The sequence below is a fragment of the Lactobacillus johnsonii ATCC 33200 genome, assembly GCF_000159355.1.
In the GTDB taxonomy this organism is placed as follows: Bacteria; Bacillota; Bacilli; order Lactobacillales; family Lactobacillaceae; genus Lactobacillus; species Lactobacillus johnsonii.
On sequence record NZ_GG670121.1, the window covers coordinates 57958 to 114701 of the forward strand.

Annotated in this window: 65 protein-coding genes, 1 other RNA gene, 3 pseudogenes and 1 other annotated feature (1 of these 70 running past the window's edge); of the genes and pseudogenes, 11 read left to right on the plus strand and 58 right to left on the minus strand. The window is 34.9% G+C overall.

Features of this window, described 5'->3' with window-relative positions; all coding sequences use genetic code 11:
- Positions 1–79 precede the first annotated feature (79 nt).
- Positions 80–1372 carry an extracellular solute-binding protein gene (locus HMPREF0528_RS05305; RefSeq protein ID WP_004895706.1) on the plus strand — a complete coding sequence of 431 codons (1293 nt, stop codon included), beginning with the start codon at positions 80–82 and terminating at the stop codon, positions 1370–1372.
- A gap of 93 nt (positions 1373–1465) precedes the next feature.
- Here the strand turns inward: HMPREF0528_RS05305 and HMPREF0528_RS05310 are convergent.
- The 9 genes and pseudogenes from HMPREF0528_RS05310 to HMPREF0528_RS05350 form a co-directional block, all read right to left on the minus strand.
- Positions 1466–1928: pseudogene (locus tag HMPREF0528_RS05310) on the minus strand (hypothetical protein).
- Between the two features lie 555 nt (positions 1929–2483).
- The gene (locus HMPREF0528_RS05315; RefSeq protein WP_004895710.1) at positions 2484–3380 is read right to left on the minus strand and encodes a CaiB/BaiF CoA transferase family protein; all 897 of its coding nucleotides are present in this window, start codon (positions 3378–3380) and stop codon (positions 2484–2486) included.
- 162 nt (positions 3381–3542) lie between these two features.
- Positions 3543–4310, minus strand: coding sequence for a LytR/AlgR family response regulator transcription factor (locus HMPREF0528_RS05320; RefSeq protein ID WP_004895711.1), 768 nt, complete (start codon positions 4308–4310; stop codon positions 3543–3545).
- Positions 4311–4333: 23 nt separating this feature from the next.
- On the minus strand, positions 4334–4750 hold the full coding sequence (locus HMPREF0528_RS05325; RefSeq protein WP_004895712.1) for a GHKL domain-containing protein: 417 nt from the start codon (positions 4748–4750) through the stop codon (positions 4334–4336).
- A gap of 13 nt (positions 4751–4763) precedes the next feature.
- On the minus strand, positions 4764–5084 hold the full coding sequence (locus HMPREF0528_RS09295) for a hypothetical protein (RefSeq protein ID WP_211204700.1): 321 nt from the start codon (positions 5082–5084) through the stop codon (positions 4764–4766).
- Between the two features lie 559 nt (positions 5085–5643).
- A complete protein-coding gene (locus HMPREF0528_RS05335; protein WP_004895714.1) occupies positions 5644–6189 on the minus strand; it encodes a hypothetical protein in 546 nt (181 codons plus the stop codon).
- Between the two features lie 488 nt (positions 6190–6677).
- Positions 6678–7129 (minus strand): annotated as a pseudogene (locus tag HMPREF0528_RS05340) (bis(5'-nucleosyl)-tetraphosphatase).
- A 65-nt stretch (positions 7130–7194) separates the two neighbouring features.
- Positions 7195–8490: an adenylosuccinate lyase gene (purB, locus tag HMPREF0528_RS05345; RefSeq protein ID WP_004895717.1), complete on the minus strand. Its 1296-nt coding sequence runs from the start codon at positions 8488–8490 to the stop codon at positions 7195–7197.
- A 3-nt stretch (positions 8491–8493) separates the two neighbouring features.
- Positions 8494–9783 (minus strand): adenylosuccinate synthase, encoded by a 1290-nt coding sequence (locus tag HMPREF0528_RS05350; RefSeq protein ID WP_004895718.1) that lies wholly within the window; start codon positions 9781–9783, stop codon positions 8494–8496.
- A 190-nt stretch (positions 9784–9973) separates the two neighbouring features.
- Between HMPREF0528_RS05350 and HMPREF0528_RS05355 the strand changes: the two genes are divergently transcribed.
- Together HMPREF0528_RS05355 and HMPREF0528_RS05360 are read left to right on the plus strand one after the other, a co-directional pair.
- The gene (locus HMPREF0528_RS05355) at positions 9974–10966 is read left to right on the plus strand and encodes a GMP reductase (protein WP_034525262.1); all 993 of its coding nucleotides are present in this window, start codon (positions 9974–9976) and stop codon (positions 10964–10966) included.
- 132 nt (positions 10967–11098) lie between these two features.
- Entirely contained in the window at positions 11099–12454 is a 1356-nt protein-coding gene (locus HMPREF0528_RS05360; protein ID WP_004895720.1) for a ClC family H(+)/Cl(-) exchange transporter, read from the plus strand.
- A gap of 94 nt (positions 12455–12548) precedes the next feature.
- Here HMPREF0528_RS05360 and HMPREF0528_RS05365 read toward each other — a convergent pair whose 3' ends face one another.
- From HMPREF0528_RS05365 to HMPREF0528_RS05470, 23 genes and pseudogenes are all read right to left on the minus strand, one after another.
- On the minus strand, positions 12549–13172 hold the full coding sequence (locus HMPREF0528_RS05365; RefSeq protein WP_004895721.1) for a hypothetical protein: 624 nt from the start codon (positions 13170–13172) through the stop codon (positions 12549–12551).
- 242 nt (positions 13173–13414) lie between these two features.
- Entirely contained in the window at positions 13415–14296 is an 882-nt protein-coding gene (locus HMPREF0528_RS05370) for a hypothetical protein (RefSeq protein ID WP_004895722.1), read from the minus strand.
- A 4-nt stretch (positions 14297–14300) separates the two neighbouring features.
- Positions 14301–17296: pseudogene (locus tag HMPREF0528_RS09780) on the minus strand (SEC10/PgrA surface exclusion domain-containing protein).
- Positions 17297–17514: 218 nt separating this feature from the next.
- Entirely contained in the window at positions 17515–18561 is a 1047-nt protein-coding gene (gene tsaD / locus HMPREF0528_RS05380; RefSeq protein ID WP_004895725.1) for a tRNA (adenosine(37)-N6)-threonylcarbamoyltransferase complex transferase subunit TsaD, read from the minus strand.
- A gap of 17 nt (positions 18562–18578) precedes the next feature.
- Positions 18579–19115 carry a ribosomal protein S18-alanine N-acetyltransferase gene (rimI, locus tag HMPREF0528_RS05385; RefSeq protein WP_004895726.1) on the minus strand — a complete coding sequence of 179 codons (537 nt, stop codon included), beginning with the start codon at positions 19113–19115 and terminating at the stop codon, positions 18579–18581.
- Positions 19099–19824 (minus strand): tRNA (adenosine(37)-N6)-threonylcarbamoyltransferase complex dimerization subunit type 1 TsaB, encoded by a 726-nt coding sequence (gene tsaB / locus HMPREF0528_RS05390; protein ID WP_004895727.1) that lies wholly within the window; start codon positions 19822–19824, stop codon positions 19099–19101. Before tsaB ends, rimI begins: the two co-directional genes overlap by 17 nt.
- A gap of 29 nt (positions 19825–19853) precedes the next feature.
- Positions 19854–20369 (minus strand): folate family ECF transporter S component, encoded by a 516-nt coding sequence (locus HMPREF0528_RS05395; RefSeq protein ID WP_004895728.1) that lies wholly within the window; start codon positions 20367–20369, stop codon positions 19854–19856.
- Positions 20370–20423: 54 nt separating this feature from the next.
- Positions 20424–21158 carry an acyl-[acyl-carrier-protein] thioesterase gene (locus tag HMPREF0528_RS05400; protein WP_004895729.1) on the minus strand — a complete coding sequence of 245 codons (735 nt, stop codon included), beginning with the start codon at positions 21156–21158 and terminating at the stop codon, positions 20424–20426.
- Positions 21159–21172: 14 nt separating this feature from the next.
- Positions 21173–22030, minus strand: a complete 858-nt coding sequence (gene rsmI / locus HMPREF0528_RS05405) for a 16S rRNA (cytidine(1402)-2'-O)-methyltransferase (protein WP_034525341.1) — start codon at positions 22028–22030, stop codon at positions 21173–21175.
- 5 nt (positions 22031–22035) lie between these two features.
- Positions 22036–22380 (minus strand): DNA replication initiation control protein YabA, encoded by a 345-nt coding sequence (yabA, locus tag HMPREF0528_RS05410; protein WP_004895731.1) that lies wholly within the window; start codon positions 22378–22380, stop codon positions 22036–22038.
- A 10-nt stretch (positions 22381–22390) separates the two neighbouring features.
- Positions 22391–23248, minus strand: coding sequence for a DNA polymerase III delta subunit-related protein (locus tag HMPREF0528_RS05415; RefSeq protein WP_004895732.1), 858 nt, complete (start codon positions 23246–23248; stop codon positions 22391–22393).
- Positions 23248–23574, minus strand: a complete 327-nt coding sequence (darA, locus tag HMPREF0528_RS05420) for a cyclic di-AMP receptor DarA (RefSeq protein ID WP_004895733.1) — start codon at positions 23572–23574, stop codon at positions 23248–23250. The genes HMPREF0528_RS05415 and darA overlap by 1 nt, the downstream gene beginning before the upstream one ends.
- Before the next feature lie 13 nt (positions 23575–23587).
- Entirely contained in the window at positions 23588–24229 is a 642-nt protein-coding gene (gene tmk / locus HMPREF0528_RS05425) for a dTMP kinase (protein ID WP_034525264.1), read from the minus strand.
- Between the two features lie 106 nt (positions 24230–24335).
- On the minus strand, positions 24336–24572 hold the full coding sequence (locus HMPREF0528_RS05430) for a YaaL family protein (protein WP_004895736.1): 237 nt from the start codon (positions 24570–24572) through the stop codon (positions 24336–24338).
- Entirely contained in the window at positions 24569–25168 is a 600-nt protein-coding gene (gene recR / locus HMPREF0528_RS05435; protein ID WP_004895737.1) for a recombination mediator RecR, read from the minus strand. The genes HMPREF0528_RS05430 and recR overlap by 4 nt, the downstream gene beginning before the upstream one ends.
- Position 25169: 1 nt before the next feature.
- On the minus strand, positions 25170–25499 hold the full coding sequence (locus HMPREF0528_RS05440; protein ID WP_004895738.1) for a YbaB/EbfC family nucleoid-associated protein: 330 nt from the start codon (positions 25497–25499) through the stop codon (positions 25170–25172).
- Positions 25500–25511: 12 nt separating this feature from the next.
- Positions 25512–27320, minus strand: coding sequence for a DNA polymerase III subunit gamma/tau (gene dnaX / locus HMPREF0528_RS05445; RefSeq protein WP_004895739.1), 1809 nt, complete (start codon positions 27318–27320; stop codon positions 25512–25514).
- A 62-nt stretch (positions 27321–27382) separates the two neighbouring features.
- An RNA gene (gene ffs / locus HMPREF0528_RS08895) (signal recognition particle sRNA small type) lies at positions 27383–27463 on the minus strand.
- 33 nt (positions 27464–27496) lie between these two features.
- The gene (gene tadA / locus HMPREF0528_RS05450; RefSeq protein WP_004895740.1) at positions 27497–27979 is read right to left on the minus strand and encodes a tRNA adenosine(34) deaminase TadA; all 483 of its coding nucleotides are present in this window, start codon (positions 27977–27979) and stop codon (positions 27497–27499) included.
- A 73-nt stretch (positions 27980–28052) separates the two neighbouring features.
- Positions 28053–28379, minus strand: coding sequence for a YxeA family protein (locus HMPREF0528_RS05455; protein ID WP_004895741.1), 327 nt, complete (start codon positions 28377–28379; stop codon positions 28053–28055).
- Between the two features lie 112 nt (positions 28380–28491).
- Positions 28492–29346 (minus strand): transcriptional regulator, encoded by an 855-nt coding sequence (locus HMPREF0528_RS05460; protein WP_004895742.1) that lies wholly within the window; start codon positions 29344–29346, stop codon positions 28492–28494.
- A gap of 175 nt (positions 29347–29521) precedes the next feature.
- Complete coding sequence (locus HMPREF0528_RS05465) at positions 29522–29704, minus strand: hypothetical protein (protein ID WP_004895743.1); 183 nt, start codon at positions 29702–29704, stop codon at positions 29522–29524.
- A 75-nt stretch (positions 29705–29779) separates the two neighbouring features.
- A complete protein-coding gene (locus HMPREF0528_RS05470) occupies positions 29780–30391 on the minus strand; it encodes a class I SAM-dependent methyltransferase (RefSeq protein ID WP_004895744.1) in 612 nt (203 codons plus the stop codon).
- A gap of 103 nt (positions 30392–30494) precedes the next feature.
- Here HMPREF0528_RS05470 and HMPREF0528_RS05475 point away from each other — a divergent pair, with 103 nt between their 5' ends.
- A complete protein-coding gene (locus tag HMPREF0528_RS05475) occupies positions 30495–30719 on the plus strand; it encodes a hypothetical protein (RefSeq protein ID WP_004896736.1) in 225 nt (74 codons plus the stop codon).
- Positions 30720–30750: 31 nt separating this feature from the next.
- Here HMPREF0528_RS05475 and HMPREF0528_RS05480 read toward each other — a convergent pair whose 3' ends face one another.
- The 11 genes from HMPREF0528_RS05480 to rpmG all read right to left on the minus strand — a co-directional run bounded on the left by HMPREF0528_RS05480 (position 30751) and on the right by rpmG (position 37289).
- A complete protein-coding gene (locus tag HMPREF0528_RS05480) occupies positions 30751–31587 on the minus strand; it encodes an ion channel (RefSeq protein WP_050756191.1) in 837 nt (278 codons plus the stop codon).
- A 77-nt stretch (positions 31588–31664) separates the two neighbouring features.
- The gene (rplL, locus tag HMPREF0528_RS05485; RefSeq protein ID WP_003647769.1) at positions 31665–32027 is read right to left on the minus strand and encodes a 50S ribosomal protein L7/L12; all 363 of its coding nucleotides are present in this window, start codon (positions 32025–32027) and stop codon (positions 31665–31667) included.
- Between the two features lie 43 nt (positions 32028–32070).
- A complete protein-coding gene (gene rplJ, locus HMPREF0528_RS05490) occupies positions 32071–32571 on the minus strand; it encodes a 50S ribosomal protein L10 (protein WP_004895747.1) in 501 nt (166 codons plus the stop codon).
- Between the two features lie 37 nt (positions 32572–32608).
- Positions 32609–32732 (minus strand) — a sequence feature (ribosomal protein L10 leader region).
- A 38-nt stretch (positions 32733–32770) separates the two neighbouring features.
- Positions 32771–33559 (minus strand): amino acid ABC transporter substrate-binding protein, encoded by a 789-nt coding sequence (locus HMPREF0528_RS05495; protein ID WP_034525344.1) that lies wholly within the window; start codon positions 33557–33559, stop codon positions 32771–32773.
- Positions 33559–34206, minus strand: coding sequence for an amino acid ABC transporter ATP-binding protein (locus tag HMPREF0528_RS05500; protein WP_004895749.1), 648 nt, complete (start codon positions 34204–34206; stop codon positions 33559–33561). The genes HMPREF0528_RS05495 and HMPREF0528_RS05500 overlap by 1 nt, the downstream gene beginning before the upstream one ends.
- A complete protein-coding gene (locus tag HMPREF0528_RS05505; RefSeq protein WP_011161561.1) occupies positions 34193–34837 on the minus strand; it encodes an amino acid ABC transporter permease in 645 nt (214 codons plus the stop codon). Before HMPREF0528_RS05505 ends, HMPREF0528_RS05500 begins: the two co-directional genes overlap by 14 nt.
- Positions 34838–34968: 131 nt before the next feature.
- Positions 34969–35661 (minus strand): 50S ribosomal protein L1, encoded by a 693-nt coding sequence (gene rplA, locus HMPREF0528_RS05510; RefSeq protein ID WP_004895751.1) that lies wholly within the window; start codon positions 35659–35661, stop codon positions 34969–34971.
- Positions 35662–35758: 97 nt separating this feature from the next.
- Positions 35759–36184, minus strand: coding sequence for a 50S ribosomal protein L11 (rplK, locus tag HMPREF0528_RS05515; protein WP_004895752.1), 426 nt, complete (start codon positions 36182–36184; stop codon positions 35759–35761).
- 130 nt (positions 36185–36314) lie between these two features.
- Entirely contained in the window at positions 36315–36866 is a 552-nt protein-coding gene (gene nusG / locus HMPREF0528_RS05520; protein WP_004895753.1) for a transcription termination/antitermination protein NusG, read from the minus strand.
- Between the two features lie 95 nt (positions 36867–36961).
- The gene (secE, locus tag HMPREF0528_RS05525; RefSeq protein ID WP_004895754.1) at positions 36962–37132 is read right to left on the minus strand and encodes a preprotein translocase subunit SecE; all 171 of its coding nucleotides are present in this window, start codon (positions 37130–37132) and stop codon (positions 36962–36964) included.
- 7 nt (positions 37133–37139) lie between these two features.
- Positions 37140–37289: a 50S ribosomal protein L33 gene (gene rpmG, locus HMPREF0528_RS05530; protein WP_003647778.1), complete on the minus strand. Its 150-nt coding sequence runs from the start codon at positions 37287–37289 to the stop codon at positions 37140–37142.
- Between the two features lie 330 nt (positions 37290–37619).
- Here rpmG and HMPREF0528_RS05535 point away from each other — a divergent pair, with 330 nt between their 5' ends.
- From HMPREF0528_RS05535 to HMPREF0528_RS05545, 3 genes are all read left to right on the plus strand, one after another.
- On the plus strand, positions 37620–38672 hold the full coding sequence (locus HMPREF0528_RS05535; protein ID WP_004895757.1) for a polyprenyl synthetase family protein: 1053 nt from the start codon (positions 37620–37622) through the stop codon (positions 38670–38672).
- Positions 38673–38768: 96 nt separating this feature from the next.
- Positions 38769–40016 carry an MFS transporter gene (locus HMPREF0528_RS05540; protein WP_034525266.1) on the plus strand — a complete coding sequence of 416 codons (1248 nt, stop codon included), beginning with the start codon at positions 38769–38771 and terminating at the stop codon, positions 40014–40016.
- A gap of 99 nt (positions 40017–40115) precedes the next feature.
- Positions 40116–41876, plus strand: a complete 1761-nt coding sequence (locus HMPREF0528_RS05545; RefSeq protein WP_004895760.1) for a 1-deoxy-D-xylulose-5-phosphate synthase — start codon at positions 40116–40118, stop codon at positions 41874–41876.
- A 65-nt stretch (positions 41877–41941) separates the two neighbouring features.
- On the opposite strand, the gene HMPREF0528_RS05550 is transcribed toward HMPREF0528_RS05545, so the two are convergent.
- The 11 genes from HMPREF0528_RS05550 to HMPREF0528_RS05595 all read right to left on the minus strand — a co-directional run bounded on the left by HMPREF0528_RS05550 (position 41942) and on the right by HMPREF0528_RS05595 (position 51974).
- Positions 41942–43450, minus strand: a complete 1509-nt coding sequence (locus HMPREF0528_RS05550) for a gluconokinase (RefSeq protein WP_004895763.1) — start codon at positions 43448–43450, stop codon at positions 41942–41944.
- 121 nt (positions 43451–43571) lie between these two features.
- Positions 43572–43790 (minus strand): P8 family protein, encoded by a 219-nt coding sequence (locus tag HMPREF0528_RS05555; protein WP_004895764.1) that lies wholly within the window; start codon positions 43788–43790, stop codon positions 43572–43574.
- Between the two features lie 67 nt (positions 43791–43857).
- Positions 43858–44415, minus strand: a complete 558-nt coding sequence (locus HMPREF0528_RS05560; protein ID WP_004895767.1) for a sigma-70 family RNA polymerase sigma factor — start codon at positions 44413–44415, stop codon at positions 43858–43860.
- 214 nt (positions 44416–44629) lie between these two features.
- Complete coding sequence (rlmB, locus tag HMPREF0528_RS05565) at positions 44630–45385, minus strand: 23S rRNA (guanosine(2251)-2'-O)-methyltransferase RlmB (RefSeq protein ID WP_004895769.1); 756 nt, start codon at positions 45383–45385, stop codon at positions 44630–44632.
- Complete coding sequence (locus HMPREF0528_RS05570; protein WP_004895772.1) at positions 45372–45815, minus strand: Mini-ribonuclease 3; 444 nt, start codon at positions 45813–45815, stop codon at positions 45372–45374. The genes rlmB and HMPREF0528_RS05570 overlap by 14 nt, the downstream gene beginning before the upstream one ends.
- Positions 45808–47220, minus strand: a complete 1413-nt coding sequence (gene cysS / locus HMPREF0528_RS05575; protein WP_034525267.1) for a cysteine--tRNA ligase — start codon at positions 47218–47220, stop codon at positions 45808–45810. Before cysS ends, HMPREF0528_RS05570 begins: the two co-directional genes overlap by 8 nt.
- 89 nt (positions 47221–47309) lie before the next feature.
- Complete coding sequence (gene gltX / locus HMPREF0528_RS05580; RefSeq protein ID WP_004895777.1) at positions 47310–48809, minus strand: glutamate--tRNA ligase; 1500 nt, start codon at positions 48807–48809, stop codon at positions 47310–47312.
- Between the two features lie 81 nt (positions 48810–48890).
- A complete protein-coding gene (gene radA, locus HMPREF0528_RS05585; RefSeq protein WP_004895779.1) occupies positions 48891–50270 on the minus strand; it encodes a DNA repair protein RadA in 1380 nt (459 codons plus the stop codon).
- The gene (locus HMPREF0528_RS05590) at positions 50270–50821 is read right to left on the minus strand and encodes a dCTP deaminase/dUTPase family protein (RefSeq protein ID WP_004895781.1); all 552 of its coding nucleotides are present in this window, start codon (positions 50819–50821) and stop codon (positions 50270–50272) included. The genes radA and HMPREF0528_RS05590 overlap by 1 nt, the downstream gene beginning before the upstream one ends.
- A gap of 118 nt (positions 50822–50939) precedes the next feature.
- Positions 50940–51179 (minus strand): hypothetical protein, encoded by a 240-nt coding sequence (locus tag HMPREF0528_RS09580; RefSeq protein WP_236691941.1) that lies wholly within the window; start codon positions 51177–51179, stop codon positions 50940–50942.
- 105 nt (positions 51180–51284) lie between these two features.
- Positions 51285–51974 (minus strand): LCP family glycopolymer transferase, encoded by a 690-nt coding sequence (locus HMPREF0528_RS05595; RefSeq protein ID WP_234600861.1) that lies wholly within the window; start codon positions 51972–51974, stop codon positions 51285–51287.
- A 197-nt stretch (positions 51975–52171) separates the two neighbouring features.
- Here HMPREF0528_RS05595 and pepC point away from each other — a divergent pair, with 197 nt between their 5' ends.
- The 4 genes from pepC (at position 52172) to HMPREF0528_RS09795 (ending at position 54783) form a co-directional block, all read left to right on the plus strand.
- Positions 52172–53521: an aminopeptidase C gene (pepC, locus tag HMPREF0528_RS05600; RefSeq protein WP_004895787.1), complete on the plus strand. Its 1350-nt coding sequence runs from the start codon at positions 52172–52174 to the stop codon at positions 53519–53521.
- 159 nt (positions 53522–53680) lie between these two features.
- Entirely contained in the window at positions 53681–53929 is a 249-nt protein-coding gene (locus HMPREF0528_RS09585) for a low temperature requirement protein A (protein WP_004895788.1), read from the plus strand.
- Positions 53926–54564, plus strand: coding sequence for an amino acid permease (locus tag HMPREF0528_RS09790; RefSeq protein WP_004895790.1), 639 nt, complete (start codon positions 53926–53928; stop codon positions 54562–54564). The genes HMPREF0528_RS09585 and HMPREF0528_RS09790 overlap by 4 nt, the downstream gene beginning before the upstream one ends.
- 93 nt (positions 54565–54657) lie before the next feature.
- Complete coding sequence (locus HMPREF0528_RS09795) at positions 54658–54783, plus strand: hypothetical protein (RefSeq protein WP_004895791.1); 126 nt, start codon at positions 54658–54660, stop codon at positions 54781–54783.
- A 162-nt stretch (positions 54784–54945) separates the two neighbouring features.
- On the opposite strand, the gene HMPREF0528_RS09770 is transcribed toward HMPREF0528_RS09795, so the two are convergent.
- The 4 genes from HMPREF0528_RS09770 to HMPREF0528_RS09590 form a co-directional block, all read right to left on the minus strand.
- Positions 54946–55050 carry an IS3 family transposase gene (locus tag HMPREF0528_RS09770; protein ID WP_311317721.1) on the minus strand — a complete coding sequence of 35 codons (105 nt, stop codon included), beginning with the start codon at positions 55048–55050 and terminating at the stop codon, positions 54946–54948.
- A 17-nt stretch (positions 55051–55067) separates the two neighbouring features.
- The gene (locus HMPREF0528_RS09740) at positions 55068–55829 is read right to left on the minus strand and encodes an IS3 family transposase (RefSeq protein ID WP_004895792.1); all 762 of its coding nucleotides are present in this window, start codon (positions 55827–55829) and stop codon (positions 55068–55070) included.
- 49 nt (positions 55830–55878) lie between these two features.
- Complete coding sequence (locus tag HMPREF0528_RS09745; RefSeq protein ID WP_004895795.1) at positions 55879–56256, minus strand: hypothetical protein; 378 nt, start codon at positions 56254–56256, stop codon at positions 55879–55881.
- Positions 56257–56710: 454 nt separating this feature from the next.
- On the minus strand, positions 56711–56744 hold the end of the coding sequence (locus HMPREF0528_RS09590) for a transposase (RefSeq protein ID WP_004895798.1). 467 nt of this gene lie beyond the right edge of the window; only the last 34 of its 501 coding nucleotides appear in the window; the start codon falls outside the window, past its right edge — the gene reads right to left on this strand; its stop codon occupies positions 56711–56713.

Sequence of the window (56744 nt, forward strand, 5' to 3'; positions counted from 1 at the left end):
ATTATTTTAAAAATTTTCGGCTAATTTTAAATTCATGTTAAAATAGTACCTGTCAAAATGAATTAACGGGAGAAGAAAAATGAAATTTAGAAAAAAGATGTTAACTCTTGCCGCAATTGGAACGGCACTTTTAGCAGTTGGATGCTCTAAGACTCAAACTAAGGAGTCTAGTAGCAAAATTCCGACTAAGATTACCAAGAATACTACGGTAACTTTTTGGTATTCATTAACCGGTTCTTCTGAAAAAGCCCTCAAGAAGATGACTGCGGAATTTGAAAAAGAAAATCCAAAAATCAAGATCAAGCTTGAAAGCCAAGGCGGTAATTATGCGGATCTTCAGTCTAAGCTTTCCTCAACAATGCAATCACCTGATAATTTGCCGACTATCACCCAGGCTTATCCAGGATGGTTGTATAATGCCGCTAAGCAAAAAATGCTAGTTGACCTCACTCCTTATGTTAAAAATGATGACCTTGGCTGGGGCTCCTATGCTAAAAGTAATATTAAGCAAGCACTTTGGAACGGCGCAAAAATTAACAATACTCAATACGGAGTCCCATTCAATAAGTCAGTTGAAGTACTTTTCTATAATAAGACTTTACTAGATCAATATAATCTCAAAGTTCCGCAAACAATGGGCGAGCTTAAGTCTGCTTCTGAAAAGATCTATCAAAAGAGTGACCATCAAGTAACTGGGGCTGGTTTTGATGCTTTAAACAATTACTATATGTTGGGGATGAAGGAAAAAGGCATCAACTTTACTAAGAAGATTAACTTTTCTGGTAAAGATTCAAAAGAAGTAATTGACTACTACGCTGATGGGGTTCGTAAGGGCTACTTCATGCAAGCTGGTACTGAAAAATATATGTCTACCCCATTTAATTCTGGTAAGGTAGCAATGTTTATCGGTTCAACTGCTAATGAAGCATATCTAAAACAAGGCTTGAAGAAAGAATATCAATTTGGCATTGCCCCTCGTCCAAGCAAGGTTAATGCGCAACAAGGAACTGATATTTATATGTTTAACCAGGCTAGCGCTAGACAAAAGTCAGCTGCCTTCAAGTATCTAAAATTCTTGACCAGTAAGAAAGAACAATTCTACTGGACTAAAACTACCGGCTATATGCCAGTTAATACGCAAGTCCTAAACTCACAAGCTTACAAGTCACTTAATACAAGTAAAGTGCCAGCAATCTTGGCTGAGACTACTAAAGACTTGTACTTCTTACCAGTAACTAAGAATGCCACACCTGCTTATGACCAAGTTCAAGCAAGTATGCAAGCAATCTTAGCTGATGCTAAAAAGAAGAAAAATATTAATCCAGCTATTCAGACTGCCAAGCAAAAATTTGATGCTAGCTGGAAACAATAATTAAACATAAAAAGTATGCCTAATTAGATCTATCTTGGTCTAATCAGGCATATTTTTGTATACGGTTAATATTAATATCGCTAATGTCCATTTTTATTGTTTATTTTCCACCCCTTTAGGAACTAATTGCCAGTAAGTACCATCTTGACTTCGGTAGGCACCGTCAGCAGTTTTCTTAAAATCAAAAGTTACTTTTCTAGTTTTAATTCTGTAGCCATCTTTCACTCGTTCAGTCTTACGCGACCTAGTTTTACCCATTGTCCTGCTTGAGGACGGTCACTACCCTTAACTGAAAAAGCATCAGGATGTCCTTACTTAATTTTGATGGTTTGCTTTCTTCGTTACCGCCTAAGCGAGCAGTCAGATAAGCAGTATTTTTATCAAACATTAAATAAAAAGAACTGCTTAACTTGTTGTCCGATTCTTCTAGAGTCATTAGACTTTGATTCACCCAACCCTTAGGAACGGTAGTCTGATTATGATAAAACCATGCACCGCCACCTGCTAAGAGTAGTAATACTACAAAGAAAGCTGCGAGTAACTTTTTGTTTTTCATACTTTCATCTCCTTGTTAGTTTTTATTTATTTTTCATTAATTTTATAATAAAAAAAGAATTCTGAAAACAGAATTCTCGTATAATTTATATATCTACTGATAATTTTTTAGTAAAACAATATTCAGGTTCAGCGGCAGACCGCTCCTGCTAGAACTTAGTAACTTTAGCATGACTACACACCCCTCAAACAACTTAAGTTACGGAGGTGAAAGCCTATGCATAATTGGGTAGACTGGAGAGCTAGGTTGCCAAGTGATAGTAGACTCTATTGCACTAAGTATCCTCTTAGGCGCACTAGGCACTTTTATTATTCGTGTTGCTATTGCCTACACAATAATAAAAAAGCTAATCACGAGGATTAGCTAACTCCAACAACCATCTTAAGTTACGATCGGAGTTAGTGACCGGTACTCACTAGCTTCTTTTCTTTTACAATTATATAATTTTTTGTGATTATTGTCTACATATCTGCTATCGAGGGTAAGTGTTAATATTTTTGTAGTATTGTCTTACATTCTTACCATATATTTTTAATCAGAATTATCTGTCCTATTTTACTCAAACTCTTTTCGAATTTGTTCACCTTGTTCATTCAATTTTGGTGCATCTTTTTGCAAGCCATATGAATTCCAAGTTCCATATTTCAAAGGAGAACCCAGGACTTCATCGCCGCAGCAAATTGCAATTGGTTGATCTTGACAGTCAAAGGTGTCGAAGGGATACATATCGGGATGTCTATTACCAATTCTGTGTGGTACTTCGTGTGGCCCTAGGACGAGCATTAAGTCTTGAACCATTAATGAAAAAGTTGAATCTAGCATTGACACATCGATTGTTGTCCCTTTTCCAGTTTGCTCACGCGCATAAAGAGCTGTAGTAATTGCACTGTAGCCCATAATTCCAGCTACTACATCAGAAACTGAGGTCCCGACACGTGTTGGTTTACCATTTGGTTCACCTGTTGCATCCATTAAACCAGAAATTGCTTGAATAATGGTGTCATAAGCCGCTTGTTTTGCCCAAGGACCGTATTGTCCAAAGCCTGAAATTGAAGCAAAAATCAATTTAGGATACTTTTTGACCATTTCTTCAGGATCAAAACCTAAACGAGCCATTACGCCAGGACGGAAATTCTCAACTACTACATCAGCTTTAGCAATCATCTTTTCTGCCAAAGCATGATCTTGGGCGTTCTTTAAATCTAAGGCAATCGATTCTTTACCAGTATTGCAAATTCTAAAGTATTCACTAGAACCGTCAGCAAGATAAGGTCCCATGTGACGTGTATCATCGCCAGTTTTTCTTTCAACATGGATAACGCGAGCTCCAGCATCGGCGAGCATTCTACTACAAGTTGGACCGGATAAGACATGGGTAAAATCTATTACCAAGATTCCAGCTAACGGATAAGGCTTATTTTTATCTAGATGTGGATAATTTGGTTCTGACATTTTTACTTACACTTTCTGTAATATCTGTCTTCAAATTTATTTTAGTTAAAAATACCAAAAATAAAAAGGCATCCTATCCAAATAGTAATATCATTAACTTAAGACATTAAATATGGAATTTGACCCTTTTTTATTTTTATCTTATCGCACACCCCTAAATTATTAATCAGCCATCAAATATTCTTTAATTTTTCTTTTTGCACTAAATGCAAATTGAATTTCTTCACCAGTAGGAAAGAGAATCAATCTCTTCTTCAAATTTATACTTGTAATATTTTTCATATTAACTAAATAAGATTGAGAAACTTTAATAAAACCGGGTATTTTATCTTGTATATTCTTAATATCACCCGTAAATTCACTAATCTCATTTTTAGCAATAATTTTCAATCTATGCGGAAACGGCGTAGTAGAAATATAATAAATGTCGTCTATATTTACTCTATAAAAATTATTACCTATTTGATAAGTAAAAATATTATTTTTCTTTTCAAGAAATTCTTCTAATTTATAAGCTGATTTTTCTAAATCTTGTGTTATTTTAGTTTGAATTTTAGCTTCTTCATTACTTTTTACAATATAATCCAATGCTTCTATTTGATATTCAAAAGTTAATAAGGCTAATTCATCATGAGTAGTTATAAATATAATCTGTGCGGTCTTCTGCTTGTTACGTATTAAATTTGCTAATTCAATTCCATTTTTATCATCTGGTTTCGAACTCAATTGAATATCTAAAAAATAAATGTCAGGAAGTTTAGAGCTAGAATTAATAAACTGAAATATTGACTCATAGGAATAAAAAGTGTTACTTATCTCAAATTTTTGATGTTCACTAGATAAAAATATACATGATTTTTTAATCATATAATTGATATGTTCATTTTGATCTCTATCATCTTCACAAATAGCGATTTTAAAAGTTCTCATCTATTCATCTACTCCAACTATATTTAAAACCAATTATTATTTATTCGATAATTTACAAATAATGTAGGATATTTTTGTTTTAATTGATTAATATTTGAAAGTCCTAATCCTTGATGATTCTTCTTAGTAGAAAAACCAGTTTGTTGAATTTTAGACAGTTGAGGAATATTTTTTATTTTATTTCTAATCTCAAAAGTAAATGTTTTTCCATTTTGAAATATATATGCATTTATTTCACCAATTTGATTATTTTTACTTTCTTCAATTGCATTATCAAAAGCAATTCCAATAATTCTACTTAAATCAAAAGGATTAACTAGTTTATCTAAATTATCAATCTTAGTGGCACATTCAAAACTAAATTTTATATTATTTCTATCAATTTCATTTATTTTGCTAATCAAAATACTTTTAACTTGCAGATCCTTTACTCTTATCAAATCTTTGTATTCTTCAAAATTTTCTTGATCTATTTTCTGAATATCTGTCTAACTTATTAATTAATATATCATTATCATCTTCTTTAATAGCATTACGTAAGCTTATTAACATATTTCGATAATCATGTTTAAATCTGCGTAATTTTTCTTCACTATATTCTAAGTTTTTCAAATATGACTTGAGGTTATTTTCTCTTTCTTTATTAAGTCTATCCTCTAATCGTCTATCAAATAACTTATTCTGAATATAGAATGCATATATCATAAACAAAAATTGAATAAATAAAAGGAGCGCAGTAATTAAAATTCCAGTTAAATCTTGATTTGCTTTCATACTTATTAAGCCAATTATATGGAGCGCTATAAATGCATAAACAATTAATCCAAGAAGAAGATAGTTTTTTTCTTTAATAAATAATTGGTATAATTTTACTCTTTTAATTAAAAAATAAACCAAAACATAATAAGTAACTGCTATTGGCACAAAATATGATGTAATTATTGGAAATGACAGTCCAATTAATCGTATAAACAAATCAGCCGCATAAGTAATCAAATTAGCAAATAAAATTGTACTAACTATTTTACTTAACTGACTTTTCTTACTATAAAAAAATATTACTAAAATCAAAAAAATAGCTTGCCCAATTATAAAATCTAGAATAATTATACTAATCACTAAAATTATTATAATTTTTAGTATATCCTTTATACTACCTAGTCTATATTGATTTAATTTATAAAATATTAATAACTGATAACTATAGGAAAATAGAAATAGCAAATAAGTGAAAATAGCAAACATTATAACTACTCAAACTTTCTAAAATAAATCTTAGGATATCATCTATTTTTTCAATAGAAAAGAGGATGATTATTTTCATCCTCTCTTTTTACCACTTTCCAAACGAAGGGACATAGACCCAATTAATATCCATATAAATTTTACTATTTCTATGAGCATTATTATATGATTCTAATTGCCATGCTACTCCTTGATAATATAAAGATCCAAAAGTGGCAATTTTATATTTAGTAACATGACTAATCAGTCCTAAAACATCATTATAGTTTCTATACTTATTTACTGTATAGGCAACAACCGCATTCGAACTGTAATAAGATTGTTGTCCCCACCAAAACCATTTTGCTTGCAAGCCAGGTTTAATATTAAAGGCTCCTTGAACAAACATAGTATATGGATTATATTGAACAATTTCTTTAGTTTCAGGATCAATTAAAAGATTATTATTTTTAATACTATTGTTTACACTCTCAATTTCTTGTCGTGCCATTTGTACTTTTTCAGAAGAAATATTAGAATTTTCAGGAACATTTAGTACAAATGTATTATTTCCTACACTAACATATTTATCTAATTCATTTATATCAGTTTGAGATAGATTATTATTTACTGATTGTTGATTAGTTGGTGGCATTTCATCTGCTTGAACCTAATTAGAATAAATTAAAGATAATCCTAAACTAGCAGCTGCAATGACAAGATAATTTTTTTCATTATTATTTATTCCTTCTTTTAACTAAAAAAATAATTAAAAATATTAAACCAAAAATCAAACTATAAAAACTGATTGCATATAAAGCTAAATCCCAATTATCTTTTGAAAAGTAGACTAACATAAAATTTGCTATACTAAATGCCATAAAAATAATTGCTAGCAAGAGCCAAATTCATTGTGGCCGTTTTTTACTTATTAACAAAATAATGCCCAATATTATTAGGATTAGCACTATATCTATCATCATTTTTTCTCATCTCCGTTTTGGTTTTATAAGTACTATATAGTTCTTATCATTAAGCCTCTATTTATATTCAAATTCATTAACATTCTATTCAAATTCATTTATCTATATAAAAAATTTTAATTTTAGCAAAAATAAAAAGTCGTTCAATCAAAACGACTTTTTATTCATGTTCAAGCAAATAAGTATTAGCCTTAGCCAAAATTGCTGATAAATCTTCAAATTTAAATTCTTTAAAGTTCTGTTTTCTAATTCTATCTTGCGCATCTCTATAATTTAACCATTCAGTCGATCTAATTTCACTTTCTTGCCGCTTTATTTTTGGGTCAGCTCTATATTTGGCTAAAAAAAAGTTACAGTCTTTTCAATTTCACTAGTAACCTTGTAGGAATAACTCTCGTGAAAATCAAAATCAAATTCAGGCTTTAAGCCTACTTCTTCAAAGACTTCCCTCCTTGCAGCATCCCGTTCTGTCTCACCTGCTTCAAGATGTCCCTTTGAAAATGCCCAAGCACTCTTGAATTGTTTATATGGTTGACTTTGAATTAACAAATATTCGATTTCTTCATTATTTTTACGCCAGATAATAGCGCCTGCAGAATGTTCAGCTTTCATGATTCCTCCAAAAAAAACGCCTTGTCAGACACAATTATATCTAACAAAACGTTCTTACTTCTATCTTAATCTAAGCCGCACTTTTCAAAAATTTCATCAACATGCTTCAAGTGATAGTGATAATCAAAAGCATCGTCTAGATCTTCTTCAGACAAGTAATTCATAACTTCACTGTCTTCAATTAACTTTCTAAATGAAGTTTGTTCTTGCCAAGACTTATTAGCTAGCTTTTGCACCATGTCATAAGCCTTTTCACGTGATAAACCTGCCTCATCAATTAACTTCAAAAGCATACGTTGTGAATAGATCAAACCATAAGTACGATCCATATTCTTGAGCATTGTTTCTGGGAAAACATCCAAGTTAGTTAAAATGCTGTTGAAGCGATTCAACATGTAATCAATTCCAATTGTTGCATCAGGTAAAATTACACGTTCAGCACTTGAATGAGAAATATCTCTTTCATGCCATAAAGCTACATCTTCATAAGCTGGAACCATGTAGCCACGCATTACTCTAGCCATACCAGATAAGTTTTCTGAGCCGATTGGATTATGCTTATGAGGCATTGCAGAAGATCCCTTTTGACCAGCTCTAAAGTGTTCTTCAACTTCGTGAATTTCACTTCTTTGCAGTCCACGAATTTCAGTAGCCCAGTTCTCAATACTTGTTGCAATTAAAGCAATAGTAGCAATGTAGTAAGCATGTAAGTCTCTTGGCAAAACTTGACTAGTTATAGGTTGCTGAGTTAAACCTAATTGCTTTAAAACGCTAGTTTCAACTGCTGGTGGCACATTGGCAAAAGTACCAACGGCACCAGAAATTTTACCAGATTCTACATCTTTAGCTGCTACTTTAAAGCGTTCAATATCACGGTTAATCTCGGCATACCAGCGAGCAAGTTTCAAACCAAAAGTAGTTGGTTCTGCTTGAACACCGTGAGTGCGTCCCATTTCAACAGTGTATTTATATTTTCTAGCCTTATCTGCAATAGTTTCTTTTAAAGCTTCTAAGTCTTTCAAAATGATCTCATTAGCTTGCTTTAAGATATAACCTTGTGCAGTATCAACAACATCAGTTGAAGTTAAGCCGAAGTGAACCCACTTCTTCTCCTCACCCAAGCTTTCAGAAACTGTTCTAGTAAAAGCAACCACATCATGGTGGGTAATGGCTTCAAGTTCTGAAACACGCTCAACAGTAAAAGAAGCATTGTCAGCAATCTTCTTAGCATCTGCTTCTGGCACTTCACCAAGTTCTGCCCAAGCATTAGTTGCAGCGATTTCTACCTTTAACCAGGCAGCATATTTATTTTCTAAGGACCAAATTTTGCCCATTTCTGGACGAGTATAACGTTCTAACATAAATTACATTTCCCAAGGATTCTTCAAAACAATAGTTTGTTCACGGTCAGGACCAACTGAAACAGTAACTAAAGGAACACCTACTAATTCAGAAACGCGGTTCAAGAACTTCTTAGCGTTTTCTGGTAAATCTTCCCAAGTCTTTACATTGGTAATATCTTCTTCCCATGCAGGAAGTTCTTCGTAAACTGGCTTACATCTGTATAATTCCTTCAAACTTGCTGGGTAGTAGTCAATCTTTTCACCATCAAGTTCGTAAGCAGTAGCAATTTTAATCTTGTCAAAACCAGAAAAGACATCCAATAAGTTCAAACTTAAAGCATTGATACCAGCAACACGCTTAGCGTGACGAAGAGCAACTGAATCAAACCAGCCAACACGACGTGGACGACCAGTAACAGTACCGTATTCATGAGCAGTTTCACGAATGCGATCACCAACTTCATCTAATAATTCAGTTGGGAATGGTCCTTCACCAACACGAGTGGTGTAAGCCTTGCAGACACCAATAACAGTATCTAAGCGGTTAGCACCCATTCCGATACCAGAAGCAATTCCACCTGAAATAGTGTTTGAAGAAGTTACGTATGGGTAAGTACCTTCATCAATATCAAGCATTACTCCTTGTGCACCTTCAAAAAGAACTTTTTCGTCGTTGTCTAAAGCATCGTTTACAACTACTGAAGTATCAGTAACGTATTTCTTCATCTTTTGACCGTATTCAAGGTACTTTTCAAAGATGTCTTCAAATTTAAGTTCAGGCTTACCGTAAACCTTAGTGAATAAAGCATTCTTTTCAGCTAAATTAGTACGTAACTTCTCTTCAAAAGTATCTCTTTCAAGTAAATCGCAAACACGGATACCAGTTCTTGAAGCCTTATCCATGTAACAAGGACCGATACCATTCTTGGTAGTTCCGATCTTCTTGTCACCCTTTGCTTCTTCTTGATAAGTATCTTGTAAAATGTGGTAAGGCATAATAATGTGTGCGCGGTTAGAAATCTTCAAGCCGCTAATATCGATACCTTCTTTTTCAAGGTTATCTAATTCTCCGAACATTACTTCTGGATTGATAACTACACCATTACCAATTACAGCACCCTTCTTAGCAGCAAAAATTCCAGATGGAATTAGGCGCATCTTGAAAGTCTTATCACCGATTTCAATTGTGTGGCCGGCATTATTACCACCATTTGAACGAACAGCCATTGCTGCTTCTTTACTTAAGAAATCAGTAATTTTACCCTTTCCTTCGTCGCCCCATTGACTACCTACAACTGCTATTGCTGTCATTTGATTTCACCTCATAAAAATCACTTTCTTAAAACCGAAGACTAGTTTAACAATCTATATCTTAATAGTCAATTGATTTCCGAACATTTTTAATAATCAATAAAATAAATATTCATTTTTATTCTTGACTTTGGCTAACTTCACCCGTATATTAACTCATGTAGTTTTTAAAGAGCACGAGGTAAATTAAATGAGCAATTACTTTAGTATGGAAGCTTTCGATTATGATGACATCCAACTTGTACCCAATAAATGTATTATTAAGAGCCGGAGTGAGGCTGATACAGGGATCAAATTTGGAAGTCGAACATTTAAAATCCCTGTTGTTCCTGCAAACATGGAAAGTGTTATTGACGAGGATTTAGCCATCTGGCTTGCAGAAAATGGCTACTATTATGTTATGCACCGTTTTTACCCAGAAAAACGCGCTGACTTCATTAAGATGATGCATGATAAGGGATTATTTGCTTCAATTTCAGTTGGAATTAAGGATAGCGAATATGACTTTATTGACTATCTTGCTAAGGAAAACATTATTCCAGAATATACAACAATTGATGTAGCACATGGTCATTCTGACTATGTCATTAAAATGATCAAGTATATTAAGGAAAAATTACCTGATACCTTCTTAACGGCTGGTAATATTGCTACTCCTGAAGCAGTTCGTGAGTTAGAAAATGCTGGAGCTGATGCAACTAAAGTTGGTGTAGGCCCTGGTAGAGCCTGCATCACAAAGCTTAAGACCGGTTTTGGTACTGGTGGCTGGCAATTAGCAGCGCTTAGAATGTGTTCTAAAGCCGCTAGAAAGCCTTTAATTGCTGATGGTGGAATTCGCCATAATGGTGATATCGCTAAGTCTGTTCGCTTTGGTGCTTCAATGGTTATGATTGGCTCACTTTTTGCTGGTCATGAGGAATCCCCTGGCAACTTAATTACTATCGATGGTAAGCGTTATAAACAATACTGGGGTTCAGCTTCTGAAGTTCAAAAAGGTGCCTACCGCAATGTCGAAGGTAAGCAAATGTTAGTTCCATACCGTGGCTCAATTAAAGATACCTTACGTGAGATGCAAGAAGATCTCCAGTCTTCAATTTCTTATGCTGGTGGAAAAGATCTAAGTGCAATCAGAGTAGTAGACTATGTTATTGTTAAATCTTCTATTTTTGATGGAGATAAGTAATAAAACTAAGATAGACCACAAAATATTAATATTCAGAAATAACGATAGTAAAACGCTATCGTTATTTTTATTTTGGGCTTATTAATTTGATGTAAACTAGGCTTATCACAATCTTTAGAAAGCTGGCAGAAAATGATTAAAACGGCCAAACAAATTTTAGCCAAACCATTTACATCAAATTTTTTCTTTATCTTTTTGCAAGGAATTATCATTGGATTAATTACTGGCCTAATTGTTGGGACTTTCCGGTGGATTATTGACCACACAATGAAATTTCTATTTTTCATCTATCCTTTAATGCGTCAAAAGCCGATCTATCTTGTTCCTTACCTGCTTGGGACCGTGATAATTTGTCTGATTCTTGCTCAAGTTATTAAACCAGTCCTCAACAATATTACTGGTTCAGGTGTTCCTCAAGTTGAAGCCATCATGCTTGATGAAAATAAAATGAATTGGTGGAGCATCTTGTGGCGTAAGTTTGTTGGAGGACTTTTAGCAATTTGTCCGGGACTTTTTCTTGGACGAGAAGGTCCTTGTATTCAAATGGGCGCTATGGTTGGACAAGCTTTTGGTCAGAATCTTTTTCATGCCGATGATGAAGATCTTAAGAGACTCCAGGGATGCGGGATTGCTGCTGGCTTAAGTGCAGCTTTCTCAGCTCCATTAGCTGGGGTCTTCTTCTTAGTAGAAGAAATAACCTTTAGTTTTGATCCGAAAGAATGCCTAACTGCTCTAGCTGCTGCAATGACATCTGACCTAATGACATTATGCTTTTTTGGCACTACTCCCTGCCTTTATCTTCCCTTAGATAAGTCTTTACCTTTAACTTCTTATTGGTTTGTAATCTTAATGGGAGGTCTTTTGGGCTTACTTGCTTATTTCTACCAATACTGCCTCTTAAGCCTTAAACCCATTTATTCAAAACTTACTATCATCCCTAAAATCTACCACAGTATTATTCCGCTAATCTTAGTAATTCCAATTGGCCTTTGGAATGCGAAGCTGCTTGGCGGTTCTCACGATTTTATCTCTGGTCTTTTTGAACCAACCTTTATGAAAAATATCCAAACTGGGATGCTAAGTTTAACTTTGTTGCCACTTATTTGGTTTATTGTTCGATTTATTTTTTCAATGATCTCATATGGTGCCTCAGTTCCTGGTGGTATTTTTATGCCAATTCTTGTTTTAGGAGCCTTACTAGGTGTTATCTTCGCCGTGATTATGATTCACTACGGAATTGCTCCAAAGCGTTGCTATGGCATTATTATTGTTACCTCCATGTGTGCTTACTTTGGTGCTATTGAAAAAGCACCCTTTACTGCTTTAACCCTGCTAACAGAAATGGTTGGCTCAGTTGAACAGATCTTTCCAATGCTCGTGGCAACTTTTATTGCTTATTTCGTTTTAGATCTCTTAGGTGGAAAACCAATCTACGAGGCCTTAAGAATTCAAATGGATTTTCAGAAGTTATATGCTCCCAAACGTTAAAAATACAACTGACAAATAACCCTCACAACAAAAAAGATGTCGTTTAATCAACGCGTAGTGCGAAGATTAACGACATCTTTTTTGTTTAATATTTCTACAAGTTGATCATAATGCTGAAGGCTAAGCCCCAAATAATAGCATAGATGACAACAATCATTACTAGGTAAATTACTGCACCCCAGAATGGATCATGGATCATCTTTTCGGTTCCTGGATCAGGACAAACAACCAGTAAGAATGAACCTAAAGAAAACAGTGCATAGAAGATCCAAACTAAGGCTTCTCCAAATCCGAGCAAGCCTGAACTTAAGCTTAGGATTAAGAAGAAGAATGCACAAATTACAATCCAGAAATTCCAGTTAGTTACTTGTGCAACCTTGTTGACATACTGCCAAAAGCCACCGGTACTACCGAACACGAACAAGTGACCAACCATGGAACAAAGAATCGTAATAATTTGAACACAGAACAGAATTACGATTGACCAGAAGGTAAAACCTGATGCATGATGGATCAGCGTAATATCAAACATATTAGCAATATAATTACTAGTAATAGCTAAACCAATGAATAATACAATATCTTCACCTAATAAGGTAACGACTCCGTACCACTTTTCCCCTAGGTTGTGGCCGAGAGGATAGCGCCATGACTCTACTAGCCAACGCCAATAAGTGTTAGGAGTTTCCTCTTGTGGAGCTTGAACTTCATCTTTCATAATAAATTTCCTCCTCAAGATTATTGATCTTTCACTTATTATTATAACAATAATCCTTATTTATAGGCAGAATAAGGTCTTTTTTGTTATTAAACACAAAAAAACAAGCAACCATTCAGTTGCTTGTTTTCGATGAAAAATGTTAAACGATATTTTATGTAAAAATAAAATAAAAGATAAGTGGATTAGAGCTTTCACCCTAATAAAAAATCAAACTGTTATTTATTCTTTGGAGTATCAGCCTATTTCCATTTTAGACTGTTCAAATCACCTCCTTTAAAGAAGGCGCGATAATCATCTACCGTATTTTCGGGTTTCAAAACTGACTTTGGATCCTCTTCTGCGTAGTCACAGTTAGGAATGAAGACGTGGAAAGAAATTGCATCCTCATCAGGTGCCACCATATATTTATCATTTTCTTTTTCAATTTTGACAATTTTAATTCTTGTTCCAATAGGAACCTTGTCATCAAAATTAGCGAAGATAGCTTCTGCCTCATAGTAAATTGGAGTATCTTTATGCTTGCCAATCAAATGTTCAAAGTACAATTGACCATGATCATTTTTAGCATTTTCATTTGCACGCTTAAATTGAGGATAAATATCAACGTTGTTGACATTTTGCTCATCGCCTAGGAATTGTTCAATTTGTGAAAGCAAATTGCTAAACTTTCCTAAGATATGACCTCGATCAATTTTTAATCTACTCAAACCAGCTTCTTGCTCTTTTTCATCTATTAAAACTGTTGCCTTTTTACCAAGCATTAGTCTATCAATAGATGAAACATTATTCTCATCAGATTTTGCGCTAATCCATGATTGATTATAACGTAAATCTGATTTACTCTTAGGCTCATTCTTATTTGAGCTATTAGCGTTGATATTTAAAAGTGCACGCCAACCATTTATAATTACTCGACCATAAACACTGTAATAGAAAATTGGCATAAATTGCTGAGTATCGGATAAGCGATTCAAAGAATTCTGTACTGCTGTTTTATTCCTTTCTACCAGATCAAAATGGTCATCAACATAGTTAAGCTCATAATTCTTTAACTGATCTACCGCTTGTAATGATGCTTCATCTTTAAAGCCAAGCTTTTTTAGAACCTCTCTCTCTTTCATCGGCTTAGTTACGCTTTCTCTTCTTGTCGCCTATTAAAGAGCCTAGGCCTAGGGATGCTAAAGACAATCCTGCTAAAGCAGCAAATACGCTAAGCTTATCGTTAGCACCAGTTTGTGGTAATGAATTCTTAGATGCATTAGCTTGGGCAACTAACTTCTTAGTTTGAGGGCTTAAAACAGATGCATTATTTGATCTTACTACAGAGTTAGTTAAGACTTCACTTCTTTTAGTAGTAGATGCAGCAGCGTCTGAAACTACAGAGCTAGAAGTGCCAGCTTGAACACTAGTAGTTGTAGCAGCATGCTTAGGAGATGAAACATTATCTAGAGCCTTGTTGATTTGAACATCAAGAGCAGCACGTTTTTGGTCTGCCTTTTGCTTGTTGATTGTAGTATTTAATTGCTTGATCTTAGATTCATAGTTAGTGATAGCTGTTGATAAGTCTTCAATATGATTGTTTAACTTAGTCAATTCATCTTGAGCGGCTTGGTATTCCTTATTAGTCTTAGCAGCGTCTTCTTTTGCTTCGTTATAAGCTTTAGTCTTATCTGCTAATTCAGAATTTGCCTTGTTCAAGTTATCAATTACATCTTTATGGGTGCTTACATATTCATCATATGCAGCCTTAGCCTTAGCTAAGTTAGCGTCAGCTTGTTCTTTAGTAGTTTTAGCAGTTGATAACTTAGCATTTAGTTCATCTAAACGAGAAGAAATAGCTGATAATTCACTTGTTGCCTTGTCTAAGTTAGCTTTGCTTTCTGCTACTGCACTTTCGGCCTTACTCTTTGCACTGTTAAGGTCATTTAGCTTAGCTGTTAACTTATCTAAGTTAGATTTAGCAGCGTTAAATTGAGCAAGAAGATCTTTATTCTTAGCTTGATAAGTGGCTAAATCAGCTTCTGCCTTAGATTGAGCTTTATCAAGGGATGCTTGTTTATCTTTCAATTCTTGAACGCGACCTGGTAGAACTGCAATCTTCTTGTCTGCATCTGCCTTAGTTGCTTTTGCTGCTTCAAGCGTCTTATTACTGTCACTAATTGATTTAGTTAAATCATTAATACGTGAAGTGAGATCTGAAATGCTCTTAGTTAAACCGCTAATTTGATTATCTAAGTTTGATTTCTTAGCACTTAATTCATTTGTGCTAAGCTTTCAGAATATTGTTTATCTGCATCGGAGTTGTGTGAATCTAATGGAATATTTGCATTTACATTAAATACTTTTGGATCTAAAACCATTGATTCATGGACATTGATGAAATGTAATTGTAAATCGTCATCGCCCCAATGGTTAGGTGTTGGTTTCGCACTGAAACTAATTGCTGCATAGTTTTTACCTTTTGCACTATAATCGAAAAAGTCTTGTGACAAAATACCATATGCATGCATCCATTCATTATAATTGAATACAAATCGTTTGATTGCATTATAAACTTGGTTCTTTAAATGATCCATGTCATCTAAACGATTGTTATAATCATCTTGTGAATGACTATATGTCAATGATACATTATATGCCTCCTTGTGTAGGTCGAAGTTCGGATAATCTTTCACCATTTGTTGTGCTTGTGCATATGTTGGCTCTGTTTCTCCAAATCTATCAGTCATCATATTTTCATAATATTGACTTGATTTACTGAATGAACCATCTCTATGCATTGCTGAGTGTAAGCCATATTTATGTGCTAATTCATTGATTGCTTCACTATCATGGTGATTTGCATCAGAATCCCAGTCATCTTTTACATATCTATCTGCAATTGCATTTGCAAAATCTAATGCTGATTCATTAAATGTCCATGGATCTACCCCAATTTGACGTCTTAATTGATTGATTAAATCAATACCAAACTTGTTCAATTCGATTTGGTCAGCTCTTGACATATGCTTTAAATCAACCATATGATTCTTTTCAGCTTCATTATGCTTGTATTCGTTTTGTGTCCAGCCAATCCAACTTGCGGCTTCCATTTCTTTGTAGTAGTTATCAGTATGATCTTTGGTTGACCACTTCTTTACGGTATCTTTGTAAACTTGTGGCATGACCATAGTGTTGACTACTGCATCTTTATCTGCATCTAATTCTGCTTTTGCAGTGTTCATTTTAGTTTGAGCTGCTTGCAAATCTTTAGCTACTTGATCTCGTTGACTTGTTAAGTCGCTTGCTTGTTTTTGCTTTGAACTTAATTCACTCTTTGCACCATTTAATGCTTCAGTATCACTATTTAATTTTGCTTGCGCATTATTAATGGTTTCTGCTGCTTTATTTGCGGTGTCTTGCTCAGTCTTCAACTCATTTTGTGCTTGAGTTAATTCTTTAGCATTTTCTTGTGCAGCCTTTTGTGCATCTTGCGCTTCTTTTGCTTGTTTATCTAATTCTGCTTTAACAGGTTGATAAGCTTTGTTGACATCATCATAAGTCTTTTGGGCTTGTTCAACTTGACCTTGAGTCTTACTAATTTCTTCATTAGTCTTGTTCAAAGTTTCAGTATTAGTCTTTAATGCTGCTTCTTGCCCTTTTTGATTGTTTAAAGCTTCTGCTTGCTTAGCATTTTGAACATTGACTTGTTCTTGCGTAGTTTGAACATCAGCATTTGCTTTATTTACATTATTTTGTGCCGACTTGACATTATTTTCGTAAGAAGCATCATAACTTGCTTGAGCTTTAGCTTGTGCATCTTGCGCAGTCTTTAATTGATCTTGAGCGTTAGCTAAAACATTTTGAGCTGATTGATTATTTGAATCAGCGGTTAAAACATTTGCTTGCGCGTCGGAAGTTTTACGAACCGCATCATCATGCTCTGTTTGAGCTTTGTTTAATTGATCTTGAGTTTGAATTGAATCTTTTTGATTTTGATCAATTGTCTTTTGTGCTGCATTCTTATTAGCTTGCTTTTGAACTTCAGCCGCATGAGCATTTTGAGTATTAACGCCAGCTACTGCACCAGCAGCAAGTACTGCAGCGGAGACATACATTAACTTATTATTTTTACTTTTCATTCTTACTCCTCCAAATATAATTAAATAACTGGTTTCGATCTAAAAGGTAAACTCATGCCTAGTTTACCCCTCCCATTTTTTATTTTGTCAAGGTGTTTTACGAACAAAGCAAAAAAACCAAACGACATCGAAGAAAAAACGTTCTTCTTCAACATCATTTGGTTCTTTATAAAATAACTTATTCTGTTAACTATTCTTTATCGTTTATTTTCTAGCTCTTACTTCAACATACTTTCGGCATATGGCAACTCAAGTGATGGATCTGCATTCAAGTTCACATCACTAAATTTACCTGCTTGATACAAGTTATAAGCAGCTGCACCAATCATAGCTGCATTATCTCCGCAAAGCTTCAAGTCTGGTAAGATCACCTTCGGCTTAATATCAGCATGCAACTTCTCAATCTCTTCGGCTAAACGGTCACGTAAACCATGGTTTGCGGCGACACCGCCGCCTAGAATAAAGGTCTTTGGCTTATATTCCTTAATGGCTCTAATTGTCTTGTGACTTAACACATCAACAACTGAAGCTTGGAAGCTTGCAGCTAGGTCATACTTATCAAGTTCTTCGTGAATTTGGTCTGCATGGTGGCAAGTATTAATGAAGGCACTCTTAAGACCTGAGAAGGAGAAGTCATAATCATCATCTTCCATCATTGCTCTTGGGAAGTGGAAGGTATCTTTCCCCTTATGTGCCCATTCATCAATGGTCTTACCTGCTGGGTAATTAACTCCTAAAACGCGGCCAATCTTATCATAGGCTTCACCAGCTGCATCATCCCTCGTATCACCCACAATTTCAAAGTGAATCGGATCCTTCATCAACACAATCTCAGTATGTCCACCAGACACCTGCAAGGCAAGAGCCGGATATTCAATCTCATCTTTTAATTGCGCTGCCATAATGTGGCCCATAATGTGGTCAACACCAATTAACGGAATTCCAGTTGCCATTGAAGTTGCCTTTGCTGCACTAACACCAATCAAAAGTGCACCAACTAGACCTGGTCCATAGGTGACCGCAATTGCATCAATATCATCCCAAGTCGCATTTGCTTCATCTAAAGCTTCCTTAGTAATCTGCGTAATTACTTCAATATGGTGACGACTTGCTACCTCTGGCACAACCCCACCAAAGCGTTGGTGACTTTTAATTTGAGTAGCTACAATTAAGCTTTCGATTTCACGACCATTTTTAATCACAGCAGTTGAAGTTTCATCACATGAGCTTTCAAATGCTAAAATTCGAACATCTTTTTTAGTCACTTTATCTCTTCCTGTTCTTAATCTGTCAATTCCTTAATCATGCTAATCGCATCTGCTTGTTCAGTAGTATAGTAGTTCTTCCGGATAAAATTATCCTTAAAGCCTAACTTACGATACAAACTCTGAGCATTATAGTTATCGCTACGTACCTCTAAAGTCATCTGAACTGCACGATTTTTCTGAGCAATCCCAATCATCGTTCTCAGCAAAAACTCACCAATTCCTCTTCGTTGATAGGTAGGCTTTACCGCAATATTGGTAATATGACCTTCTTGAGCCTGCATTCTCATCCCCACAAAGCCCACCAAAGTTGAGCCTTGATAAACTACCAAGTACAAGGAATTCGCATGCTTTTTTAATTCACTCTTAAAAGAGAATCGACTCCAAGGCGTCCGTCCAAAATACACTTCTTGCTCTAAACCTAGCAAGTCCGCAATATTCTCATCGCTAGCCTTCATAATCTGATAAGTTTCATTATCTAGCCTTAATGCAAAGGGCGTAAAGCTGAGGTCTATTTCTACCGGATGAAAAAATAAACTAAACTTCTTCAACATAGTCGCTATCGGGGCCAAATGCCTTTCCAGTCTTATTATGCCAGTCCATTTCAGCTTGCGTACGTCTCAAATATTTTGGCACCATCTTGTCAGGATCTACTGCTTCTTTATCAAGAGCTAACTTTCCAATTTCACCCGCATGAATTTGGTTGTCTCCAGCATCTTGAGTGAAATTGTCTGAACCTAGTAAGTCCTTAATTTCATCTTGGTATTTTTCAATTGGGCTACCAACAAAGATAACTTGTTCAGATAAGCCAAGGTCTTTCACCTTATTCATCAAGTCATCTAAATAGTAGTGACCGTCAGGAACTAGATTCTCTAACTTGCCGTCAGCTTTACGATAAACACCAGCAAAGAAGTTCTTGTTACGAGCATCTAATTCACTCACGATTAAGCCATCGCTTGCGCCATTAGCTAATGCAGCTAAAGTTGATACCCCAACTAAGTCTTTATTTAAAATAGAAGTAAACATCTTTGCAGTAGTAATTCCAATTCTTAAACCAGTATAAGAACCAGGACCTTCTGCAACTGCAAAACGATCAATATCTTTTAAAGTAAGATCATTTTCCTTCAACAATTCATTAATTAAAGGATCTAAATGTTCACTATGATTTCGATGATCTTCTTCGTTCTTTTCCCAAATTTTATCTCCATCATTCAAAGCCACGCTCAAATGATTGGTTGCAGTAGTAATACTTAATATTTTCATTTAAATTCTATCCTTGATTATTATCGAAATTACCTTCTTATTTTAACACGTTGAAGAGCATTTAAAATCACGTAAAGAACGACAATTTGAATCCAAGGAGTGATCAACTCTTTTAGAATTCTTTGTAGAAATGCTGCTCTTAAATCTAAGCCACGTAATAGATGAATCCAGTAAGTATTCATTAAAACATTAACCACTAAGGTAACTAATAAGGTTGAAGCAATAATACGCCACCACTTAATTGGTTTTTGATATAAGAAAAGAGCATAAATTACCACAGCAACAATTGCTGACAGCGTAAAGCCTGGGAAGAAACCTCCATCAACTCCAAAAATCGCTGACCGCAACAAGTCACTAACTAATGCCCCAATTCCGCCCCACAAGGGACCAAAATAATAAGCAAGCAATGCACTTCCAATAAATCCTAAACCTACCTTTAAGGTTAATGAACCAAAAGATATCTTCCCAAGCACAACATCCATTGCTACAAAGAGTGCTAGGGTAACTAACCCCTGCAAATCTAATTTCTTTATTCCTGTCTTCATTGACATCCCTACCTTTCAAAAAAAGCACGACTGTACTAACAACAAATCATGCCTTTAATTTTCTTTCCAATTAATTTCAGCCAAGGCAGACGCCTCACCCTGATTAGAAATCAAATGATACGAAGTCAATGTATCTTGGTCAAGCTCTACTTCTGCTAGTGCTTGGTTTCCATATTGAACTTCTTTTTTAAATGAAATATCGATACTTTTGACAGTATGAGAATTCAAGAATTCTCTTGGCAAGGTATCAATCATCCAATCGAAATAAATACTATTAGTTAAATGATGGTTTGTATCTAAATCATAATATCTAACAGTATATTTCTTACTTGAGCGATATTCTTTTAAGGGACGTAATCTCTTAAAGCGCGGCATATGTTTCAAGTATGGATTTCCAAATTTCTGCATCATTTGATCATCTGCTTCAGTAATTTTGCGATTTTTTAAATCTAAAATTACCCATTGGCTTTTGACATCCACTATCTTTTCGTTAGTAGAATCAATTATACCAAAATCTCTGTATTCAAAAAAGCGATTATATCCACTACCGTTGGTAGTAACAGTAATTTTTTCACCAGCTTCAGGCAAGCGGTCAATATCAAGATGATACTCAACTACAACCCAGCCTAGATTTTGCTTTAGTAAATCATGAATCCCAGCACCACCTGAAGTTAATTGATCATTTGAAACCTGCATAAAATGCTCAATTAAATGAGAAAGTTGAATTTTTCCTGTTTCATCACAATCACCATAGCTAACTTGGTGCTCTTCTTTAAAAATCTTTTCCATCTTAATCCTCGTGCTTAATTTTGATGGTATTTGTCATAAAGTTCATTCTTTGAAACCTTATTTGCCTTAGCAACTGACTTAATCGCATCTTTTTTACTTTCACCAGCTGCTACTTGGTCGGCTACTTGCTTGATTAACTCATCCCAAGAAAGTTGCTTTTCTTCCTCTTCATTAGGAGAAACTAAAACCACAAATTCACCTCGTGGATCGTTCTCAGTGAAGTATTCATTAATTTCACTGATTGATCCTCTGATATATTCTTCATGAATCTTGGTTAATTCACGAGCCAAGGCAACTTTTCGATCTGGCTTAATTACTTCAGCTAAAGTCTTCAAGGTTTTCTTCAAGCGATGCGGTGCTTCATAAAAGATTGAAGTAGCACGCGAAGTGTTCATCATTTCAAAGTACTTCTTCTGCTCACTGCTCTTACGCGGCAAAAAACCATAATAAGTAAAGGGTTGTGCATCAAACCCCGAAGCAATTAAGGCAGTCGCAAAAGCTGAAGGACCAGGAAGAGAGACAACTGGAATATCATTTTTGATACATTCTTGCACCAAGACATAACCAGGATCTGAGATTACTGGCATCCCAGCATCAGAAATCTCAGCAATTGTCTTTCCTTCCTTAAGCAGCTTAATCAATTCTGGAGCACGTTCTTTAGAATTATACTTATGAAAAGAAATCATCTTATTATGAACGCCAATCTTTTCAAGCAAGATCCCACTAGTTCTGGTATCTTCAGCTGCAATGTAATCAGCTTCAGTTAGAATTCTTTTAGCTCTTAAAGTAATATCTTCTAAATTTCCAATTGGAGTAGGGACAAGATACAGACGCCCCTTATCTTTTTCATTAAAACTACTCTGCACTTGCATCATTTTTATCCCCTACTCTTTTGTCCGTGATTTACAAAATTATCTAAAATATCTAAGCAAAACATGCAATCTTCACCTGATTCACGGTGAGAACCATAGTACATATTGCAGATATGGTAACCAGAATCGTAAATATTTCTCAGTGACTTCAAACCAGCTTGTGACTTATTTTCAGCTGGTTCTTTATTTGCATCTAGCTTACTAATCTTTTCTCTTAATAGTTGGTTTTCAACTTTTAATTCTGTATTTTCTTTCAATACTTCAAGCATGTCATTTTCCAGACCGGCAACAGTTTTTGTCATTGCCTGAAGATTGTGCTGTAATTGTGACAATTGTGAAAATGGATCCACTCAAAAACACCTACCGTTCAAAACTCAATACTAAATAATCTAATGTATTGTGGAAACTAACATTACTAGCTCGCATCTTATCGCAAGTCATTAATAACTCTAATAAAGATGCACTTTCCCTTAACTTTTGACCAGTTTCTAAGCTCTTCATAGCCAAAGTTTTAAGCTGATAAAAAACAAACTTTTGACTCGCTGGCTTAGCAGCAAGACTGCTAATCTGATTCACACGCACCAAAGCTAAATCATTACGTTCTAACAGCTCTTGAAACAAGTATTTACTCTCTTCTTCAAGCTTACTTGTATCGCCTAGATCATCAATTTCTTCATCTGTTAAGCCATATTCAAGTAATTGTGCTCTTTTACTATCAATCTTTTCATCAGAGAAATTAAGAATCTGGGTTCTAGATTTAACCGTTGGTAAAATTTGATTTTCATTATTTGTGATCAGAATGGTAACGACCGGCGCTACTGGTTCTTCTAATAAATTAAGCAAGGCGTTGCTTGCAGCTAAAGTTAATTTTTCCGCATTTTCAATTATAAAAAAGCGGCGATTCCCTTCAACAGGGCTCTTAGCAAGTTCTTCTTTTAAAGGACGAATCTGATCAATCGAGAGAGTCTGCTTACCTTCTAGTTTTACTAAGAAGACATCTGGATGATTTCCATCTAAGATTCTCTGGCAATTGTTACAAGTGCCATCCGGTTTGTCTTCTCCTACACAATTAAAGAGACAAGCTAGCCAGTAAGCTGTATTAATTCCCTTCTTTTGCATGAGATCAACAAACAAGTAACTATGGGCAACTTTTTTATTTAAATATGCATCCCTTAAAAGATTAGCCTGCTTTTGGCCGATATTTTTTAAATCAATCATTAAAAGTGTTTAAATTCCTCAACTGGTAATACAAAGACAGTCGCTCCGCCAACAGTAACTTGAACTGGTTTTCCAAGCATGGAAGTGCCTGCAGCATCCATGTTCATATTCGAGACATATTGTTCTCTAGTATGGGAGCTCTTTTTAATGATTTCTAATACTTCATTTACGCGGTCATCTTCAATACCCACGATAAAAGTTGTATTTCCTGCTCTCAAAAAGCCACCGCTGGTAGCTAATTTAGTTGCACGTACATCATTTTGAATAAATTCTTTTGCTAAGGTATCTGCATCTTTATCCTGTACAATTGCTAAAACAAGTTTCATTCTTACCAAATCCTTACATAAAAATATCAGGTAATTGTTTTCTTATTATTTTAACACTATTAGCTGCAACATCCTTGATCGGCAAATTAGCATCTACTTTTTTAATTCGATCAGGATAGCGTTCAAGTAATTCACGATAACCAGCATAGACCTTATTATGGAAGTCAATTTTTTCTTGTTCAAGTCGATCTTCTTGACCAGCGCGCTCTTTTTCAATTCTAGCTAAACCAACAGCTGGATCTAGGTCTAAGAAGATGGTTAAATCAGGCTCAAGTCCGCCAGTTCCGAAATCATTAATTTGCTTTACTTCTTCAATGCCTAAATTTCTACCTACACCTTGGTAAGCGAGTGAACTATCAATGAACCTATCTGATAAGACTACTTTACCCGCTGCTAAGGCTGGACGAATCACTTCACTTACGTGTTGACTTCTTTGGGCTGCATAAAGCAAAGCCTCAGTTCGATCGTCCATTTCTTTATTTTCTGGGTCTAAAATAATTGTTCTGATATTTTCTGAAATTTTAGATCCACCTGGCTCACGCGTGATAAGAGTCCGTTCTTGTAAACTTTGCGGTAATTGCTTAATTATTTCGTTAATAACTGTAGTTTTTCCTGCCCCATCTGGGCCTTCAAATGTAATTAAATATCCTCTCATGTCTACCCCCACTTGGCATTGTACTGTAAAAGAAAAAAGAAAGACAGACTTGTTTTTTCAAGATTATTTATTTTTCCACAAAAAAAGTCCACCACAGTGGACTACATTATCTAGTAATAACGCTTGATGAGCTACTAGATTTAGTGTTTCTTCTTCTAGCTTCTTTATACAAAAAAATAAATTTTGCATGGAGAATTTTATTTAAAACTCGATTATCAAATGAATAATCAATTGTCGTTTGATCGAAAACTTTTTGTTCAGCAAGTTGTCTTTGCAGTTGAGCAACAATTCTTAGTAATCGTTCGTCGCCTGCTTTTTTAACTTTGTTCCTTTTTCCAATCATAGATCTGTTCTCCCTTGAACAGCGCGCTTCAAAGTAATTGAGTTAGCGTATTCAATGTCGCTACCTACGGCTAAACCAGCAGCAAGACGCGTTACCTTTAAGCCAGCTGGCTTAATCAGCTTAGCTAGATACATAGCAGTTGCTTCACCTTCTGGGCTGGAGTTTAGAGCAAGAATGACTTCTTTAATTTCATCTTGTTTCTGAAGTCTGGTGATTAAACTTTTAATGTTAATTTCTTCTGGTCCTACTCCATCCATTGGGGACAAGACACCATGTAAGACATGGTACAAACCATTATATTCGCCCATTTCTTCAAAAGCCATGACATCTTTTGGTTGCTCAACCACCATTATCGTTGAACGGTCACGGTTTTGATCGCGGCAAATTTCACATGGATCACTTTCAGTAATATTTCCACAAATAGAACAAGAATGAAGATTTTCTTTTACCTGAATTAATGACTTAGAAAAGTCTTCCACATCCTGTTCTGGCATGTCCATTGTGTAAAAGGCTAAACGTGTTGCTGTTTTTTCACCAATACCAGGCAGCTTCATATAATTATCAATTAAACGGGCAATTGGTAATGGATATTGCATCTTACATCAAACCTTTAGTGTATTTGCCCATTGATGCTTGAGTAGCATCATCTACTGCCTTGATTCCCTTGTTTACAGCATCGATAACAAGATCTTGAAGCATATCTGGATCATCTGGATCGATTGCTTCTTTATTAATCTTCAAGTCTTTTAGCTTGCGGTCGCCGCTAAAAGTAGCAACTACCATGTCATCAGCAGACCTACCAACAAATTCTTGAGTAGCTAAGTTTGCTTGTTCAGCTTCCATTTGTTGTTGCATCTTCTTAGCTTGCTTAATTAAACCTTGCATGTTACCCATGCCCATACCACCAAAATTAGGTCTCTTACCCATAGTTTTCTCTCCTTAATCTTTAACTTGTGCTAGATCTCCAAACAATTCTTTAGCCTTATCAATGACTTCTTTTTTTGCTTGAGGATCTATCTGATTACCATTTGCTTCTTGTTCAGATTTTTCTAGTCTTTGAAATTTTTTAGCAAGTAACTCTTCTTTATGACTTGCCACAAAATCATGCCGTACTTTCAACCATGAAGAATCTGCAACTAAAACAATACTATAATTATGCTTTGTTAGCTTCGCAATTTCAGCTTCAAGTTGAGAAATTAGATCTCCGTCTTGATTTGCTCGCTCAAACCATAATTCATACTTACATTTTAAAACAATTTGCTCGTGACTTGCAGCTACAGGATCTAAAACTTCCATTACAGCTCTTTGAGATACCTTTAGCGTAGACAGTAAGTCTGGCCAAATATCTTTTACTGTATTTAAGTCTTCCTTAGTGGCATTTTCAAGCACATGATATACCTGCCGGCGGTTATTTTCTTGAGCCGCTTGGTTATTAGAACTGGCCTTTCTTCTTTTCGGCTTTTGTTCTGGCTTATTTTCTTTATCGACAACGCGCCTAATTTGTGACCTAGTTTCAGTTTTAATTGTGCCTGAAAAGTCTGAAGTAGTACTTCTAGCAGGTGCTGGTCTGTTTTTCAATTCCGCAATTTGCTTACTTAAAGTGTCAATTTGATTTTTTAGAGTTTGAACAACATCTGACGAAATTGCTTCAGCTTGTTGAGGTGCATTATCAACTTTTACTGGAGCTTGAGTCACTTGAACTACAAATACATCAAGCGGAATTTGTTGCTGGTTAGTGTAGCGCAAGTCATTTAAGGCGTTATTAGCTGCTTGCACAAGAGAGTAGAATTTTTCTTCTGGAATTTTAGTTAATTCAGAAACATAATCCTCAGTTAAAAAAGTTTCTTCCTTATTACTCCTAATGGCCAGCATCCCTTTAACAGTTAAACTAATCAACTCATCTAAAATATTCTTAGTTGATGCTCCATCCTGCAAAAGTGCATGAACTATTTCAAGAGCTGCTGAAGTTTCGCCATTAAGTAAATTTAATAATACTTGTTCAATTTTTTCTTGAGCCGCATAACCAGTTATTCTTAAAGCATCTTCATATTTAACTTTATCTTGATCATAAGATAAAATCTGATCCAAGATACTTAAACTGTCACGCATTCCACCATCAGCTACTTGAGCAATTACTTCAAGGGCCTTTTCTTCAAAGTCAATTTTTTCTTGGCCAAGAATATAGGTCATGCGAGCGATTAAATCATGTTGATCAATCCGCTTGAAATTGTAGCGCTGGGTTCTAGAAATAATAGTTGCTGGAACCTTTTGAAGCTCTGTTGTAGCTAAGATAAAGACCACATGCTCCGGCGGCTCTTCTAATGTCTTAAGTAAGGCATTGAAGGCCCCCATCGAAAGCATATGAACCTCATCGATGATGTAGACTTTATATTTACCCTGTGTTGGGGCGTATTTTACTTTATCTCTGATATCTCGAATTTCATCGACACCATTGTTAGATGCAGCATCGATTTCGATGATATCGTTCATTGTTCCTTGATCTGCTGCAAGACAGTTTTCGCATTCATTACATGGTTCTCCGTCTTGCAGATTAGTACAATTTAAGGCCTTGGCAAAAATTTTAGCACATGATGTTTTACCAGTACCACGTGGTCCTGCGAATAGAAAAGCATGTGATATCTTGCCACGCTTGATTGCATTTTTTAATGTATCAGTAATCGCTGTTTGTCCTACGACTCCATCAAAAGTTCGCGGACGCCATTTACGATATAGCGCTTGATAAGCCATTTTGCACTTCCTTTATCAAAAAAACTCCTAGCTCAAACGAGCTAAGAGCTGTTTAAATTCTCAAAAAAAGGCACATGCCCAAGCAACCTTAGTGCTGCTACCTTCCGGTCCTGACACAATTTGGAGGTCGGACATTGCCCACAAACTATAATACAGTATTTTGATTTATTTTTCCACTATTTATCTTGCTTTTGTTTACGTCTAATTTCACGGAAAAAATCCTTTAACATTTGGGCTGCTTGATCCCTAAATAAACCGCCATAAATTTTAGGATGATGATTAAATTTTTCTACCTTAAATAAGTCAATGACACTGCCTGCTGCTCCAGCTTTTGGATCAAAAGCACCATAATAAACTTCAACTAATCTTGAATTAATGATAGCACCGCTGCACATGGGACAGGGTTCAAGTGTAATAAACAAACTACAGTCGACTAGGCGCCAGGAATTTAACTTTTTACAAGCTTGTCTAATCGCAATCATTTCGGCATGTTGCGTCGCATCTTCATCAAGCTCGCGTCTATTATATCCTTCACCAATCACATTGCCATCTTTATCTACAACAACTGCACCAATTGGTACTTCACCTTGTTCTTCAGCCTTTTTTGCCTGTTCAAAGGCTAGGTGCATATATTTTTCTTTTTGCTCTTTAGTTAACATATATCTTCCTCTTTAATTTCTGCTTATATTCTAACAAAAAGAAAAAAGCTAGCGACCTGCTAGCTAAAAATTTTTATTGTTGGTTATAAAACTGATTTTTTTTAATGTATGAAATTGATTTTACATATTGGCCCTTATGATGGATCTTAATATATTTCTGATTTGGATCATAGCCACCCACTTGTTTTATTTTATAAGCCCTAGTTTTACCATCCTTTAGGTTAATGATCGTTACTTGTTTGTAATTCTGAGTGTTTATTGGAACCTTAGCATAACTAACTGTTTCACTAACCAATGGATTTAAACGATCGGTAGCAGATGTATGAACAGTCAAAACGCCAATAATTGCTATTACCAGTACAGTCAGAAGTGAAATAACTCCTATTTTAAATTTCTTCATATTTACCCTCCTTACACTAAACTTATCGATTAATTATTTTAGATTGATTATGTGTTACTAAGAAAGTATCGTCATCAACAATTAAATTTCGATATTTCGAATTATTTTTATATCAGCTTTCATTCTGTAATCGATTTGCAAGTTTCGTTAGACCTGCATGTCTCAACACATCTTTTAATTGCTGCATAGATTTTTTATCTCCATTTCTCATATATTCAAAATATTGAGTAATGAGAATCTTTAATCCAAACCTATCGTCAAAAGGCAATGTACGAATAAGAGCCATTATTTCTGACACATATTTATCAATTTTTCTAATACAAAGCGCCGTGTATAAATAATTAACACAAACTGTGGATACTCTCCGTTGAAAAGTAGCTGGACAATTTTCTAAATTTTTATAGTAGCGTAAGACCTTTCCCATTCTAGCAATCAAAATGTCTGTATCAGAAATAGGCATAGAGTTACCAAAAATTGTCAATGCCTCGTTATCTGTAACCCAATTATCTTTTTGATAAATATATTGATTAATTTTTGTTCGAGTTGCTTTATCCATTGAAGTCATTTCATCCTTTAAATAAGCCCTGATTAATACAGCCCGATAATATGTAATTTTTGGAACAGCAGGCATATTTTCCAATTCATGAGTAATTTTCTCGACTTTTTCTAAATCATTATTATTAAAAGCAACCGATAATTGATTAGAAATATTCTCTATCATCCTTGCACGTTCATCAATTTTGTATGAGCCATTGACTGACTCAAAAAATTTTATTATATCTACATGATTAGATTTAAGAAGTAAAATTAATTTTTCACTATCAATATCTGCTTCTTTTCCATTTTTAGCATAACCTGTTTCTATTTCTGAATAGTGAAAAACAGACATAGGTATATTTTTAATCCAAGCGGCTTGTGTTTTATGCTGAGCCAATCTTTCTTTTCGAAGAGCTTCTCTTATTTTCATATCATCATCTATTCCTATGTTTGAGCTTATAAGTACTAGTATTTGTAATATAATACCCTTTATAACTAAAAAAAGCTGGCTAAATTAACCAGCTCAATTAAATAAATTCATCATAAAACGTATTCGTGTATAGGATAATAAGTAAAAATAAAAAAGATCCTCTGACCCTTTCTATTTAAATACGACCACGTTTTTTAATCGTATAACAGTTAACAAAATAGCCGATTGATCCAATGAAATAAAGCATTGCTAACCCGGCTGCACCTAAGAAACGATTACCATTAACTGATAAATAAATCATTCCACCAAGACCAGCTAAAACAATCAAGACTAAAATAATGTTAATAAACAGTTTCATAATGAATTCACTTCTTTCAAAGTATTTTTCTCTACTTTGTATCCGCTTTCATTATAAACCTTTATTGCTATTTTTTTAATTGTTTGTACTCATTAAAATGTAGTAGCCCTTGTCACGAGCTAGAATCTCACAATTTCCGTATATCTTTGTCATTAATTTCTTGGCACTAGGTGCACCTTGTTTCTTCTGAATTACTACCAATAAGATGCCGTTTTCTACTAGATGATCTTTTGCATCAGCTAAAATTTGGTCAACTACCTTTTTACCAGCACGAATCGGTGGATTAGTAATAATTAGCCCATATTTTTTATCCACTTGTTCATAAATATCTGACTGATAAATATTTACATTATCAATTCGATTGAACTGTGCATTTCTTTTAGCTAAGTCTAAGGCACGCTCGTTTACATCTACCATATCAACTTCTTGATCAGGCCAAAACTTGGCCGCAAACAATCCCGTTGGACCATAACCAGTCCCAACATCTAAGATGCCATCTTTAGGAAAATCAACGTTTTTCATTGCCTTTATTAAAACGCCAGAACCATAATCAACTCTTAATTTTGAAAAAACGCCCGCATCAGTTGTAAACTTTAAATCAATATCATCAATATGATAGTCAACTAAGTGTTCATCATGCTTGGCATCAGGATTAGCCGCAAAATACATTTGATTCTTTTTTGTCATAATTATTCTCGCTTCTTTAATTTCTATTTATAGTTTATCAATTCTGCTTTGTTTTTTTCCATAAAGCCTTATAATTAGAATGTTACAGAAAGGAAGAGATAGAATGATGATTTCTATTCCTATATTTATTTTAGCAATTATTATTGGAATTATCTGTTTATGGGTAGGATTTAGAATAAAAGGCAATCAAGCAGTTTTTGGTCGTGTTCTTTCAACAAATAGACAAACCTGGGCAAGATTTTGGTTAACCGCCGGTTGGGTTATCATTATTATCGCCGGATGTTATCTTCTATTTATGATTATTCTACATTTTTATTTGAAGATGTAAAAAAGCGTAAATTCATTTTTGAATTTACGCTTTAATTTTTATCTTTTTTCTTTTCAATCCATTCTTTAAATTTATCCCACTCTCGAGGAGGGCGACTTTCTTTTAATTCTTGGATTTGCTTTTGCAAGTTTTGATTTTGCTCAGCCAACATTTTATTTTGATCTTCTAGCCGGTCTAATTTATCTAAAATTAAGGTCAAATCTGCATCTTTATCTTTAATACTGATTTTACCTTCATTTCTTCTCATCAAGTAGGCAGTAAGCGAACTAGTAACGATTCCCATTACCCCTACTCCAATCAGAATCATCGCTAAAATCACTAATTTTCCCAGTAAAGATTGTGGTGAAATTGTGTGTTTAGAAATATCTCCATATCCTACCGTGCTTGCTGTAGTAATTGCCCACCAGAATGCTTGATCAAGTGAAACATGCTCAGTAATCGAAATTGCAACTGATCCTAACATCAAAAAGGCAATACTAAAGTATATTACATATAAAATCCCATGAGTATGTAAGATATCTTTTAGCATACCCACTAGACCAGCCAACCGGATTAAACGTAATAGCCTAAAATATAAACCAATATCTCCCAACTGAGCCAGTTTCATCCAACTAAAGGCAAGACCAACGGGAATAATTGCTAGCAGCTCAAAAATATTATTTCTAAAAAATACTTTCTTATTTTTTGCAAGATAGAGCCGAGAAAAGTAATCTATTGCCAAAATAATTAAAATAAGGTTATTTAGCCAAAACCACTTACTATTCCTACTATTAATATCAATTATTGCCGCAAAATCTAACACAAGCAGAATAATTGAAATAATAGCTAAAGCAGCTTTAAACCATTTATAAAAATTTTTCTTAAACATAATTTTATTGTAAACAAAAATGAGGACTCCGTAAAATAGAGTCCTCATTTTCAGTAGGATGTTCAGTTAAGACATTATTACTTAACAGTAACAGTTGCGCCAACTTCTTCAAGCTTAGCTTTGATGTCGTTAGCTTCGTCTTCAGAAACGCCTTCCTTAACGTTCTTAGGAGCACCATCAACAAGGTCCTTAGAATCCTTAAGGCCAAGACCAGTGATGTCACGAACAACCTTGATAACCTTAACTTTTTCTTGACCAACATCAGTCAATTCAACGTCAAATTCAGTCTTTTCTGCACCTGCGCCTGCAGCACCTGCAGCAGCAACTGGAGCAGCAGCTGAAACACCAAATTCGTCTTCAATAGCCTTTACTAAGTCGTTTAATTCAAGGATTGAAGCACCTTTTAAATCTTCAATAATCTTTTCAGTATCTAAAGCCATTATAAGTTTCCTCCGAAATTAGATATGTGTAAATTTACTAATATTATTCGTCTTTTGAATCAGCGACAGCCTTAACAGCGTATGCAAAGTTGCGAACTGGAGCTTGTAATACAGATACAAGCATTGAAAGTAAACCTTCGCGACCTGGAATAGCTGCAAGTTTCTTGATTTCTTCTTGGCTGGCAACCTTACCTTCGAGCATACCACCTTTAATTGATAATGCGTCGATATCATCTTCGTATTTAGAAACAATACGAGCTGGTTCAGTGATGTCTTCTGCATCAGCAGTGTAAACAACAGCAGTAGGACCAACAAAAGTATCTTCTAAACCTTCAATACCAGCCTTTTCAGCAGCACGCTTTAAGTAAGTGTTCTTGATAACTTTCATCTTAACGTTAGCATCACGTAGATCCTTACGTAAGTTAGTTACTTCTTCAACAGTTAAACCTAAGTAGTCAATTACTAAGATAGCCTTAGCTTCCTTAAGTTCTGCTGCAAAGTCATCAACAAGCTTTTCTTTTTTAGCAATGATTGCTTTACTCAACGAATTCACCTCCAAATTTACTTTAAGATAAATTCTATCAGCCGAAATAAAAACTCCATGCCAAAAAGACATGGAGTTGTAAAACTCTTTGTTTTTCTGGCCTCGGCGGGATATTAAGGCACGTTAGCCACCCGAGTCTTAGGTAGAATTTACTGTACAATATATTACCTTAAATTAGATAAGTCGTCAATAGCTTTTTTTAATTAAACCATTTTTCGCGAATCTTTTTTAGCTCTCCCGTCTTCTCTAAGTGGTCAAGAGCTTGATTAATCTTGTTTTTAAGAGTTTTATCTTTTTTATTGATTCCTACTGAAAATTTTTCACTTGGATATGGTAATTTTTCTTTTTTAAATTCTTTTTGATACTTACTATGAGCTAAATAATAATTTGCATATACCCCATCAATTAATAAGCCATCAATTCTGCCAGCTTTTAAATCAATGAAGGCATTGTTATAAGTATCATACAAAACTGTACTTTTGACACGTTTCTTTAAGACTTTCGGATAATTATCCAAATCATCGGCTCCTGAAGATCCTGTTTGAACTCCAAGAATCTTCCACCTCATTTGTCGATAATTATTTATTCCTTCATTTTTTCGTGTAACCAGAATCTGATCATTTTCAAGATATGGTTTTGAAAATGCTACTTTCTTTGCCCTAGCCTTCGTCTTAGTATACCCATTCCAGATAACATTTATTGTCCCATTGCGAAGTTCTGTTTCTTTCATTGACCAATCAATTGTTTGAAAATCAGGTTTTAAACCGATCTCCTTGCAAACAGCCTTAGCTAAGTCAACATCAAAGCCAACGAGCTTACCATTCTTTTGGCGAAAATCCATTGGTACGAAGCTGTCGTCAACACCAATTACTAAAGTACCACGTGATTTAATCGCCTGCCATGAGTTTTCCTGTCCTTGACACCCAGCTACGCCAACAGAAGCTAACACAATGATCAATAGACTCAAAAATCGTATTATTTTTTTCATCATTTTTCTATTGGCTCAACTTTTAAGATTTTATCAGCAACAGCTTTTCCAAACTGGTGATCGTGAGTGATAATTACCTGCGTCATTCCTGTTTGTTTAAGCTTTAAGAAAATATCTTTTACTTTTCCTACTAACTCGGGATCTAAGGCAGACGTAGGCTCATCATAACACAAGATTTCAGGTTTCATTTGCAGGGCTCTGGCAATGGCTACACGCTGCTTTTGTCCTCCTGATAATTGGTATGGATATAAAGTTTTAAACTTGTCTAAGTCTAATTGATCTAAAACAGGTGCAGCTGCTTTTTCAGCCTCTGCTTTACTCATCTTATTTACCATAATTGGAGCAAGCGTAATATTATCCATTACTGAAAGGTTTGGAAAAAGATTGTAATCTTGAAAAACCATCCCTACCAAATGATTATTACGATCTGTAGGATCAAATTCTTTTCCATTATGGAGGAATTTTCCACTATCGGCACTTTCAAGCCCTGCGATCAAACGAAGCAGTGTAGTTTTTCCTGCACCTGAAGGGCCAATAATACTTAAGATATCTCCTTGATCTAGTGACAAATTTAACTTATCAATAATTTTTCTCGTGCCAAAACTCTTACTTATATTCTTGAGCTCTAAAACTTTATTTCCAGACATTGCTTCTCTTCTCCACTACTCTCAATAAAGCTGTTAAAACTGCTGTCATTGCCAAATATACGCACCCTACTAATACTAGTGGAACTAAAGACACGTCTCTTGCAGTCGCAACATTTCCGGCACGTAAAAGGTCTCCTAAACCAATTACATAGACCAAACTGGAGTCCTTAACTAAGTTTATCAGCTCATTACCAATCGAAGGCAAAACAATCTTAACAACTTGTGGACGCACAATACGATTAATTGTTTGCCATCTACTTAAGCCTAGCACTTGTGCTGCCTCAAATTGACCGACGGGTACTGCTTGCAGTCCACCACGGAAGATTTCTGCAAAGTAAGCAGCATAATTGATAATAAATGCGACTAATGCAGCCTCGTATCTTGGAAAGACAATTCCAACAGTTGGTAAGCCATAAAAAATAAAAATTAATTGTAGTAAAAGTGGTGTACCACGAATAATCCATACATAAAATTTTAAAATAGCTTTAACTAACTTCAATTTTGAATGTAAACCAAAGGCAACTAATAAACCTAGCGGAATAGAAACTACTGTCGTCCAAAAAAAGATCTCAATAGTTAACCAAGCACCGGAAAATAATGAAGGTAAAATACTAAAAATATAATTTAGCATTTCCTTCACCTCCTGTTCTAAAAATAGCATATTGTTTGATTTTAACTAAAATCTCATTACACTTTCAACCTTAGTACAAAAAAAGACTTCACAATTGTGAAGTCTTTTTTGCTTAATTAAACAACTATTAATTAGTCTAAGTTTAATGGATCCAAGTGGATACCAGGGCCAAAGGTTGCAGAAACGGCAACACTCTTAACGTATTGACCCTTAGCTGATGCAGGACGTGCACGAAGAATAACGTCACGTAATGCATCAAAGTTTTGTGCTAATTTTTCAGCGTCAAATGAAGCCTTACCGATTGGTGCATGGATTAAACCTTGCTTATCAACACGGTATTCAACTTGACCTGCTTTTTGGTTTTCAACAGCTTTAGCAACGTCCATAGTAACAGTACCAGTCTTAGGGTTTGGCATTAAGCCTTTAGGTCCTAAGATACGACCCAAACGCCCAACCTTAGCCATCATCATTGGAGTAGCAATAACTACGTCAAAGTCTAAGTAACCGTTTTGAACCTTTTCTACTAAATCATCAGAACCAACTTCATCGGCACCTGCTTCTTTAGCTTGATCAGCTTGTGGACCTTCAGCAAAAACAACAACCTTCTTAGATTTACCAGTACCGTTTGGAAGTACCAATGCACCTCTAATTTGTTGATCTGCTTGCTTAGGGTCAACGTTTAAGTTATATGCAACTTCAATAGTTGCATCAAAGTTTGCGTATGAAGTTTCTTTTGCTAACTTCATAGCTTCATCTACTGAATAAAATTTAGTTGAATCAACTTTTTTAGCTGCTTCTAAATATCTCTTTCCATGCTTTGCCATGTAAAAATCCTCCTGAAAATGTGGTCAAACGAGTCTTCTCACACTCTCCCACCTTGATTCGTTAATTTTGATTAACGATCCGACGTTCCTAAAAACACTAGTCTTCTACAGTGAAGCCCATGCTTCTAGCAGTACCTTCAATCATGCGCATAGCAGCTTCAATATCTGCAGCGTTTAGATCTTTCATCTTGGTTTCGGCAATTTCCTTAACTTGGTCCTTAGTTACCTTAGCAACCTTCTTAGTGTTAGGTTCACCAGAACCCTTGTCCACTTTAGCAGCCTTCTTCAAAAGAACAGCAGCTGGTGGAGTCTTAGTAATGAATTCGAATGAACGATCTTCATATACAGTAATAACTACAGGGATAATCATACCCTTTTGATCAGCAGTACGTGCGTTGAAGTCCTTAGTGAAACCAACGATGTTGATTCCAGCTTGACCTAATGCAGGACCAACTGGAGGTGCAGGAGTTGCTGCACCAGCAGGAATTTGCAGTTTAACTACGTTAATAACTTTCTTTGCCACGGTCAATACCTCCTTGATTCCGTGATGCGGTTATAGTGGAGAATTTTCCTTCTTCTCCTCCCACAATAATAAAGATACTCTAATATACTACCAGCAATTTATTAAATTGACAATAGCTAATTAAATTTTATTATTGGTCAAATTCTTTTACTTGGTTATAGTCAAGTTCAGCATTTGTTTCTCTGCCGAACATATCAATAGAAACATAAAGTTTATCTTTTTCTGGATTAATTTCAGTAATCTTACCACTCATGCCACTAAATGCACCATCAATAATAGTTACGGTTTCACCAACTTCATAGTCAGCTTTAGGTTCTTTAGCCGGTTGGCCTTGAGAAGCAAGAATTCTTTCAATTTCATCATCGTATAAAGGCGATGGCTTTGATCCACCACCGTGACTGCCAACAAATCCAGTAACGTTTGGCGTGTTTCTGACAACATACCAACTTTCATCAGTCATTACCATTTCTACTAAAACGTAACCTGGAAATACCTTTTCATCTACTTCTTGCTTCTTACCACGAACAGTTTCAGTCTTTTGTTCTTCAGGAACAATTACTCGAAAGATATAATTTTGCATACCCATTGATTGGGCTCTTGAAAGTAAATCTTTCTTAACCTTTTCTTCGTAGCCAGAATAAGTGTGTAAAACGTACCATTTCTTTTCGCTGGTTTCAACCATGTTTCTAAACTCCTTAAAATAATACCTTTATGCAAATAAAAAAACCTCCGAGGGAGGCTTTTTTAACTGATTTAATTATAACACATATACTGTTTTTATAAGAACATTTGCGTTAAGTAGCTAAATAATAAATCTAGCAAACCAAGGTAAGCACCAAACAAAATTGAGCTGATGATTACAACACCTGTATCACGTCTATTTTGTTTCCATGTAGGCCATGATACTTTTGCCATAGTTTGGTTAACACTCTTAATAAACTTAAACATTGCTTACCTACCTCGTTTCTTTGTGCAAAGTTTGCTTTCCGCAATGCTTGCAAAACTTCTTAAGTTCAAGTCTTTGCGTTCTATTCTTGCTTGCTGCAATAGAATAATTGCGAGAACCACATACAGTACATGCAAGAGCTGCTTTCTTTACTGCCATAAAACCACTCCTAAACTGCATTTATCTTAGCAAAAAAATGCTATTTTAGCAATTCCTATCAATAAAGTAAAGAAGAATCTAATTTACTCATCAAAAAATTATATCTCCTTTTAAATAATATTAATAGATAGTGTAGAATTATACTTATAAGATCTTTTTTAATTAAAAATAAAGCTATCTTCAAAATTGAAAATGAAATAAAAAATAACAATTTTACTTCATTAACTTTATTTCCGTTTAATTTTAACTGCTCTTATGCTGATATTCAACTGATTGAGAGGATTTATTAATTAAAAGGAGCAACTTTTTCCTTTTAATTAAATATTTATCATGGCAGAAAATTCAACTCATCCACTACAAAATTTACTTCCCGAAAAAAGAAACAATAACAAGAGTAATTTCACTTTTTGGGACAATTTTCCAGAAACTCAAAAAGATATGATTGCCATCAATCGTATTATTTTAAAACATGTAAATACTGTTCCGGGTCTACTAGGAGACGCCTTAAAAGATACTTTTGCTTCCCCTGGGAAAATGCTACGTCCTGCTTGTGTAATGCTCTTTGGCTCTTTTGGGCCAAACGCTAACCAAAAACGCGAAGAACTACAAAAAATAGCAACCTCAATTGAGACACTCCATAATGCTACTTTAATTCACGATGATATTATCGATGAATCGAGCATGCGCCATGGAAGACCCTCAATTCAAACAAAATATGGCAAGCATATCGCAGTTTACGCTGGCGATTATTTATTTGCTTTATCACTCACTCTTTTAAGTGAAAATGCTCAAAGTTTGCACAGTGTTATTGCAGATGGAAAAACCATGCAAAATATCCTAGTTGGTGAAACTGAACAGTATAACAATGCCTATAACATTAATATTTCTGAAAAGGAATACTTAGACCAAATTAAGGGTAAAACTGGAGTCTTATTTGGCTTAGCTTGTTTTATTGGCGCTTATGAGAGTGGTCTTAAAGTAACTAGGGCTCTAAAAGCTAAAAAGTTTGGTGAATACTTGGGCCAAGCTTTTCAACTAAGAGATGATATTTTAGACTATACAACTACTAGTTCTACTTTTAAAAAGCCGGTCTTATTAGATGTTAAAGATGGTATCTACTCTGGCCCCTTAATTTTCGCCTTACAAAACGACTCTACAGGCTGCTTACATGAGTTAGTTAAATTAGGAAAAGATTTGACTAAGGAACAACTACAAGAGATAGAAAAAATGGTTAATGACCTTGGCGGGGTAAAACGAGCACAAAAGTTAGCTGATAAATTCACTGATAAAGCTTTACACAACTTGCAAAAGCATTGGCCAGACAACAAAACTCGCCAGCAACTTGAAGAGCTGACAAGTATTTTATTAAAGAGAAGCTATTAATTAAGAGAATGTTAAGACATTCTCTTTTCTTTCCTTATTCTTTACTAATTCGCTATAATCTTTTTTGGATTATAATTCTAGAAAGTAGGAAAAAAAGTGAATAAGAAAAAAGAAAATTCGCATTTTTTTGCCTGGTGGGTTTTTATTGCCTCCTGTTTAATTTCTTTAGTAGGATTTGGATTAATTGTTAATACTATTGGTTTATTCTTTGAACCAATTAGTAAAAGTTTCCATGTTGGTCGAGCAAGCGTTGCTTTAATGACAACCTTGCAAAATGCTGCTGCCGCAATTACCTTGCTGTTTGCAGGTAAAATTATGACCAAGCTTAACTTGCGTTGGCTTTTAACTTTCTGTTTTGCTGTAATTGGAGTTTCCATGCTTAGCTTATCAGTAGCTCAAAGTTTAACTCATTTTTACATTGCTTGGATCATCATTGGAATTTGTCAACCAATTGCTATTACTTTATCCATCCCTGTCCTATTAGGAAATTGGTTCAATGAAAAATTAGGAACTGTGATGGGAATTGCCCTTGGAGTTTCAGCCTTTGGTGGTACCATCTTTAACCCAATTATTGGTAACATCATTACCAACTTTGGATGGAGAGGTGGCTTCATCTGCGAAGGATTACTGATTCTCGGAATTTTAGTTCCTTCAGCATTCTTCCTAAGAGAAAAACCTAACCAAAAACACCAAGCATATGGCAAAGTGAAAAATATACCAGAAAAAGTTCTTGAAACTAGTGGTATTACCCTTAAGGCAGCTCTTAAGACCCCTGTCTTTTATGCTCTAGCATTTGCAATGCTTGCACTGCAATTTGTTTCTGGATCTGTGCAACATATTTCAGGTCATATCACCAGCCAAGGCCTCCCATTAACAATTGGTGCATCAGTAGTTTCTGGGGTAATGCTTGGAGCAGCGGCTGGTAAGATTTCTATCGGTTTTATGCTTGATCGTTTTAATACACGAGCTACTTTATTTATTTATTCTCTATTTGGCTTGTTAGGCTGGAGCGGTGAAATTTTCTTTAAGACTAGTCTTCCACTTATTGCCTCTGCCTTTATTTTAGGTTTGGGTCAAGGTGTGTGTTTAGTTGCTCTTCCTTACCTTATTCGAGAAGAATTCGGAGCTAAGGACTACAGTACAATTCTTTCAGTAATTAATATGACTGGTGCATTTGCAATGTCTGCATCTGTTTACTTGAACGGTCTTTTATTTGATACTACTGGTTCTTATAACTTCGGTTGGGCAATCAACGCAACTGCTTTTGCGCTCAGTTTTGTTGCTTTGTTCCTTACTCTCAAAAAGCAAAATGCATCTCAACCATTAAAAGAAAGTATAGATTAAACTTATAGTTATCTATGCTAACTTAATATTAGTAAAAGCTTACTCATTGACTTACAATAAATGAGTAAGCTTTTTTTATTAATGTTGGGGTGAAAAAATATGAACAAACATCCAGAATTTTTATTAAACAAGATTAAAAGTCCAAAAGATCTTAAAAAATTAGATCTAAAAGAACTAGAACAATTAGCTAGTGAAATTAGAACCTTGATCCTAGAAAAAGATGCTGCTAAAGGTGGCCACTTAGGACCAGATCTAGGAATTGTCGAAGCTACAATTGCCTACCACTATGTTTTTGATGCACCTAAAGACAAGATTGTTTGGGACGTTTCTCACCAAACTTATCCACACAAGATGTTAACTGGACGTGCTTATGGTTGGCTTGATCATGATAAGTACGAAGAGGTAACTCCTTATTCTAATCCTGAGGAAAGTCCATATGACTACTTTGCTGTTGGTCATACTTCAACTTCAGTTGCTTTAGCAACTGGAATGGCCAGAGCACGTGATATGCTCGGAGAACATGAAAATATTACGGCTCTTATTGGAGATGGTTCTCTAACTGGTGGCTTAGCCTTTGAAGGCTTTAATAATGCAGCTGATGAAAAGCATAATCTAATTATTGTAGTAAATGACAATCAAATGTCGATTGATGATAATGTCGGCGGTGTTGTAACTGCTTTGAAGAAATTACGTGAATCAAATGGTCAAACAGCTGATAATCCATTTACTGCAATGGGACTAGATTATAAATATGTTGGTCAGGGAAATGATATTAAAGCAATGATTGATGCCTTCAAATCAATTAAAGATATTGACCACCCAATTGTTTTACATATCAATACCCTTAAGGGTAAGGGATATGAGCCAGCTCTTGAAAATGAAGCTAGTCACCACTGGGTATTGCCTTTTGATCTTAAGACGGACAAGACAACTGTACCAGCTCCAAAGACTCCTAATCCAACTACTGTAGTTTTGGATTTCTTAAAGAAACATATTGAAAATCAAGAAAACATCTTAGCCATCAATGCTGCTATCCCTGGCGTCTTTGGCTTAGGAGAGATTAAGAATAAGTATCCTAAGAATTATAAGGATGTAGGAATTGCTGAACAAGAGTCTGTTGCCTTTGCTGCAGGGGCTGTTAAAGAAGGAATTATCCCCGTCTTATTTGAAAACTCCACTTTCTTACAACGGGCTTATGATCAGCTTTCTCACGATGTAGCAGCTAACGATCTACCAGTCGTAATGGTGGTAGCTGGCGGCGGAACTACTGGCACTTCTAAGACCCACTTAGGTATTTTTGACAACGCCATGGTCGCAAATTGGCCAAACTGGGAATACTTAGCTCCTACCACCTTGAATGAATTAAAATCAATGCTTGAATGGGCAGTTAAGCAAAGAAAGCATCCCGTAGCAATTAAATCTCCAGTAAATCCAATTCCAGAAGGTGAACTAGTGGATGAAGACTATTCAACTATTAAGTATGATGTAAAGCCCGGTTCTAAGGTTGCCATCATTGGTTTAGGTGACTTTTATCAATTAGGTGAAAAGGTAGTTGATTTATTAAAGACAGAAAACATTAATGCCACTTTGATCAATCCAAAGTCTGCTGCTCACCTTGATTATGACGCATTAGATGAACTTCAAAACGACCATGAATTAGTGGTTACTCTAGAAGACAACAGTATTGATGGTGGTTTTGGTCAAAAGGTTGCTAGCTACTATGGTCCAACTAAGATGATGGTTAAGAATTATGGTGCTAAAAAGGAATACACTGATAATGAACCAAAAGAATCCATCTACAAGCGTGATCATTTAATGCCTGATCAAATTGTTAGTGACATTTTAGAAATCCTAAAATAAGTCAAATTCATATTTATATTAGAAAAAAGGTAAATTGTACTAATTTGATACAATTTACCTTTTTATTATTCAAATAATTTAGGATATTTTTTCTGAAATTGAGCTATTTTGTCATAGCTTTGGTCTAAATCATGTTCTACTTCTCGATATATCGGAATTATATCCTGGTAGACCTGCACATTTTTTTGATTTGGAAAATATACTTTACTGTCATCTATTTCTTTCACTATTTTGTCTAAGCTATTCTCTTCATTCAAGCCTAATTGTGCTAGAAACATGGCTGCTAAAGTTCCACTTTGATCATTTTTAATTACCACTACTGGTAAATTAAAAATATCAGCAATTAACTGCCTTACAAAATCACTTCTTACAAAGCCGCCAGTGACTCTTAATGCTTCTGGTTCCCCTATTTTTTCGCGCAATCCTCTAGCTGCACCTAAAAGATTAAAGACAATACCTTCTAAAACACTCCGCGCCATTTGCGGTTTAGTGTGGTTTCGACTTAATCCAATAAAAGATCCGCGAGCTTGAGCATTCCAAATTGGTGATCGTTCTCCCCCTAAATAGGGATGAAAAATCAAGCCATTACTACCAGCAGGAACAGTTTCAGCAACATTAATAAAATCTTCTGCAGTCTGATCGGGCCCAAAAATTGTTTTTCTAGCCCACTCAAATACGATTCCTCCATTATTTACTGGGCCACCAAGAAGATAATGACTTTTATCGACTGGATAACAAAAGAAGCGATTTTTTGAGTCAACTATTGCTTTAGGTGCAATTGCTCTTACAGCCCCTGATGTACCAACATTTAGTGCAAAGTATTTTTTATCTAAAACACCAACACCAATTGTTGATAAATATCCATCACTAGCTCCTAAAATAATTTTTGTTTCAGAATTTAAACCCAATTTTTGTACATATTCTGCTTCTACTTTTCCAACCACATATTCTGGTTTAGCTATGATTGGCAATTTTTCTGGATCTAGTTCAATTTTATCAAGTAATTTCCTATCCCAAGTTAAAGTGTGCAAGTTAAGCAAGCCTGTTCCAGCTGCCATAGTTATATCGGTAACGATCTTGCCAGTTAAACGCCAAATAATATATTCTTTAATTCCAATCCACTTTTGCACCTGTGCAAAAAGTTTAGGATTTTCTGCTTTAATCCACAGTAATTTATACACAGGAGCCATTGGATGAGGCGGCATCCCTGTCTGTTGATAAATATCTTGCGCAAGCCCCTTTTCTTTTGCTTGGGCCACAAGCTGGCTACTTCGATTATCTGCCCAAGTAATACTGTTAGTTAGTGCTTTATCATCTTTTCCAAGACCGATCAAACTATGCATTTGGCTCGACCAAGAAATTGCTTTAATTTTTCCTGACACTCTTTTACTTAAGTCGAAAATAATCTTTTGAACAGCATCAAATATTACTTGTGTATCTTCTTCCGCTTGATCTACTTTTTCTTGAATTAAAGGATAAGGAAGTGACATTTCTTCAATCTTCTTGCCATTTTCTTGATATAATACACCCTTACTTGCTGTTGTTCCGATATCCATCCCAATTATATAGTCCATAAGCCGCCCCTTTCTTTTAAAATATATTTTCTCACAAAAAAAGAACAATCCCTAGAGATTGTTCTTTGGTGGTCAAACAATACGTGACCACTGTGCGTAGAATTATTGTTTTTAGGTGATATTACTTCTTAAGATTTTTGTTGACGAAGGCTTCGATCTTATCGTCAGAGTCTTTCAAGAACGGAAGCATGTCACTTTCCGTCTTCATGGTATCTCTACCATTCTTTTCCATAAAGTAGTCCCAAAGTGCGTCTCTAACAGGCATGTCAGAATCGCTCCAATCAAAAACTTCCTTCATGTGACGGTCTAACAATTCTGTCTTAATAACTTCATCTGCCATCTTAAAATTACCTCCTAAATAAATTCTACAAAACTTATTATAGTCTTTTTATTCGTTCTATGCGAATTTAAAACAATTCTTTCCGCATTTTTGCCTTACACCGAGCCTTTGCTTGTAGTAATTGATAACGACTATAATTTGTCTTCTTACTCGCTTCTTCAATCGTTAATTCCCCCAGAAAAACTTTGAGAGCAATTACCTCTTTTTCTGACAACTTGTTAATAAATTTTTGATACATTTCCTTTCTAGGTGTAATCTGCATCTCTTCAACTTCTTCTTTAATCAAATTTTTATGCACCACATTGTCATAGGAAATAGCTTTAGTAAAAGACGTTCTTTTCTGTGCTAATTCATACCTTAAGAGTGATCGGAGATGATTATAAAATTTTGTCCGATAATACGCCCCAAAACTATTTGCTCGTTTCTCATCGTAGGTACAGCAACTTTGATAACACATGATTAATGCTTCTTGTTCCCAGTCATCATGATCAAAATTGCGAATGAAAAAACTTAGTTTTGCTCCATTGATTAAAGGCCGATACCGCTCTACTAGTTCATGCAAAGCTTCCATATCTTGCTCTTCTTTTACACGTCGAATCAAATAAACTTCATTCAATCTTTCCATTCCGGAAATTCCTCCTTTTCTATTTGGTAATAAGAATAAAAAAGAAAAAATCTCATTCTAAGGGAACGAATGTTTATTAATCACAGGTATAGAGCAACTGTACTTTGTTAATGATCAAGACTTTAATGTGTGTTTGTTTTTATAACTATAAGCAATAAAAAAATTGTCACTTAGTTCTTTATAAAACTAAATGACAATTTTTTCTAATCTTTAATTATTTTTCAGGATGACGACTATTGAACATTCCATAAAGCAAAACACCAGTTGCAACACTAGCATTTAATGATTGAACATGTCCAACCATTGGAATGGTTAAAGTTTGATCCATTTGCTTTAACAATAATGGAGAAATTCCCTTACCTTCATTACCAATCACAAGCACTGTCTTTCCTTTGGCATTCCACTTACGATAATCTTCACCTTCCATTGCAGTACCAAAAATCCAGTAACCACGCTTTTTCAGCATCTTAGTAGTTTGAACTAAGTTATTAACTCGAGCTACTGGCACATAATCAATTGCACCCGTTGAAGTTTTGGCAACAACAGAAGTTAAACCACTTGCTCTTCTCTTTGGAATAATGACTGCATCCACGCCTGTCGCATCACAAGTCCTTAAGATCGAACCTAGGTTATGGGGATCTTCAATTGAATCAAGCATTAAGATAAATGGTTCTTTTCCTTCTTGGTCAAACTTATCTAAGAGTTCATCTAAATCAGCATATTCAAATGGAGCTACAGTTAAGACCAAGCCTTGGTGATTTTCATGGTTAACCATTTGATCCAACTTATTTTTAGGAGCATTTTGAACAACTAGATTTTTTTTACGTGCTAATTGATAAACTTGATTAGCAAATTCTTCCTGAACGCCATTTTGTAAAAATACTTTATTAATTAAGTTAGCATCCTGTGTTTTTAAAAAATCAATGCCAGCATGACGTCCATATACAAATTCATCATTATTTGAACTCATAATTATCTAGTCCTCCTTGTTCTACTTGGTCAATGCACCATTTTGCAAGTTCATCAACACGTTCTTTTTTACCTAATAAATCTAAGTATCCAAACATCGCTTCAAATCCAGTTGAGAGCTTATAAGTGTTAATTGAAGTGTTTTTTGCATGCGTATGACTTTTAGCATTTCTTCCTCTCTTGAAGGCTGCTAATTCATCTTCATCTAGCATTTCTAAGTCTTGCATTTTAGTAATTAATGCTGCTTGAGCTTTGGCGGAAACATAATGTGTTGCATATCGTTGAAGCATTTGTGGTTTTACAATTCCGCCCTTAACCAAGTGACGTCTGATATAAACCTCATATACTCCATCCCCTAAATAAGCTAAAGTAAGAGGACCTAACCCATCTGGATTAGTATTTTTTTCTGTTAAAATCTTCGGCTTAAGCACGGTGCCACCTCGTTCCTTGTGGAGTATCTTCAATTACAATGCCTTTAGCCTGTAACTCAGCTCTTAAGCGGTCACTTTCAGCCCAATCCTTATTTTTACGTGCTTCATCGCGTTGAGCAATTAATTTTTCAATTTCATCATCATTTTCAGCTTGCTCTTCATTAAAGCTAACTCCAAAAATTTCGAGCCAAGCAATCAATAATTTTTTAGCACGCTTTAAAGCCGGCTTATCCACTTGATCTTTTTGCAAGTGATTATTTAAAGTTGTAGCCAAATCGTACATAATACTCAAAGCATTTTGAACATTAAAATCATCATCCATGGCCTCAATAAATTCAGCTTTTGCTTGTGTTAAATCATCTCTTAAGCCATTATCTTCAAGCGTCTCATTTTCATCATTTAGTCTAGCATCAAGATTACGCAAAGTATTTTGGTAGCGTTTAAGAACAGTTTCAGCTTGTTTTAAGCCATCTTCAGAATAGTTAATTGGACGACGATATTGAACACTAGACATGTAAAAACGTAAAACTTGTGGATCAATTTGCTTTAGAATATCATGCACAGTCACAAAGTTATGGAGTGATTTTGACATTTTTTCTTGTTTCTTACCTACTGTCACAAAACCATTGTGCATCCAGTAATTAACAAATTTTCTACCGGTCTTAGCTTCACTTTGAGCAATCTCATTTTCATGGTGCGGAAATTCCAAATCTTGGCCACCACCATGAATATCAATAGTATCGCCTAAGTACTTGGTTGACATTACTGAACATTCAATATGCCAGCCTGGACGTCCCTTTCCCCATGGCGAATCCCAAGCAATTTCATCCTCTTCTTTTTGAGCCTTCCATAAGGCAAAGTCAATTGGATCTTCTTTCTTACTTTGTTCTTCTTCATTAATATGCTCAGAAGCACCTTCTTCAAGTTCAGCAATATTTTGATCGCTTAGTTGACCATAGTTAGGGAATTTTCTAGCACGGTAATATACATCCCCATCAACTTCATAAGCAAAGCCTTTATCAATTAAATCTTGAACAAAGTCGATAATTTCTTTAATTTCATGAGTTGCGCGTGGATGAAGAGTAGCTGGCTCAATATTTAATGCTTCGGTATCTTCCATAAAAGCCTTAATGTAGCGCTCAGCAAGCTTTTCGACAGTTGTATGTTCTTTATGGGCCTCATTAATCATCTTATCGTCAACATCGGTGAAGTTAGAAACATAATTCACATCATAGCCTCGATACTCAAAATATCGACGAATTGTATCAAACGCAATCACACTGCGGGCATTTCCAATATGAATATAATTATAAACAGTTGGTCCACAAACGTACATGCTTACTTTTCCAGCTACTAATGGCTTAAACTCTTCTTTTTTTCGAGTTAAAGTGTTAAAGACCTTCATGATCATTCCTCTTTCATTTAAGACATTCTTTCATAACTATTCTAACAAAAAAAGCTACGCTTTCACGTAGCTTTAACTGTATTAAATAATTAAAGACCTAAATCACTTAATTGCTTTAAAGTTAAGTCAATGTGCTTGTTAACTTTTTCCTTACCCATTAACTCAATAGCTTCACCAATACCAGGTCCAACCATTGAACGAGTAGCAGCAATTCTAATTGGCATAAATAATTTTCTACCCTTTACGCCAGTTTCACGACGAGTAGCTTGAATTGCGTTCATAGCTTGTACAGCAGTAAAGCGAGGAACAGCATTTAATTGCTTCTTGAATTCTTCAATTACAGGACGAGCATCGTCTTTCTTGATTTCTTCAATTTCTGCATCAGATAATTCTGGAGCTTCTTCAAAGAAGATCTTAGCAATATCTACAATTTGCTTAGTATAAGACATTTGTACAGCGTAAATATTTACTAATTGACGAACCCATTCCATCTTTTCTGGTGAAATTTCTTTATCAACTAAACCTGCTTCTTGTAAGTTATTCAAAGCAAGATCTAATAAAAGATCACGGTCTGCCTTCTTAACGTATTGGTTGTTAATCCATTCAAGTTTCTTTTGGTCAAAGGCAGCTGGTGACTTAGATAAACGCTTAGGATCAAATGACTTAATTAATTCTCTTTGTGAGAAAATTTCACTTTCACCAACAGGAGACCAGCCAAGTAAGGTAATAAAGTTGAACATTGCGTCTGGTAAGTAACCAAGGTCACGGTATTGTTCAATAAATTGAAGAACTGATTCATCACGCTTAGAAAGTTTTTTACCAGTTTCAGAGTTAATGATCAAAGTCATGTGACCAAACTTAGGTGGTTCCCAGCCAAGTGCTTCATAAACAACTAATTGCTTAGGAGTGTTAGCTACGTGGTCGTCCCCTCTAAGAACGTGAGTAATTTCCATTAAGTGGTCATCAATTACAACGGCGAAGTTGTAGGTTGGCATACCATCACGTTTTTGAATAACGAAGTCACCACCGATAGTATCTGATTCAAATGATACCTTACCCTTAACCATATCTTCCCAAGCATAAGTTCTATTTTCAGGAATGTGGATACGAACAACTGGCTTTAAGCCTTTTGCTTCTGCAGCTGCTTGAGCTTCTTTAATTTCATCAGCGGTCATGCCTTCATATTCATAAGTGTAGTGAGGAGCAATTCCCATTGCACGTTGTTCTTCACGTTGTGCTTCAAGTTCTTCCTCAGTCTTGTATGAATAGTAAGCTTTACCTTCATCAATTAATTGTTGAATATATTTATTGTAAATGTCTTTACGCTCTGATTGGCGGTAAGGGCCAAAGTCGCCACCCTTATCAGGACCTTCATCCCAGTCAATACCTAACCAGTGCAAGTTTTCCATTTGGGACTTAGAACCACCTTCAACGTTACGTTTTTGGTCCGTATCTTCAATTCTTAAGACCATTGTCCCTTTATTGTGACGTGCAAATAGATAGTTAAATAATGCAGTACGTGCGTTACCAATGTGCAAGTGACCTGTTGGACTTGGTGCGTAACGAACGCGGATTTTTTGTTTTGCCAAAATTAAAGCGCCTCTTTCAAAATTTATTAAAATTCATCCATTTAAGTGTAACTTTTAACGAGCAAAAGTTCAATCTCTCTGCTAGTTAAAAACAAGTTTTAAAGCTTGTGGTAAACTTGCTACTCCAATTACTTCGATCTCAGAGTTATTCTTAAGGTCCTGGTTTAAGTTGTTTTTAGGGATAAAAATCCTCTTAAAGCCTACTTTTGCAGCCTCTTTAACTCTAGCTTCAATTTGATTAACTCTTCTAATTTCACCAGTTAAGCCAACTTCACCTACAAAGCAATCAGTCGAAGAAATTTCTTTATTTTTGTAACTTGAAGCAACCGCCATACAAATTGCAAGATCAATTGCTGGTTCATTTAATTTAATCCCACCAGTTGCAGTTAGAAAAGCATCTTGATTTTGAAGCATTAAGTTGCCTCTTTTTTCTAAAACTGCCAATAAAAGTGCTACTCGATTAAAATCTAATCCTGAAGTTGTTCTTTTTGCATATCCGAATGCTGTTGGGGTTACTAAAGCTTGGATATCCGCAAGAAGCGGCCGCGTTCCTTCAAGTGAAACGACAACTGAAGATCCAGTCGAATTAGGTAAGCGTTCGTCTAAGAAAATAGCTGAAGGATTACTTACTTCTGCTAACCCTTCATTTTTCATCTCAAACATTCCAATTTCATTAGCTGCGCCAAAACGATTCTTGACTGATCTTAAAATTCGATATGAGTGGTGCCCATCTCCTTCAAAGTAAAGGACGGTATCAACCATATGTTCCATAATCTTGGGACCAGCAATTGCTCCTTCTTTAGTTACATGCCCAATAACAAAAGTAGTTATTTGTTCATTTTTAGCAATTTTCATTAATTCACTTGTTACTTCACGTACTTGAGAAGCAGATCCAACCATTGAATCAAGTGAAGGTTCGTTCATTGTTTGAATAGAGTCAATTACCAAAAAATCTGGCTTAATTTCATCAATCTGGTCACGAATATTCTGCATATTTGTTTCTGGATAAAGCAAAATTCCGCTATCGCTTACTCCTAGTCGATCTGCTCGCATCTTTATTTGACTCGCAGACTCTTCTCCTGAAACATATAAGACGCTATGTTCTTTAGCTAAAGCACCAGTAATTTGAAGCATTAAGGTTGATTTTCCAATTCCTGGATCTCCTCCAATTAAAACTAAAGATCCTGGAACAATCCCTCCTCCTAAAACTCGATTTAATTCTTCAAAAGGAGTCACAATTCTTTTTTCTTTCTCAGCTTTTACTTCAGTTAACTTTACTGGATCATTATTTCCAATTTTAGTCATCAACCGGCTTGCAGTTGCCTTAGTTGATACTTTTTTAATTTCCTGTGTCTCTTCTTCAAATTGATTCCAAGCACCACAATTGGGACATCTCCCAAGATAGGAAGCAGAAATATATCCACAATTACGACACTTATAACGAGTTTTAACTTTTGCCATTAGTCATCATTCCTTGTTCCAGACGAACCAAATCCTCCAAGACGCTGTCTTTGAACTGGATCATCATTATCTGCTTTTAAGTAAGGCATAAAAATTCCTTGTCCAATTCGTTCACCCTTTTTGATCTTTAGTGGACGAACGCCGTAATTAATTAATTGGAAGTAAATTTCACCTTCGTTTTTTTCATTATTATAGTAGTCACTGTCAATTACACCGATCCCATTTGGCAAAGTAACGTTTCGCTTATAAGTATTAGAAGAGCGGTTAGCTAAAATTAGAACTTCATCCTCTGGCATGTATGCCTTAATTCCAGTGGGTACTAAAAAAGGTTTTAATACTTTTTCAGCTAATTCTAGATCGTGTTCATTCAATTCATGACCATTTCTAATTAGCCTAAAAATTCGAACAAAGTTCATACACCAAATTGATGGCAAAACTATATCTTGTGCACATTCAAAGTCATAGCCTGCACTCGCAATTGTTTGGCGTTGAGGCAGGTGGAGGCCTGCATTACGGTATTTAGATACTATTTCAAAACCACGTTTTTTCATTTTTACCCTCTCTTACATTCGCTTAGACCTATATTTTACGTTAATTTATTATACTTGTCCTACTTATATATACGAAAAAAACACTTATTTTTTGGGCCAATAAGTGCTTTATTTTTTATCATACTTTATTAACTGGAATATAAACTTGAGCGTCATTTGGTAAAACATAATTTACATTATTATAGCCATTCCAGTTAGTTTGCATATCATTCATTTTGGTTTGAATATTATTAACTTTAACCTTTGTTAATCCTAGTGCTTGACGGGTATTATCTGACAAACGCTGCATTTCCCGATTTGGAGCTATTTGAAAACTAAAATTATCAATTGTCGCATTTTTTCCCTTGTAAATGATCACTCTGAGTATTGGATAATGCCCCATGATAGTTCTTATATAGAGTCATTAAATCATCTAAAGGTAAATCAGTCCGAACATTATCTTTGGCCGTATCGAGTAAAGAATTCATTTGCATAAATTTTTTGATTTATTAACTTTTGTCAGAGCACTAAGCAGAACCTGCTGTCCTCGTTTTTGACAGCCGTAGTCATTATCAGGATCATCATATCTCATTCTACTGTAGCCTAAAGCCTCGCTGCCATTTAAATACTGTTTTCCCTTAGGATATGTATGTCCTTCATACTTAAAAGCAAAAGGATTATTAACAGTAACGCCGCCAACAGCGTCTACGGTCTTTTCTAATCCACCCATATTAACCAAGGCATAATAATCAACAGGAACATCTAGTAATTCATGAACCTGCTTTTTTATTTCTCTAGGTCCGCCTAAAGCATAGGCTGCATTAATTTTGGTATATTCTACCTTATTTTTAGTTTCAACCCTTACTAATGTATCTCGAGGAATAGCAGTTGTAGTTAAAGTTTGCTTTTTAGGATTAACAGTAATTAATTCCAAGGTATCTGTATTTCCAGCATAACTAGTTCCTCGTCCTAAGGCTCCCACATCAGTACCTAATACCAAGATTGAAAATGGCTTTCCTTGTTTTAATTGCTGACGACTGGCTAAAGAATGATTAGTAGAAATAGTATCAGCCGTCGATTGAATTTTTTGGTATTCATAACCAAAAATTCCTAAAATCGCTACTATTAAGATCCCAACTATTGAGAAAAATAAATATTTTTTCTTGAGTTTCATATTTTTTCCTCCAAATTCCGTGATCAGAATAACAAAAAGAAGCATCTAATTATCTCTTTTATCTATTTTTTTAATAAAGCTTTAGGCTAATAAAAAAATTATTTATATCATATTTAAATTTTAAATACCGTGACTAGACATAACTCTTTATTTTAAGCTAAAATATAATTAAGTTTTTTTTAATTAAGGAGGATCTTATGAGCAAAGAAATTACAAACGATCTTATTAATAATTTCGAAAATGACTTTAACTCAAGTAAAGCTAACAAAATTGCGGCTCGTGCTGCTCAAGAAAATGGTATTTTTAAAGCTAGTCAAAATCTACAAACTAAGATTGACTTAGACCCAACTTTTTCAATTGAAATTGATACTGGCAAAGTTGCTAACCAAAAACAATCTGGTCGCTGCTGGATGTTCAGTGCTTTAAACACAATGCGTCATTCAATTCAAAAGAACTTCAAAATTAAGGACTTTGAATTATCTCAAAATTACACTAACTTCTGGGACAAATTTGAAAAGTCAAACTGGTTCTTCGAAAATGTGATTGCTACTGCTGATAAAGACTTAGGCGATCGTAAAGTTGCTTTCCTATTTGCAACCCCACAACAAGACGGTGGTCAATGGGATATGCTTTGCGGAATAATTGAAAAATATGGTATTGTTCCAAAGAAAGTTTACCCAGAAACTGCTAATGCAATTAATTCAAGTGCTTTAAATGATACTTTAAATACACTTCTTAGAAAAGATGGTCTTGAATTACGTAAGATGGTTCAAGATGGAAAGAGTGAAGAAGAAGTTCAAGAACGCAAAAACGAAATGCTTAAAGAAGTTTACCGTATTTTAGCTATTTCTCTTGGTGTTCCACCTAAAACTTTTGACTTTGAATACAAAGATGATGATGGTAACTACCATAGAGATGCTGCCTTAAGTCCACAAGACTTCTTTAAAAAGTATGTTGGTTGGGACTTAAGTGAATATATTTCCACAATTAATGCACCGACTAAAGACAAGCCTTTCCATAAAGTATTTTCTGTTGAATACTTAGGAAATGTGGAAGGTGGCCGTCAAGTACGTCACTTGAACTTACCAATTGATGAAATGAAAGATTTGATTATCACTCAACTTAAAAACGGTGAAGTTGTTTGGTTTGGATCAAACGTTGTTAAAGATTCCGAACGTCAAGCCGGCTTACTTGATACTGAATTATACAAGCGTGACGACTTATTTGACGTTGACTTTGACATGTCTAAAGCTGACATGCTTGATTCAGGCGAAAGCATGATGGACCACGCAATGGTTATTACAGGTGTTGATTTAGTCGATGGCAAGCCAACTAAGTGGAAGATTGAAAATTCTTGGGGTGAAAAGCCTGGATTTAAGGGTTACTTTATAATGAGTGACAGCTGGTTCGATAAATTTGTTTACCAAGCAGTTATCAACAAGAAATACCTTAGTGATGACTTGAAGAAGGCTTTTGAAGAAGGCAGTAAAGATCCAATTCAATTACTTCCTTGGGATCCAATGGGTGCTTTAGCTAATAATTATTAGAAATAAAAAATCATTCAGAATGCAACATAAAGCAAACTGAATGATTTTTTATTTTATCTATCTTTCATATCTAAAAATATAAAATTAATTTCTTTCACTACAGCTTTCTCTCTTACTTTATAATAATAGCAGTCATTAAGTAAAAAAGGATCTCATACAATGCCTAACATATTAACAAAACGTGTTTCAATGATTGAATTATTTTATGATCTTGTGTTTGCTTATATGATCTCGCAAGCAACCAGTTTGATTCATCATTTACAGCACGGAACTATTTCGCCTGTTTCATTTTTGATCTTTGCAGTTATCGTGATTGTCTTCATTAATTCTTGGATGGTTCAATCCGTTTTTACTAACCGCTATGGATCATCGAGTTGGACAGATATTACTTTTACTTTATTGATATGATGATTTTGCTATATATGTCCAACTCTTTTAGCAATACTAGTTCAAAAGATTTAACTACTTTCTTCCTGGCTGCTAGTTTACTATCTTTTACCCTCTTTCTTCAGTATCTAATTGTTTTCTTTAAATCGTCTAATTCAAACGATAAGAATATTGCTAAAGCCTTTTGCAGCATTTTAATCTTTAGAACTCTTGCCTTATTAGTCGTTGGTCTTTCTAACACAAGCCTGGGTCGACTAGTTTATGTCCAAATGGCTGGAATGACTATTATTGCATATCTATTCAAATTAATTCCAAACGTAGAAGAATTTGTAATTTTACTAACACAGTGTGTCACTGTTCTATATCTCTTCTACTACATTCTAATGTTTGTCGCATTCTTACGTTTACGTTACCAACAACCTAACCGTCCTCGTTCATTTAAAGTACCTAGTGGTAAAGTAGGAGCTTGGATTATTGCCGGTGTTGGCCTCATTTTATCAATTTTCGGTATCGTTCTTGCCTTTTATCCACCAGCACAAGTTAAGACAGAAGTCGGATCTCCAGTAACTTATATAATTGTTATTGCAGTTTTAGTTGCGGTTGTATTACTTACCTGTTTAGGACTTTATCTTCTTTCTAAAAAGCATCCAAATTGAGTAAATCCAAAAAAAGAATTTGCTCCCTTTACTTGGGAAATTGAAGGATTACCAAAGCCTGAAAAAGTTATATCAAATATTCCTACTGTATTAATGTCTAAAAATCAGAATCCAATGGGGATGCCGATTAAGCGCCCATATAAACCTGATCAACAAGTAGCTAAATCAGTAGTTGATGCGGATAAACGGAATGAGTCAGTTGAAGAGAATCAAAGCTAATTTATAGTAGACTCAAAATATATTTCTATCCTGTTGATGAATATTTCTTATATTTCATCAACAGGATTTTTTTGTTTAAAAACCTTGCTTAACTTTAACTAATGAGATGAAAAAAGGAATCAAACAGCTCTTTGATATGAGCCCAAAAATTAGAATATATTATTAAACTGTTTGATTTAAAACCATATTTCGATATTGAATCGGAGTATGTTTTTTTATTGAGCTCTTAATTCTAAAATTATTATAGTAATAAATATACTCTTTGATTGCATCTTCTAGTTCATCTAAATTCTTAAAATTTTTTCAAAGCCATACCACATTTCTCGCTTTAAGATACCAAAAAATCCTTCCATTAATCCATCATCTAATGAATTACCTTTTCTAGACATTGATTGCTCAATACCATGATCTGTAAGCCGTTTTTGAAAGGTAGAATGTTGATATTGCCATCCTTGATCAGTATGAAAAATAAGACCATTTAAAGCAGGATGAGCTTTATAGGCTAGGTCAAGCATGATCATTACTTGTTCTAAAACTGGACGGCGACTTAATGTATAAGAAATTATCTCATGGGTACACCCATCCATAATTGGTGATAAATATAATTTTTCGCCGTTTAAATGAAACTCAGTTATATCTGAATACCACTTTCTATCTGGTAAAATGGCTAAAAAATTGCGACATATCAAATTAGGTTTGATTTCACCTACAGTTCCTCGATAAATTGAATATCTTTTTCTACGTCTAAGGGCAATACCAAATAAATGCATCTTTTTCATCAGACGCTTTACTTTCTTATGATTGATTTTAATTCCTTCAATGTGCAATTGAGCTGTAATTCTTCTATAGCCGTAGCGATGTTTATGTTCCTCAAATATTTCTTTGATACGTTTCATGATCTGATGATTTTTTGAATCTTTATCATTTTGTTTTAGAACATAGTAATAATTACTTTTAGATAGGTGAGGTAAGTCAGGATTAGAATTGATTACATTTAATATGAAACTGACGGTTACATGAAGTTCTTGCCTTAGTTCAGTAACCACCTGAGCTATTTCTGGTGCTTTTGGTTTTTTCTTTTGGAAACTAAGGCGCTCAATTTTTTACAAATTCGTTTTCGACAGTAAGCTTGAGATTCTGTTGTTTTAAGTCTTTTACTTGTTTTTGTAGTTCTTTGATTTGTCGGTCTTTGCTTTTCATGATGTGGTCTGCCTTTCTTATGATTAATGAAACTTGATTCGCTGGTTCATCGTTAATCAATATTCTTTTAATGGCAGTTTTCTTAAATTCTACTGAATAAGAAGAATATGATTTATTCAAGATTTTTAAGCCGTGAAGGTCTATTAGACGGATTAAATAATATAAATTGTCAGGTCTTACTCTATATTCTCTACCTAGTTGAGATAGTGATTTATGATAATGTTTCCAATTATTGTAGATGTCAATTGTGTCTTGCTTAGATAATTTAGACATAATAAAAACCTCGAAATTCTTGTCCGAATTTCGGGGTTCATATCAATTTTCTTAGCTGCTTAATTCCTTCTTAAAACTATCCATCAACAGGATTTCTTATAGAATGTCAAGTATTGTCAAAAAGAAAAAAAGTGTATACTAAACATAACCCCAAAAGACTAGTCTTTTGGCAGTTTTCTGCTTATTATATGCTAAGCATTAATTAATGAATCGCCTTAGAATAATTATAAAATTGATGTGTGTGAACCAAATTTATAATGGTACGATTCAAATGATTAGCACATGCAATTAAAGCTACCTTGTCATGCTTATTGAAAGGTGGCTTTTTTAATTTGTAATAATAATTAATTAAATGGTTTTGTATTCTTCCTTGGTTTCTTAACATGCTCCGAATCATATCGGTCTCAACAACTCTACCTTGACTACTACCTCGGCGATTAATAGTATCATTTTTTTAATATTTTCCGGACTGATATCTATTTAGATCA

What these genes read in the sequence shown, in the direction of transcription:
- HMPREF0528_RS05305 (WP_004895706.1), top strand. Translation starts at nt 80, where the DNA reads ATGAAATTTAGAAAAAAGATGTTAACTCTTGCCGCAATTGGAACGGCA.
- HMPREF0528_RS05315 (WP_004895710.1), bottom strand. Translation starts at nt 3,380, where the DNA reads ATGTCAGAACCAAATTATCCACATCTAGATAAAAATAAGCCTTATCCG.
- HMPREF0528_RS05320 (WP_004895711.1), bottom strand. Translation starts at nt 4,310, where the DNA reads ATGAGAACTTTTAAAATCGCTATTTGTGAAGATGATAGAGATCAAAAT.
- HMPREF0528_RS09295 (WP_211204700.1), bottom strand. Translation starts at nt 5,084, where the DNA reads ATGAAAGCAAATCAAGATTTAACTGGAATTTTAATTACTGCGCTCCTT.
- HMPREF0528_RS05335 (WP_004895714.1), bottom strand. Translation starts at nt 6,189, where the DNA reads ATGCCACCAACTAATCAACAATCAGTAAATAATAATCTATCTCAAACT.
- purB (WP_004895717.1), bottom strand. Translation starts at nt 8,490, where the DNA reads ATGTTAGAACGTTATACTCGTCCAGAAATGGGCAAAATTTGGTCCTTA.
- HMPREF0528_RS05350 (WP_004895718.1), bottom strand. Translation starts at nt 9,783, where the DNA reads ATGACAGCAATAGCAGTTGTAGGTAGTCAATGGGGCGACGAAGGAAAG.
- HMPREF0528_RS05355 (WP_034525262.1), top strand. Translation starts at nt 9,974, where the DNA reads ATGAGCAATTACTTTAGTATGGAAGCTTTCGATTATGATGACATCCAA.
- HMPREF0528_RS05360 (WP_004895720.1), top strand. Translation starts at nt 11,099, where the DNA reads ATGATTAAAACGGCCAAACAAATTTTAGCCAAACCATTTACATCAAAT.
- HMPREF0528_RS05365 (WP_004895721.1), bottom strand. Translation starts at nt 13,172, where the DNA reads ATGAAAGATGAAGTTCAAGCTCCACAAGAGGAAACTCCTAACACTTAT.
- HMPREF0528_RS05370 (WP_004895722.1), bottom strand. Translation starts at nt 14,296, where the DNA reads ATGAAAGAGAGAGAGGTTCTAAAAAAGCTTGGCTTTAAAGATGAAGCA.
- rimI (WP_004895726.1), bottom strand. Translation starts at nt 19,115, where the DNA reads ATGTTGAAGAAGTTTAGTTTATTTTTTCATCCGGTAGAAATAGACCTC.
- tsaB (WP_004895727.1), bottom strand. Translation starts at nt 19,824, where the DNA reads ATGAAAATATTAAGTATTACTACTGCAACCAATCATTTGAGCGTGGCT.
- HMPREF0528_RS05395 (WP_004895728.1), bottom strand. Translation starts at nt 20,369, where the DNA reads ATGAAGACAGGAATAAAGAAATTAGATTTGCAGGGGTTAGTTACCCTA.
- HMPREF0528_RS05400 (WP_004895729.1), bottom strand. Translation starts at nt 21,158, where the DNA reads ATGGAAAAGATTTTTAAAGAAGAGCACCAAGTTAGCTATGGTGATTGT.
- rsmI (WP_034525341.1), bottom strand. Translation starts at nt 22,030, where the DNA reads ATGCAAGTGCAGAGTAGTTTTAATGAAAAAGATAAGGGGCGTCTGTAT.
- HMPREF0528_RS05415 (WP_004895732.1), bottom strand. Translation starts at nt 23,248, where the DNA reads ATGATTGATTTAAAAAATATCGGCCAAAAGCAGGCTAATCTTTTAAGG.
- darA (WP_004895733.1), bottom strand. Translation starts at nt 23,574, where the DNA reads ATGAAACTTGTTTTAGCAATTGTACAGGATAAAGATGCAGATACCTTA.
- tmk (WP_034525264.1), bottom strand. Translation starts at nt 24,229, where the DNA reads ATGAGAGGATATTTAATTACATTTGAAGGCCCAGATGGGGCAGGAAAA.
- HMPREF0528_RS05430 (WP_004895736.1), bottom strand. Translation starts at nt 24,572, where the DNA reads ATGATTGGAAAAAGGAACAAAGTTAAAAAAGCAGGCGACGAACGATTA.
- recR (WP_004895737.1), bottom strand. Translation starts at nt 25,168, where the DNA reads ATGCAATATCCATTACCAATTGCCCGTTTAATTGATAATTATATGAAG.
- HMPREF0528_RS05440 (WP_004895738.1), bottom strand. Translation starts at nt 25,499, where the DNA reads ATGGGTAAGAGACCTAATTTTGGTGGTATGGGCATGGGTAACATGCAA.
- dnaX (WP_004895739.1), bottom strand. Translation starts at nt 27,320, where the DNA reads ATGGCTTATCAAGCGCTATATCGTAAATGGCGTCCGCGAACTTTTGAT.
- tadA (WP_004895740.1), bottom strand. Translation starts at nt 27,979, where the DNA reads ATGTTAACTAAAGAGCAAAAAGAAAAATATATGCACCTAGCCTTTGAA.
- HMPREF0528_RS05455 (WP_004895741.1), bottom strand. Translation starts at nt 28,379, where the DNA reads ATGAAGAAATTTAAAATAGGAGTTATTTCACTTCTGACTGTACTGGTA.
- HMPREF0528_RS05460 (WP_004895742.1), bottom strand. Translation starts at nt 29,346, where the DNA reads ATGAAAATAAGAGAAGCTCTTCGAAAAGAAAGATTGGCTCAGCATAAA.
- HMPREF0528_RS05465 (WP_004895743.1), bottom strand. Translation starts at nt 29,704, where the DNA reads ATGAAACTGTTTATTAACATTATTTTAGTCTTGATTGTTTTAGCTGGT.
- HMPREF0528_RS05470 (WP_004895744.1), bottom strand. Translation starts at nt 30,391, where the DNA reads ATGACAAAAAAGAATCAAATGTATTTTGCGGCTAATCCTGATGCCAAG.
- HMPREF0528_RS05475 (WP_004896736.1), top strand. Translation starts at nt 30,495, where the DNA reads ATGATGATTTCTATTCCTATATTTATTTTAGCAATTATTATTGGAATT.
- HMPREF0528_RS05480 (WP_050756191.1), bottom strand. Translation starts at nt 31,587, where the DNA reads ATGTTTAAGAAAAATTTTTATAAATGGTTTAAAGCTGCTTTAGCTATT.
- rplL (WP_003647769.1), bottom strand. Translation starts at nt 32,027, where the DNA reads ATGGCTTTAGATACTGAAAAGATTATTGAAGATTTAAAAGGTGCTTCA.
- HMPREF0528_RS05495 (WP_034525344.1), bottom strand. Translation starts at nt 33,559, where the DNA reads ATGAAAAAAATAATACGATTTTTGAGTCTATTGATCATTGTGTTAGCT.
- HMPREF0528_RS05500 (WP_004895749.1), bottom strand. Translation starts at nt 34,206, where the DNA reads ATGTCTGGAAATAAAGTTTTAGAGCTCAAGAATATAAGTAAGAGTTTT.
- HMPREF0528_RS05505 (WP_011161561.1), bottom strand. Translation starts at nt 34,837, where the DNA reads ATGCTAAATTATATTTTTAGTATTTTACCTTCATTATTTTCCGGTGCT.
- rplA (WP_004895751.1), bottom strand. Translation starts at nt 35,661, where the DNA reads ATGGCAAAGCATGGAAAGAGATATTTAGAAGCAGCTAAAAAAGTTGAT.
- nusG (WP_004895753.1), bottom strand. Translation starts at nt 36,866, where the DNA reads ATGGTTGAAACCAGCGAAAAGAAATGGTACGTTTTACACACTTATTCT.
- secE (WP_004895754.1), bottom strand. Translation starts at nt 37,132, where the DNA reads ATGTTTAAGTTTATTAAGAGTGTTAACCAAACTATGGCAAAAGTATCA.
- rpmG (WP_003647778.1), bottom strand. Translation starts at nt 37,289, where the DNA reads ATGGCAGTAAAGAAAGCAGCTCTTGCATGTACTGTATGTGGTTCTCGC.
- HMPREF0528_RS05535 (WP_004895757.1), top strand. Translation starts at nt 37,620, where the DNA reads ATGGCAGAAAATTCAACTCATCCACTACAAAATTTACTTCCCGAAAAA.
- HMPREF0528_RS05545 (WP_004895760.1), top strand. Translation starts at nt 40,116, where the DNA reads ATGAACAAACATCCAGAATTTTTATTAAACAAGATTAAAAGTCCAAAA.
- HMPREF0528_RS05550 (WP_004895763.1), bottom strand. Translation starts at nt 43,450, where the DNA reads ATGGACTATATAATTGGGATGGATATCGGAACAACAGCAAGTAAGGGT.
- HMPREF0528_RS05555 (WP_004895764.1), bottom strand. Translation starts at nt 43,790, where the DNA reads ATGGCAGATGAAGTTATTAAGACAGAATTGTTAGACCGTCACATGAAG.
- HMPREF0528_RS05560 (WP_004895767.1), bottom strand. Translation starts at nt 44,415, where the DNA reads ATGGAAAGATTGAATGAAGTTTATTTGATTCGACGTGTAAAAGAAGAG.
- rlmB (WP_004895769.1), bottom strand. Translation starts at nt 45,385, where the DNA reads ATGAGTTCAAATAATGATGAATTTGTATATGGACGTCATGCTGGCATT.
- cysS (WP_034525267.1), bottom strand. Translation starts at nt 47,220, where the DNA reads ATGAAGGTCTTTAACACTTTAACTCGAAAAAAAGAAGAGTTTAAGCCA.
- radA (WP_004895779.1), bottom strand. Translation starts at nt 50,270, where the DNA reads ATGGCAAAAGTTAAAACTCGTTATAAGTGTCGTAATTGTGGATATATT.
- HMPREF0528_RS05590 (WP_004895781.1), bottom strand. Translation starts at nt 50,821, where the DNA reads ATGAAAAAACGTGGTTTTGAAATAGTATCTAAATACCGTAATGCAGGC.
- HMPREF0528_RS05595 (WP_234600861.1), bottom strand. Translation starts at nt 51,974, where the DNA reads ATGAAACTCAAGAAAAAATATTTATTTTTCTCAATAGTTGGGATCTTA.
- pepC (WP_004895787.1), top strand. Translation starts at nt 52,172, where the DNA reads ATGAGCAAAGAAATTACAAACGATCTTATTAATAATTTCGAAAATGAC.
- HMPREF0528_RS09585 (WP_004895788.1), top strand. Translation starts at nt 53,681, where the DNA reads ATGCCTAACATATTAACAAAACGTGTTTCAATGATTGAATTATTTTAT.
- HMPREF0528_RS09790 (WP_004895790.1), top strand. Translation starts at nt 53,926, where the DNA reads ATGATGATTTTGCTATATATGTCCAACTCTTTTAGCAATACTAGTTCA.
- HMPREF0528_RS09795 (WP_004895791.1), top strand. Translation starts at nt 54,658, where the DNA reads ATGTCTAAAAATCAGAATCCAATGGGGATGCCGATTAAGCGCCCATAT.
- HMPREF0528_RS09745 (WP_004895795.1), bottom strand. Translation starts at nt 56,256, where the DNA reads ATGTCTAAATTATCTAAGCAAGACACAATTGACATCTACAATAATTGG.